This is a genomic window from Solimonas marina (assembly GCF_012241385.1).
GTDB classification, from domain to species: domain Bacteria; phylum Pseudomonadota; class Gammaproteobacteria; order Nevskiales; family Nevskiaceae; genus Solimonas; species Solimonas marina.
The window spans coordinates 1-57,022 of sequence record NZ_JAAVXB010000010.1 but is presented as its reverse complement, the minus strand read 5'-3'; the positions used below and the strand labels follow the sequence as shown (position 1 = coordinate 57,022).

Here is a 57,022-nt window from a genome sequence, read left to right as displayed (position 1 = left end):
ATGGCGGTACCGCGGGTGGCGGCTATCTGCTGATGGGGCCGGATGCCGAGTTGAACCGGCGAGAGATCGCCAAGTTCTCGGCACGTGACGCGCAGGCCTATCCGCGCTACGAAGCCTGGCTGACACGCATCGCCGAGGCGCTGGAGCCGGCGTTGGAGGACATTCCGCCGGAGCTGCTGCCGCTGCCGTCGGAAATCCGCACGCGCGGCATCGTCGACAAGCTGCGCAACTTCCGCCGCGCGCTGCGCTTTCATCGCGCACTGAAGGCGCTCGGCGACGACTTGCCGACTGCGCTCGAACTGCTGACCGGTCCGGCAACGCCGATCCTCGATCGCTGGTTCGAGTCCGACGCGCTGAAGGCGACGCTGGCGACCGACGCCATCATCGGCGCGATGTCGCCGCCGTCGGCGGCCGGCACCGGCTATGTGCTGCTGCATCACGTCATGGGCGTGGCCGGCGGTGCACGCGGCGTCTGGGGCTATGTCGAAGGCGGCATGGGCGCACTGACGCAGGCGCTGCGTCGCAGCGCCGAGGCGGCTGGCGCGACGATCCGTGTCGATGCGCCGGTGGCGCATATCGACACCGACGGCGGCCGTGCCCGCGCCGTGCAACTGGCGTCCGGCGAGCGCCTGGCTGCGAAGTGCATCATCTCCAACGCGACGCCGGCCGTGACCTTCCTGCAACTGCTGGCGGCGGACGCGCTGCCGACGGCGTTCCGCGATGCCGCGGCGCGTATCGACTACTCGAGCGCGGTGATGAAGATCAATCTGGCACTGTCCGAGCTGCCGGATTTCCGTTGCTGCCCCGGCACCGAGGCGGGTCCGCAGCATCGCGGCACGATTCATATCAGCCCGACGCTCGATTACATCGAGCGCGCCTACGAGGATGCGCGTCGCGGTCAGCCGTCGCGTCAGCCGGTGATCGAAATGACCTTGCCGACCTCGGTCGATACGACCTTGGCGCCGGCCGGCCATCACATCGCGCAGCTGTTCGTGCAGTACGCGCCGTACAAGCTGGCCGGCGACGATTGGGATGCACGCGCCGAATCGTTCGCCGATCGCTGCATCGACGCGATCGGCGCCTATGCCCCGAACTTTCGCGATGCGATCCTGCACCGGCAGATTCTGTCGCCGCTGGAACTGGAGCGGCGCTTCGCGCTGACCGGCGGCAACATCTTTCATGGCGCGATGTCGCTGCATCAGCTGTTCGGCTTCCGGCCGGTGCCGGGTTGGGGCGACTACCGCACGCCGCTGCCCGGCCTGTATCTGTGCGGCGCCGGCGCCCATCCCGGCGGTGGCGTCAGCGGCGCGCCGGGGCGCAATGCCGCCAATGTGGTGTTGCAGGATTGCTGAACGGCCAGCGCGCATCGGCGACGCCGGTCGTATGCTCGCTGCCGATCGGCGGTCTGATGTCGCCGACGGGGCATCTGCTGAAGACAATGCGGGCGTCATGGTGATTTTCAGCGTTGTTATAGGCGCCGTTGCTTCTGCTTTGCGAGGCTGTGCATGCCGCGCATGAGCCGGTTGCGCCGCTCCGGTATGCCGACCTGGCCGGCGCTCGCAGCGCTCGGCGTTGCCGGCCTGATCGTCGTGATTTACGTCTGGGTGCTCGCCCATGCGCCGCGCGCGCTGACGCCGGCGTCGGAGCCGTCGCTGCAGGTCGACTGGCAGGCCGCGACGATCGCCGCGTCACCGGCGCCGTCGGGTTGGCAGCCGTATGGCGCCGACACCTTGTTGCCGCGTAGCGGCGACGGCAGCTGGCTGCGCGTCCGCCCGATTGCCGGACGCTGGCCGGACGGCGACCGATTGCTGGTCATCGAGCAGCCTGGCTACGGTGCGATTTCGCGCAACGTCGATGGGCGCGAGATCGACCGACGCCGCTGGAGCGATGGTCGTCAGCCCGGCACCTGGCATGTGCTCGGTGGCCTGGTTTACGCCATCGATGCCGACGCCCGCCGCGATGGAGGCATCGTGCTACGGCTGTGGCCTCACGGCGAGCTCGATTCGCATCCGGCGTTCGCCCTGCTGACGCCGTCGCAGTTGTCGTTGCGCGATACGACGGCGACGCTGATCAGTGGCTGCCTGCTGGCGACGATGTTCGCGTTCGCGCTGTTGGCGCTGCCGGCCGGCGCGATGCTGCGCGAGCCGGTGTTCTTCGCCTATGCGCTGTATCTGGGCAGCTATACATTCTTGTTCTACCTCATCAGCGGTCTGGCGTTCTCGCCGCTGCCGGCGTCGCTGTTCACCGCCGACCCGCAGTGGTGGGGGCGGCTGGCGACCGGCGTCGCCGTCTGGGCCGCGACAGTCTTTCTCAGCGGCTTTGCTGATCTGCGTCGTTATGCTCCGCGGCTGCGCTGGGCGGTGCTCGGCGCCGGCTGGCTGGTGTTGCTGCCGACGCTGGCCACACAGTTCGACGACAGCATTCGCGGCTTCATGCGCCATTTGATCAATCCGCTGCTGGTGTTGACCGGTCCCTTGCTGTTGTTCACCGCCGCCTGGGCCTGGTGGCGCGGCTCGCGCTATGCCGGTTTCTTCCTCATTGGCTGGGCGCCGCTGCTGACGATCACCGCCCTGGAATCGGCCGGCGTCGTCGCCTTGCGGCCGGGCACGCCGTTCGGCGATTACGGCCAGTTGTCGGCGGGGCTGTTCGAATCGTTCGTGCTGATGTTCGGCCTCGGCGATCGGGCATTCGCGCTTCAGGCCGCGCTGGAGCTGGCGCGGCGTCAGGCCGTCGCCGATCCGCTGACCGGCCTCTACAACCGTCGCGGCTGGCGCGAATTGCTGGACGCCGAACCGGCCGACGTCGTGCTCTATCTCGACATCGATCATTTCAAGGCCCTCAACGATCGTTATGGGCATGCGCAGGGTGACGAGGCCCTGCGCCACATCGGCGCCGCACTGCAGGCGCGGCTGCGTCGCGGCGATCTCGCCGCGCGCTACGGCGGCGAGGAATTCGTCGTCGCGTTGTATGACTGCACACAGGAAGACGCAGCCGCATGGGCCGAAGCCTTGCGCGCCGACGTGCACGCACTGGCGCTGGGGCCGGACGGTGCACCGCTGACGCTCAGCGTCGGCGTCGCCGCACGTCGCGACGGCGAGCGTATCGATCGCTGGCTGGAACGGGCCGACGCGGCGATGTACGCCGCCAAGCAAGGCGGCCGCGATCGCGTCGTCATCGCGGCCGGCTGAGCGCGCGCAAGATCCGGATTTCGGCGGTCCGGGGCAGGGCCTAAGGTGCTCGCCTACACTGAACGCGGAAGATGAATATGCACGCTCCCGATCACCAAGCGACCCCGCCGGACCCGGCGCCCCCTGCCGATGAGGCCGCGCGCATCGCCGAGGCTTGCCGACATATCGAAGCGCATGCCGATGAGCGGCTGTCGCTGGCCTCGCTCGCGGCAGGTGCCGGCCTGAGTCCTTTTCATTTCCAGCGCCGCTTCAAGGCGGTGGTCGGCGTTACGCCCAAGCAATATGCCGATGCCTGCCGGCTCGGCACGCTGCGCCGCGAGCTGCGCAGCTCGCCGTCGGTCAGCGACGCGATCTACGGTGCCGGCTACGGCTCGACCAGTCGCGTCTACGAGAAGATCGACACCCGGCTCGGCATGACGCCGGCCGAATACCGCGCCGGAGGGCAGGGCGTTGCGATCTCCTATGCACACGGCGACACGCCGCTCGGTCCGGTCCTGATCGGCGCCAGCGATCGCGGCATCTGCTTCTTGCAGTTCGGTGACGCCGCCGCGGCACTGCTTGCGGCGCTGCGCGACGAATATCCGGCCGCACGCATCGCGCCGATGGCGGCCGAGCAGGCGGGCCTGTTTGGCGACTGGATGCAGCGTCTCGGCGAGCATCTGCAGGGTCGTCGTCCGCGCCTCGATCTGCCACTGCACACGCGCGGCACGGCATTCCAGCTCGAAGTCTGGAACTACCTGCAGACGATTCCGTACGGCGAGCTGCGTTCGTATACCGAAGTCGCGCAGGCGCTCGGCAGGCCGAACGCGGTACGCGCCGTCGCCCGCGCCTGTGCGACCAACAAGGTGGCCCTGCTGATTCCCTGTCACCGCGTCATCCGCGGCGATGGCGCCCTGGCCGGCTATCGCTGGGGCCTGGCGCGCAAGCGCACCTTGATCGATACCGAGCGTGCGCATCGTGACGGCGAGTGAGAGCGCCGCCGCGCCTGACATCGCCTATTTCACGATCGCCGTCCGCCCGCCGTTTCCGTGGCGGGCGCTGCTCGACTACCTGGCCACCCGATTGACCGAAGGCCTGGAGTCGATCGAAGACGGCTGCTATCGGCGCTACGACGGTCACGCGCAGGTGCAGGTCACCTACGACGCACCGAGCCGGCGGCTCTGCGTCGGGGCCGGCGGGCTGGCACCGCTTGCGGCCGCGCGCCACGTCGAGCGCTTGTTCCAGCCGCAGTACGACGGCCGTGCGGTCGAAGCGGCGCTGGCGCAGCATGCCTTGTTCGCCGCGCGCATCGAGCGCTGCCCCGGCTTTCGTCCGCTCGGCTGCTGGTCGCCGTTCGAGCTCTGCGTGCGCACGCTGATCGGTCAGCAGGTCACGGTTGCCGCGGCACGAACGCTGATGGCGCGCTTGGTCGCCCGCTGCGGCACGCTGACCCCGGCCGCCGTACGGCGCGCCGACCTGACGGGAATCGGCATGCCGGGCCGCCGCGTTGCCGCGATCGTCGCGTTGGCGAACGCGGTCGCGGAGGACGCGCTTGATCTCGATGCCGGCTGGCCGGTACTCGATGCGCGCCTCGCGCAACAGCCCGGCTTCGGCCCATGGACGCGTGCCTACCTCGCGATCCGCCTCGGCCGTGATCTCGACGCCTTCCCCGAACAGGACATCGGTCTGCTGCGCGCCGCCGGCGCCGACAGTGCCCGCGCCCTGCGCACCCAATCCGAAGCCTGGCGCCCGTATCGCGGACACGCCGCGACTCTGCTGTGGGCGGTCGCGCCGTGAGGGCGGCGGGATCGTCGGTCTATCGGCTCGTCGAAGTCTTGGGACAACGCTGCGACGTTGCGCATCTCTGGGTCGTTGCGGACAGCGCCGCGCAATTGCAGGCGCGGTTGTCGATTCTGCAGCGGATCACGTTCAAGTCGCCGTAACGAGCCTGCGTCAGCTGTTACGGCTTATGCTCGGTGCGGGTGTCGCACAACGACGGCGTGACGGGGGCATCATGAATCGAGTCATCGGTGTGGGCGGTATTTTCCTGCGGGCCAGAGACCCGGCAGCCTTGGGCGCCTGGTACCGCAGGCATCTCGGTATCGATGTGCAGTCCTGGGGCGGGGCGGTGTTTCGCTGGGGCGACGGGGCGGGCGACCCGGCAAACGGCACGACTGTCTGGTCGGTCGGCGACGGCGGCAACTTCGCGCCGAGTACGGCGCCGTTCATGGTCAACTATCGCGTTGCCGATCTGCACGGGCTGTTGGAGCTGCTGCGTGCCGAAGGCTGCGAGGTGCTGGACGCGGCCGAGGAGTCCGAGTTCGGCATCTTCGGCTGGGTCATGGATCCGGAAGGCAACAAGGTGGAGCTCTGGCAGCCGCCGACCGGCGCCTGAGTTGTCGCGGCTTGCCGCTGACGTTTCAGCAGGCACCGGCCTGGCGCAGCTGCGCCAGCGCGCCGTCGTCGAGTCCGAGTGCGCGCAGTACGTCGTCGGTATCGGCGCCGGCCGCCGGCGCCGCGCGGCCGGGCGCCGGGCGGGCATCGACGAATTGCAGCGGCATGCCGATCGCCGGCTTGCCGTCGCTGTCGTCGACCAGACCACGTGCGCGCACCTGCTCGTTGGCCAGCGCTTCTTCGAGTGTGTAGATGCCGCTGGTGCAGGCGTCGTGCGGCGCCAGCAGCGTCTCCCATTCGTCGCGGCTGCGGGTCTTGAATAACGCTGCCGTCTGTTCGTGCAATGCCTTGAGGTCGTGGTCGCGCGCCGCCAGCTCCGGATGACCGGCGGCGGCACAAAACGCCGTCCAGAACTTCGGTTCGAGCGCGCCGAGTGCGAACCACCGGCCGTCCGCGCACTCGTAGAGGCGGTAGTTCGGTAGCGCGCCGGTCAGCATGTCGGCGCCGCGCGGCAAGGTCCGGCCGCGCTCGCGCAGCGAGGTCAGCGCCGCCACTTGCAGGGCCAGCGTGCCGTCGAGCATCGCACTGTCGACGAAGCAACCGTGACCGGACGCGCGCGCGCCGTGCAGTGCCGCGAGGATGCCGATCGCGCAGGTCAGCGCGCCGCCGGCCAGGTCGGCGATCTGCGTGTTCGACAGCGCCGGGCCGGCGGCATTGCCGATCTGGTCGAGCGCGCCGGCGTAGGCGCAATAGTTCATGTCGTGACCGGCGCGGTCGCGGTACGGGCCGCTCTGGCCGTAGCCGGTCAGCGATGCATAGACCAGCCGTGGATTGAGGGCTTTCAATGCGTCGTAACCGCAGCCGAGACGATCCATGACGCCGGGCCGGAACGACTCGATCAGCACGTCGGCGTCGGCGACCAGCCGCCGCAAGACGGCGACGCCTTCGGGCTTGCGCAGGTCCAGCGTCAGCGAACGCTTGTTGCGATTGACGAGCGCGAACAGCTCCGGCGACAGCGTGCGACCGTACTCGCCGCCGGGCTCCTCGATCTTCACGATCTCGGCGCCGAGCTGTCCGAGATAGAGCGTGCAGAACGGTCCCGGCAGCAGGCGCGACAGGTCGAGCACGCGCACGCCGGCAAGCAGCGGATTGGACATGAGGTCTCCTCGATGGATCTTGTCGTGAAGCGATTCCCGCACGAAATTCTGACATCTGATCGCGCCGCCCTGCAGGGCGGCCGGCGAGCATGACCGAACACAAAAAAGCCCGCCTGCATCATGCACAGGCGGGCTTGGGCGCGACGGGAGTCGATCAGCTGTTGACGGCCATCTTGTACTCGATGCCGTCGGCCGGCGTCACTTCCGCGAAGTACTGCTCCGGCTTGAACGCGTCGACCTCGATCGCGGCCAGGCGCGCGGCCTGCGCGTCCTTCAGCGCCTGCGCCTGCTCGGCACTGATGACGCCGGCCTTGACGGCCTCGTCGGCGATGTCGGCCGGCGTGTAGCCGCGCGGCAGCTTGCGCGCACGCTGTGCCTTGGCAACGGTGTCGTAGGCGGTCTGCGTGGCGCTGACCAGCTTGAACGCCTTGAACAGACGTGCCATGCCGAATTCCTCGTTCTTCGGCATGAAGACGTTGGCGGCGAGGCGCTCGTACTGCGGCGTGTAGTGCTGAATGGTGCGCGCGGCGCGCACCGACAGATCGTCCTTGGGCATCGCGCCGACCGGGTTCAGACGTGCCTCGAACACGCCGACCGTCTTCATCCACGCGCCCATCGGGCCGTCGAAGTTCTGGTAGATGCCGACATAGGCGTCCTGCACCTGCGCCAGCGCGTATTCGCAGGCGTACTGCACCAGCGGCAGGTCTTCGGTCTTGCGGCCTTCGGCTTCGTAGCGACGCAGGGCGCCGAGCGCGAGAATCTGCCAGGCCAGCGCATCGGCGTAGCGGCCAGTCAGCTTGCCACGCGCCTTGAGCTTGCCGCCGATCGCGAACATCGCCAGATCGGTCAGCACGCCGTAGCGCGCCGCCGTCCAGCCGAGGCGCTTGTAGTACTTGCGCGTTTCCGGCGCCACGTCCGGCACCTTCACAAACGCGCCGCGCGTCAGGAAGTGCCACTCGGCGCGGAACAGGCCGCCGATGAAGTGGCCGATCCAGCCGAGCAGGTTCTTGCGGAACTTCGGCACATCGCTGTTTTCGACCGCGTGCACCACGTTCAGCGCGTACGGATGGCAGCGCGTCGCGCCCTGGCCGAAGATCATCAGCGTGCGCGTCATGATGTTCGCGCCTTCGACGGTGATCGACACCGGCGCCGACTTGTACATCGCGCCGAGGATGTTGTTCGGACCCTGCATTACACCGGCGCCGGAGAACACATCCATGCCGTCGGTCACGAGCTGCCGCCCGATCTCGGTGGTGTAGGCCTTCATCACCGACGACACCACCGGCGGCTGGATGCCGTTGTCGACGGCGGTGCAGCCGAAGATGCGCGCGCCTTCGAGCATGTACGACAGCGCCGCCATCTTGCCGACCTTGTCCTCGATGCCTTCCATCTGGCCGATCGAGATGCCGAACTGCTGGCGCACCGTCGAGTACGCACCGGTCATCGCCGCGGCGACGCGGGCATTGCCGATCGCGCCGGCCGGCAGCGAGACCATGCGGCCGCCGGCGAGCTGTTCCATCAGCATGCGCCAACCCTGGCCGGCGTAATCGGCGCCGCCGATGATGTTGCCGACCGGCACCACCACGTCCTTGCCGATCAACGGGCCGTTGTAGAACGGATCGCCGATCGGGTCGTGATGATCGCCATTGCTGAAGCCCGGCGTGCCCTTGTGCAACAGCACGCAGGTGATGCCGACGTCCTCGCCCTTGCCGAGCAGGTTGTCCGGGTCGTGCACGCGGCAGGCGATGGTCGCCAGATTCGCTAGCGGCGCCAGCGTGATGTAGCGCTTGCGGAAGTTGAGCTTGAGCTTCAGCTCGCCGTCGCTATCGCGGAACACCAGGCCTTCAGCCTTGATGCTGGCGGCGTCGGAGCCGGCGGTCGGCTCGGTCAGGCCGAAGCACGGCACGTACTCGCCGGTCGCCAGCTTCGGCAGATAGTCGTCCTTCTGCTGCTGCGTGCCGTAGTGCTTGATCAGCTCGGCGGCGCCCAGCGAGTTCGGAATGACGACGAAGGTGCCGACCGCGCCGTTGTACGCCGACAGCTTGGCCATGATCGTCGAGATCGCCAGCGTCGAGAACTGCAGGCCGCCGTACTGCTTCGGAATCAGGAACGACATGAAGCCGTTCTTCTTCACGAACTCGAAGACTTCGTCGGGAATGCGCTTGGTGCGCTGGATGTCGTAGCGATTGAACATCGCCAGCAGTTCTTCGCAGGGGCCGTCGATGAACGCCTGTTCCTCGGCGGTGAGCTGGCCGTAGGGTTCGGCGAGAATCTTTGCAAAATCCGCCTGGCCGGCAAAGAACTGACCGTCGATCCACACCGAGCCGGCCTCGAGCGCCTGACGCTCGGTATCCGAAATCTGCGGCAGGATCTTGTTGGCCTGCATCCACTTCATCAGTGCGCTGAACATGAGCCTCTCCAATCAATAAGGGTTGCGGACGGTCCGGGCCTGATCCTCGTTCGACTTGCGCCAATGGGTAACGAAAATTACCATCGGTTCAGCCTGCAGTCGGTGATCGCAGGAAAGGGCGCAGAGCGCGTCCTGAAAATTTTTCCGATTCCACTGTAGCGAGCAGGCTTTCAGAGGTCAATACGCTGGCGTATGGATCGGCTCGATGAGGCGGTAAGCGCTGTTACTGAAGGAGTTTTTTGTGCGACGCACTGATGCGGTGGTGAGCGACCGGGCGCAGCTCGACGCGGCAACCAAGGCTCGGATCGAGCAGGCCGTGCTCGATGTCTTCGCCGACCGGGAGTTTCACCGGGTTGGCCTGATCGAGGTCGCGCGCGCGGCCAACGTCTCGCTGCAGACCATTTACAAGTACTACGGCAGCAAGGAAGAGCTGCTGTTTTCGAGCATGGACGTGTGGCTCAGCAAGCTGACCGCACGCATGATCGACCACCTGCAAGGCATCGAGGACTACAAAGAGCGTCTGCGCAAGGTGTTCTGGGTGACGCTCGACTTCTTCGAGAAAAACCCCAAGCTCGTGCAACTGCAGATGAGCTCGGTCTACGTCAACACCTGGCGCAAGCAGGAGCACTTCGACAATCCGCAGCTGTTCGGCACCTTCCTCAAGGTGCTGCATGAGGGTCGCGAAAAAGGCGTGATCACCGACGAGGTCGACGAGAAGTTCGTGCTCGACTTCATCATCGGCCTGCTGATGCGCCTGGCGCAGATGTATGTGCACCGTGGCATGAAGGAATCGCTGACGGCGCAGGCCAATCCTTTGTTTGAGATGCTCTGGCGGGCCATCTCCAAGAAGCCCTGAATTCGCCTACTGCGCGTCCGGATTTCGCGCCGGCGATGCTCGCCGTACTCATGTACGGCTGTGCGTCGCCAACGCGAACTCCGGCCTGCTCGCGACGGCGCCTTCAGGGCTTCTATTTCAGAACTTCTATTTAGACGCTTTCCGGGCGGCGTTCGTGATCGCGTGACGGCGATGCGGCGGGCTTCTAGACTCGCGGCATGGAAACGATCGTGACGCAGATTTTTGCCGGGTCGGTGCAGGCGATGCCGGACGACGGGCGGCCGACGGGGATCTTCAAGCAGCCGGTGAGCGGTGAGGTCGAGATCGGCGTCGAGGGCATTACCGTCGATGCGCAAGCCGACCGCCGTGTACATGGCGGGCCGGACAAGGCGGTGCATCAGTTTCCGGCGCGCAACTACGCGCGCTTCGCCGCCGCGTTTCCACCGCTCGCGTCCAAACTGATACCCGGTTCGATCGGCGAGAACCTGACGACGGCGGACTGGACCGAGGAAGACGTTTGCATCGGCGATGTCTTCGCGATCGGCAGCGTGCGCCTGCAACTCAACCAGCCGCGCTCGCCGTGCTGGAAGATCGACGCGCGCTACGGCGTTGATGGTCTGACGCGCTTTGTCGCCGAGCACGGCTTGGCCGGTTGGTATTTCCGCGTGCTCGAAGCGGGTCGCTGCCGGGCCGGCGATACCTTGACATTGATCGATCGCCAGGCCGATCCGGTCAGCCTGCGCGAATACTGGGACTTGAGAGCAACGACGCGGCCCGACCGCGCCCGCCTTCAGCATCTGATCGACACGCCCGGTCTTGCCGAGGACAAGCGGCAGGGCTGGGTGCGCCGGCTCGAATGGCTGGAGGCGCAGCGCTGAGCAATCGCCGCCGCACGGCTAGCGATAGAACCAGGCGGCCGTGGTCCGCACGATCACGAACAAACCGAGCGCAACGAGGATCACGCCCATCGCCTGGTCGATGCGCTGTGCGTGACGGCGCAGGGCGCGGCGCAGGCCAGCGTGCGACAGCAGCATGGCCAGGGTTGCGAACCACGCGAAGGTGGTCAGTGGCAGCCACAGCGCCAGCACGACCATTAGCCAGGTGGCGATCGGGCCGCTGACCACCGCCGTGAACAGGGCGACGAAGAACAGCGTCGCCTTGGGGTTCAGCACATTGGTGCCGAGCCCGGCCGTGTAGTCGCGCCAGGCGCTGCCGGCGGTGGTGGGCACGGGTATCGGCTCGCCGTCATCGCTGGCCGCCGCCGGCGGTGCGCGCAGCGCCTTGCTGCCCATCCAGATCAGGAACGCCGCGCCGGCCAGGGCGATGATCGACAGCGCCCACGGAAACGTGCGGGTCAGCCAGGCGAGACCGAACAGGCCGTAGGCAACATGGAAAAAGATGCCGCTGCCGATGCCGGCGGCCGTCCACAGACCGGCGGCGCGGCCACGCGCGAGCGACTGGCGCACGACGATGGCGAAGTCCGGGCCGGGGCTGGCGACGCCGAGCGCATGCGCAGCGGCCACCGCGCCGAATACCGCAAGCCCGCTAGCGGCCATGGCGAAGTCGCGGCATGTCAGGCGGCATAGGTCTGATTCAGATAGGCGAGGATGTCGGCCGACTCGAACATCTCGACGCCGGTATTCGGGTCGATCAGATACGGCACCTGCACGCGGGCGGTCCGTTCGAGCAGGGCGCGGCGGTTGCGCGACGTGCCCTTCTCGGCCTTGAACCAGCGGTCACGGACGATCGGCGGGCCGATGTCGGTCTTCGCGCCCTTGCCCATGTTGTGCAGCAGATACGGCAGCTCCAGCTCGCAGAGCCGCTCGCGCACGAGGCGCGAATACGGGCTCGATTCGAAGCTGTACAGCTCCAGCGGCTGGGCGGCGGGCTTGGAGGGACGCGCCATCAAGCCGCGGCCGGCGCCGGCGGCGCTGGCCAGCGACGAGCTGGCCAGCTTGATTTCGCGCATCACGCCGCGCGCCCCGCGCACGCGCCCGTCGTAGGTGCGCGCCAGGTATTCGATGATGTCGGCCGACTCGTAAAGCACCGTGCCGGTGTTCGGGTCGACCAGCAACGGGAACTGCGCCTTGCCGCCGAGCGCCTCGGCCTGCGGGCGAAAGCGCGTGCCGCCTTTCGGGCAGGGGTAGACGAGCACGTCGAGGTCCAGCTCGGTCAGTGCCTCGCGCAGCAGCCGGCAGTACGGGCAGGCCTCGAACTCGTAGAGTTGCAGCGGTTGTTCCGGCTGGCGCCGGGCGCGGCGCATGACCATAGCGCCGCGCCAGCCGGCGAGGCTGCTGACGAGCACCGATCGCGTCACGTTGAGGGTCTGCATGGTCGTGCCTGAAAGCGAAGGGCCGCCATTTTTAAACGCTTTGCCGGTTCGCTGCATCTATCTGGCGTGAACGGGACGAATGCCATGGATGCGATGACCTGGGGTGCGTGGAGCGCGATGCCGCGACGCGAGCGGCGCAGCGACGGTGCTAGGCTGCCGGCGCAGGCGATGGGCCGCTTGCGCGAGGGGAGCGCGGTGGACGAGGCGGACGACAAGGATTTGGCGGTACGCGCGGCGCAGGGTGACGCGCCGGCCTTCGAGCAGCTCTACCGGCGTCACGTGGCCCGTATCCACGGATTGTGCGTGCGCCTGGTCGACGGCGACCGCGCCAAGGCCGAGCAGTACACGCAGGACGCTTTCGTGCGCGCGTGGGAAAAACTCGGCAGCTTTCGCGGCGACGCGCAGTTCTCGACCTGGCTGCATCGTCTGACCGTGAACCTGGTGCTCGGTGAATACCGACTGCTGAAGCGTTGGGTGACGTTCGAGGATGCCGGCGTCGATGGTGACGGCGACGGACTGGAGTCCGGCGAGCATCCGCAACAGCGCGTCGGCGAGCGCTTGGATCTGGAACGTGCGCTGGCGAAGTTGCCGAAGGGCGCGCGCACCGTGCTGTGGCTGTATGACGTCGAAGGCTATGCCCACGAGGAAATCGCCGAGCTGACTGGGATTGCGGTCGGCACGTCGAAGGCGCAGTTGCATCGCGCTCGCAAACTGATGAGAGAGTGGCTGTCATGAATGCACACGACGAAGCGGAAGACGACACGCCGATTGCCGGCCTGCAGCAGCTCAGCCGTGAGGTCGAGCCGGCCCGCGATCTGTGGCCGGGTATCGCGCCGCGCCTCAAGCCGCGCCGCCGTCTGGGCGCCAATGGCTGGATGAGCCTGGCCGCCGCGGCCTGTGTGGCGGCGGTGGTCGGTCTTGCGGTGCTGCGGCCGGCGCCGACGTCATCGCCGGCCGGTGCCTCGGCTGCGACGCCGGAGGTGGCCTACGCGCCGGACCTCACCGCGGTGCCGGGCAGCCGTGCGCTGGTCAAGGCCAACCTGCAGTTGTCCCGCGACTACGAGCAACAGATCCGCCGCGCGCTGCGGCAAGACCCCCATTCCGCCTCGTTGCGACGGCTGCTGTTGACGACGCAGCAAAGCAACGACGAACTACACCGCATGCTGGTGGCGCAGGCCACCTGAAGCGATACCCGAATTCGATGGAGCACCAAGCGATGAAAACTCTGCACACCTTTTCCGTGGCGGCGGCGCTGCTCGCAGCCAGCATCAGTGGCGCCGTCTACGCCAGTACGCCGATCGACGAAACGCGTCCGCTGGCCGCCGACGGCAAGCTCAGCGTCACCAATACCGCCGGCAGCATCGTCGTCAAAGGCTGGGATCGCAACGAGGTCAAGCTCAGCGGCAAACTCGGCGACGACGTCGAGAAGCTCGACATCAGCGGCGATGCGCAATCGCTGCAGGTCGTCGTGCGCTACCCGAAGAACCATCACGGCAGCATCGACGACACCGAGTTGACGCTGAACGTGCCGACCCGAGCGACCTTGGATCTGAACGGCGTCAGCGCCGACATCAAGGTCAACGAGGTCGGCGGTCCGCTCACGGCCAAGAGCGTCAGCGGCGATGTGACCTTGGCGGTCAGCAGTGCTCAGATCAAGGCAAGCAGCGTCAGCGGCGACGTCAACGTACAGGGGCCATCGTACAGTGCCGATGTGCATTCCCCGTCATTCAAAACCACGCTCAACTCCGTCAGCGGGGATCTCAAAGCCAAAGGGTTGCGAGGTGAGCTGACGGCGGAAACGGTGTCCGGCAATCTGTCTTTGCAGGGCGGTAGCTTCAAGACGCTGAAGTTGCAGAGCGTGTCCGGCGATCTCGATCTGAAACTGGGGCTCGACAAGGGCGCGCAGCTCAGCGCCGAGACGCTATCGGGTGACATCGAGCTGCGCTTCGACAAGACGCCGGACGCCAAGCTGACGATGAAGACCTTCAGCGGCGACCTGCGCAATCGCTACAGTGATGACGACAATGACGACGATCGCCACAGCCTGTCGACGACGCTCGGCAGCGGCGATGGTCGCATCGATCTGCACAGCTTCAGCGGTGACATCGAGGTCGGTTCGCAGAACTGAAGCTTCAGTCGCGTGAAACAAGGGCGGCGCCTCAGCGCCGCCCTTTTTGCTGCCCGCATTTCGCCCCGTACGATTTGACGCGGTGCCCGGCAGCTCCGATCTCGTTGTCTTGTGCCGCGCACTGTCAGTACATCTGCGTTCACAATGGATCGGTGCGCTGACTGAGTTGAGCGGCAATCGCCAGACCCCGCGGCGAGCAGTGAATCGCAAGACGCCGCGTTCAGCTGCGATGCCGGCCAGCGATGTTTGTATAAATTTACTGAACTGAATTTTTGGATGAGGAACAAGCGATGACGGATTTGATGCGCGAAGCCTGCCTGATCGACGGCCAATGGGTGACGGCCGATCAATGGATCGATGTCGATGATCCGGCGACGGGTGAGCGCATCGGCCGTGTGCCGCGCTGCAGCGGTGCGCAGACTCAGCAGGCGATCGATGCTGCGGAACGGGCGATGGGGTCATGGGCGCGGCGCCCGGCCAAGGAGCGTGCGGCGGTGCTGCGCCGCTACTTCGATCTGATCATGGCGCGCCAGGACGAACTGGCGGCGCTGCTGACGCGCGAGCAGGGCAAGCCGCTGGCCGAGGCGCGTGGTGAGATTGCCTATGCTGCCGGCTTCATCGAGTGGTTCGGCGAAGAAGCCAAGCGCGTCTATGGCGACGTGCTACCGAGCCATGCCGACGACAAACGCATCGTCGTGCTCAAACAGCCGATCGGTGTCGTCGCCGCCATCACGCCGTGGAATTTTCCAGCGGCGATGATCACGCGCAAGATCGGCCCGGCGCTCGCCGCTGGTTGCGGCGTGGTTCTGAAGCCGGCGTCGCAGACGCCGTTCACCGCCTTGGCACTGGCGGCGCTGGCGCAGGAGGCTGGCCTGCCGGACGGTTTGTTCAACGTGGTGACCGGCAGTGCCGCGGAAATCGGTGACGTGCTGACGTCCAGCGAAACGGTGCGCAAGCTGTCGTTTACCGGATCGACCGAGGTTGGCGCCAAGCTCTACGAACAAAGTGCACCGTCGATCAAGAAGCTGAGCCTCGAACTCGGCGGCAACGCGCCGTTCATCGTCTTCGATGACGCTGATCTCGATGCCGCTGTCGTCGGCGCAATCCAGTCGAAGTTCCGTAACGCGGGGCAGACCTGCGTCTGCGCCAATCGCATCTATGCGCAGGCCGGTATCTATGACGCGTTTGTCGAAAAGCTGGCGGCGGCGACCGCCAAACTGAAGGTCGCGCCCGGCACCGAAGAAGGCGCCGAGATCGGCCCGCTGATCGACGACAAGGCGGTAAAAAAAGTCCGCGAACACATTGCCGATGCCGTATCGCAAGGCGCATCGGTGGTCACCGGCGGCGAGCCGCATACGCGCGGCGGTCGCTTCTTCGCGCCGACGGTGTTGTCGGGCGTCACGCAGTCGATGCTGATTGCACGCGAGGAGACCTTCGGCCCGGTGGCGCCGGTCTTCCGCTTCGAGACCGACGACGATGCCATCGCGATGGCCAACGACACGCCGTTTGGCCTGGCCTCCTATTTCTACGCGCGCGATCTGGGGCGCGTCTGGCGGGTGGCCGAAGGCATCGAAGCCGGCATCGTCGGCGTCAACACCGGTCTGATCTCCACCGAGCTGGCGCCGTTCGGCGGCGTCAAGCTGTCCGGCCTCGGTCGTGAGGGCTCGCGCTACGGCATCGAGGACTATCTGGAGATCAAGTACGTCTGCCTGAGTATCTGAATGTAAGCAGCCCTGTCCTTTGCAAAATTATTGAATGTAGACTCTGACGATATCGAGCAACAGCACTGATTCGGTATCGCATTTTTCAGAGAGACAAAATTTTGAAAGCGAATAACACCCCAGAAGGCGGGTCGGGCCGACGGCGCGATCCTGCCGGGACGCGACTGCGAATTCTTGAGGCCGCGGGCGAATTGTTGGCGAGAGACGGATCAGAGGGTTTGAGTGTTCTGCAGGTTGCGCAGATGGCCGGCGTCAATCGTGGCACGGCCTATCAGCACTTCCAGTCACGCGAACAATTGCTGGAAGCGACGACCCGTTGGGTCAGCGAACAGTTGTGCCAAGCCGTATTTGGTGATCAGCCTGCGGTAGTGTCGCCCAAACGAGGCCGCGGCAAGGCCGCTTCCCCAGACGAGCAAACGGCGATGATGCCGGAGCATGTCATCGGCAATATGGCGCAATTTGCGATGCGCAATCCAGAGTTGGGAAGGGCGTGGATGTTTCATGTGCTCAGCTCTCCCAACCCGGCGAGCGATCCGTTCTGGAAGCAATACCGACAGCGGTTCGAGCGATTTGCCGAGACCGACGCAGCTCAGCCGGGCATCGATATTGATGTGCACACGGTCCTGATGATCGTCAGCGCCTTTCTGTGGCCTGTGTGGGTGCGAGCGCACGCACGCTCCGCAAAGGACCGAGAGGAAATGGCGCAGCGCTTCTCCGGAGAAATGATTCGTCTGAGCCTGTACGGCAATGTTCGTCCTGAAAGATTTCCGGAGTTGGTCGCGAAATTGCCGCGCAACACGAAAAAGAAGACGACGAAGAAAAAGCGCGCAAGCGTTTCCGGCTCGCGGAAGTAGAGGGTAGGAGTCGACTCCCGGCGTGCACGCCGGCTTCAGGTTGACGGGGAATGCCAGCACGATGCCGGGCGGCGCGTCTCGGTTGTGCGCCGTGAGCCGCCACTCAGGTGATCGAAGCTGAGTGATTACAGCTCGCCCATCACCTCGTCGCACCAGGCCAGCCACGTCTCCTCGAAGCGAATGCCCAGCTTCAGTGTCAGCAGCGGATGGTGATAGCGCTGGCGCACAGCGGCTGGCAGCTTGCCCATCTGCTCGTATAGCACGCGGTACAGCTGTAGCGTCTTTTCGTGCTCCAGGCGATGGCTTTCCACTTCCGCGCGCAAGGCCTCCGGCTGCAGGCGCCGGCCGCAGAAGATCTTCACCAGCAGCGGATCGCGGATCTTGGTCGGGCTCGCCGCCTTGGCCAGCAGCGCATCCAGTTCGTCGGCGCCGCGCGCGCTCAGCGAATAGACCTTCTTGTCCGGCCGGCTTTCCTGGCTGACCGTCTCGCAGTCCACCAGCCCTTGTTCGTGCAGACCGTGCAACTCCTTGTAGAGCTGCTGATGCGTGGTCTGCCAGAAGAAGCCCAGCGAGCTTCGGAAGCGCTGCAGCAGCGCATAGCCCGAGCCGGGTTCCAGATCGAGCAGGCCCAGCACCGCCAGTTTCAGGGACATCGAGCACTCCGTTGCAGGCGCGTCACCGCGCGTTGACAGTATGCAATTAATTGCATAACGTGACCAGGCCTCAAACCGGAGTTCACCGCATGGCCACGCTCAAGCCCAGCTCGTTCCGCATCGGCAAGCGCTACCGACCCTCCCGCCTGAACGGCCCGTACGACGCGCTGGTCATCGGCTCCGGCATGGGCGGCCTGACCAGCGCCGCGCTGCTGTCGGACATCGGCTGGAAAGTGGCCGTCTTCGAGCAGCACTACACCGCCGGCGGCTACACGCACAGCTACGAGCGCAACGGCTACGAGTGGGACGTGGGCGTGCACTACATCGGCGACATGGGCGGCCCGACCATGGCGCGCAAGTTCATGGACTACCTCAGCGGCGGCCAGCTCGACTGGGCGCCGATGGACAAGGCCTACGACCGCTTCTTCCTCGGCGACGAGGTCTACGACGCGGTCGCCGGCAAGCGCGAATTCCGCGCCCAGCTGCTGCACTACTTCCCGGACGAACAGGTCGCCATCGACCAGTACCTCAAGCTGCTGGCGCAGGTCGGCAAGAACATGAGCCTGTTCACCCTGGCGCGCCTGCTCAAGCCCTGGCAGTTGAAACTGACCATGCCGCTGCTGATGCGCGTCATGCCCAAGACCTTCCGCCGCAGCACGCGCGAAGTGCTCAGCGAGCTGACGCAGAACCAGAAACTGATCGCCGTGCTCACCGGCCAATGGGGCGATCTGGGCCTGCCGCCGGCGCAGTCGTCGTTCATCATTCACGCGCTGATCGCGCGCCACTACCTGCACGGCGGCTACTACCCGGTGGGCGGCAGCTGGCGCATCGCGCAGACCATCATTCCGAAAATTCAGGCCGCCGGCGGCGAGGTCTTCACCTACGCCCGCGTCAAGGAAATCATCGTCGAGAACGGCAAGGCCTGCGGCGTGCTGATGGAAGACGGCCAGCGCATCGAAGCGCGCTGCGTCATCTCGTCGGCCGGCGTCATGAACACCTTCCAGCGCCTGCTGCCGGAACCGGTGGTGCGCGCCAGCGGCTACGACCGCCTGCTGAAAAAGGTCAGGCCGAGCAGCGCCCACATGGGCCTCTACATCGGCCTCAAGGGCACCGCCGAAGAACTGGGCCTGCCGCGCACCAACTTCTGGATCTACCCCAGCGCCGACTACGAAGGCGACGTCGCCCGCTTCCAGCAGGACCGCAAGGCATCGCTGCCGGTGGTCTACGTCTCGTTCCCGTCGGCCAAAGACCCGGACTACCAGCGCCGCCACCCCGGCACCGCCACCATCGAAGTCGTCGCCCCGGCGCCGTTCGCCTGGTTCGAAAAATGGGACGGCAGCATCTGGGGCAAGCGCGGCGAAGACTACGAAGCGCTGAAGGCCGAACTCGGCGAGCGCATGCTCGAAGCAATGTATGAAAAGCTGCCGCAGCTACGCGGCAGGATCGACTACTACGAAGTCTCCACACCGCTGTCCACGCAATACTTCAACGCCTACGCCCGCGGCGAGCTCTACGGCATCGACCACGACCCGCAACGCTTCGCACAAAGCTGGCTGACCCCACGCACCAACATCCCCGGCCTCTGGCTTACCGGCCAGGACATCGTCTCCTGCGGCGTCGTTGGCGCCATGATGGGCGGCGTCGTCACCGCCCAGGCGATCGGCGGGCTGAAGGTGCTGGGGGTTTTGAAGCGGGTGATGAAGGGGGAGGGTGGCACCGCTGGATTGGAGGCGGCGGCGTAAGTCGTTGCGCTGCAGCGGACTAGAGGACCGGGCAGGCGAGGTCAGTTGCACACCAGGCAATATGCGTCCGCTATCAGCCCATTGCGGGCATTGCGGGCGGAAAGAGTGCCGCCCCAAAGCGGCCCTTGGATCTAGAGCACATTGAGCGGACTTATCGCACCTCACGCCGCTTGCTCGACATGGGTATGCACGTCCGAACAGATCGATGATCACCCCCCCAAGGATGTAGCTGCGTCGCAATCTAGGCATCATGACCGGGCTGCGATGCAGGGGAGCGCGGAAAGATAAACGCATGGCGGCCAAGCAATACAAAGGAGCCGCATGTTGGTCCCGGGTGGAATCAGCGACAAACTAGGCAACCAGTACGAGGCCAAGTGGGCCGTGCGGCAGCTGCTCGACGTCGCCGCAGGGCAAGCCGATGGCATGCGCTATGAAGGCATCGAAGCCGCATTCAAGGGTTTCGAGTTCGCCATCTACAAGGGGCTGGGGACCGAGTGGCATCAATGCAAGATGCATTCGGCGCGTGGCAACTGGACCTTGAATGCGCTCCAGGCCGAAGGCGTGCTCGATGCCTTCAAACAGCGCCTCCTCGAATCGGCGTCCAATACCACCATCTTCGTTTCGGAAGACCCGGCCCGCGCACTATCCGATCTTGCGGAAAAGGCACGGCGCGCAGAGTCCGAGCTGCAGTTCGAAGCAAGCCTCACACTGCCCCAGCGTGACGGCTTCAAGGCGCTGAAGGGGCACTGGAGCATCGACACAGCCCAGGCTTGGCAGGCTCTGCAGCGATGCTTCGTGCGCACGCTGCCGGAAGCCGAGATCGACACGTCCATCGATGTGCATGTTCAGCTCGTCCTCGATGGAACGCCCGACCACGCCTATCCTGCACTGCGGCAATTTCTCGAACAGCGCTTCAATCAACACCTAACAACCGACTCGCTGCGCGCCGAATTGCCGGCGGCAAATATCGGCACCATCAGGGACTGGGCGCTACGCGAGACGATGAGCGCGTCGCTACGCCGCGGCACCGAGCAATACCTCGGTTCCTATGCCCCGTTCGGCGTTCGCGGCAGCGCACTGCCGCGAACGCAAGTCGACGAAATCCTCGCATCGCTACGAAACGATAAAGGTCATCAGTTCGTCCTCATCACCGGCGTCGCCGGCAGCGGAAAGTCCGGCGTCGTCAGAGCACTCACCAGCGCCTTGACCGAAGAACAGATCCCGCATCTGGCCCTGCGCATCGATCACTATCTCGATCAGGCATCGCCCCGCGAACTCGGACACGCCATCTTCGATCGTCGTCAAAGCCCGGTCGTCATGCTGAAGGAACTGGCGCCACGATCGCCGTCGGTCTTGATCATCGATCAGCTGGATGCCGTGAGTGAGGTCTCCGGCCGTCATGGCGCGGTGCGCGCCACTGTCCTGGCCATGCTCGGCGAAGCGCGCGCGCTGACAAGCGTGAAGGTCGTGCTGGTCTGCCGCATCTTCGATGTCGAGGCCGACTCGACCTTCAAGCAGCTGGAGTCCGAAGAACGTGTGCTTAGCGTCAGCATCCCGGCGCTCGACTGGCCCAGCGTCGCACCGGTCGTCAGCGAGGTCACCGACGTCACGAAGCTGAGCGAGAACCAGAAGAACCTGCTATGCCTGCCAATCAATCTCGTCACTTACCTTGAAGTCGCGTCCGAAGGCACCGACTTCCACAGCCGCAACGATCTGTTCCGTGCACTGATGAACAAAAAGGACCGTGCCATCCGCGCTAGGCACGGCGGCAGCTGGTCAACGTTCGCAGCCTTGCATGAAGTCGCCGCGTGGATGAGCGAGCGGCAAAAGCTCGACGCTCCGGAACGAATCCTTGATGCATATACCGGCGCGCGCGATGTGCTCAGCTCTGAAGGACTACTTGCCCATCATCGCCAACGCCTGAGCTTCTTCCACGAGAGCTTCTTCGACTACATCTACTCCCGCGGCTTTGTTGCGCGAAGCGAAAGCCTGCACGCCATGCTGGTTGCGAGCCGGCAAACCCTGTTCCGCAGAACCCAGGTCAGACAGATCCTCGAAGCCTTGCGTCAGGACGACCCCGAGCGATACGAACAGGAGCTCGATCGAGTCCTGTCCGCGCCCGAGATCCGTATGCACATCAAGACATCGATAGCGCAATGGCTGTCGACGCTGCCAAACCCGCAGCCGTGTGAACTCGACATCGTGCTGCGATTCGACGCGCCGACGGGCAAGGTGCCGCCACTGGTGCGCCTCGCTATCCTCAGCAGCGCATCCTGGTTCCCGGTTATCCATGCGCGCGGCGGGCTCGCCAAAGCGCTGGCCTCGCCCGACGAGGAACGGCAGCAAGCGATCCTCTGGGCACTGCACTCTGCCGCAAGTGAGTATCCCGACGCGGTCGCAGCCCTGCTGCGCGATTGGTGGAAGGGTGATGGCAGAAAGGCGCGCCAACTGCTCGACTGGTTCAGCACCGCGCGTGCGCGATTCGACGGTACAGCGCTCAAGCAACTGTGCGAGGACGTCATTCGCACCAACGCCGCCGAGCTCTTCGATACCTCTCGCGTCAGCCGGCGCGATTTCGATATCGCAGAATGGGCCGAATCGCACGAAGACGGTGGCTCCAGTGTGGTGCGTGCACTGTTCGATGCCTGGTTTGTCCTTCACCCGGACCAGCATCCGTTCGGCCGCGAGGACATCCGCTTCTTTGAACTGGAAGGCTTCGTCAAGCGTGCCACAAGCAAGCCCATGCTGTTCTTCACCGCGGTGGAAGATGCCCTGGCGCGCAGCATCCTGATCATCAAGGCCGCGCATACGCGCGGCGAACGAGATTGGACCTTCGATTCGCGCATCCTGAGCTCCGCCTCACGCGCCGATGCTCTCTTGCATGCCTTCGTCCTTGCACTGGGCCATGTTGCCGGCACGGACCCACAGCGCGCGGCTCGCACGCTCGATAAGTTCGCCCCCACCGACCATGCCGTCTGCAAGCTGCTGCATCTCGCCGCCATCACTGCCAATGCGCAGTTCTTCTCGCACCGCCTGCCGGAATTTCTGTGCTACGACGACATTGCCGACGTTGGCTTCGACGGCATCGAATGGAAGCCCCTGGCCGATGCCATCGCCGCCGCGCTGAACTGGCTGTCGCCGGAAGACAGAGAGACCGTTGAGACCTTTTGCCTGACGCTTGACCCCGAGCTGACGCGCGCAGCGCGCGAAGCAGCAGATCTGGCGCATCGCAGCGAAGGCAACAGGGAATACGTTCTGCATATGCTCTCGCGGTCCGGCGCCACCAGGCGCTGGATTCTCGAGACGATCGGCGACGGTCAGCTCTCCGATAGATGCCGCGACGAGCTCGGCATCTTGCGTCGAAAGTTCGCAAACGAAAGAAAGCCGCCCGAAGCGAAGCGGATCTCCGCCGGATGGGTACGCTCGCCGATTCCTGTAGATCGTGCGAAACACATGAGCGACCGGCAATGGCTCAATGCTATTCGCACATACACGACTGACGAACGCTTCCGCGATCGCGACGACCCGTTGAAGGGCGGTGCGCGTGAGCTCGCAACCATGCTGCAGAGCCTCGCCAAGGACAACCCCGCACGATTTGCAAAATTGGTCGAACGCATCCCGTACGACGCGAATCGCGCCTACGTTCGCGATCTTCTGCACGGCCTCGCAGCTTCGGCATCGCCGCCGACAGACCTTCTGGTCGCTGCACTACGCGCCGCGCATCAGTGGCCCGATCGTCCGTTCGGCGATGCGATCGCCAGGGTCGTATCGGCCCATCCCGAGACCGCGTCCGAACAGAACATCTTCGACGCCGTCGTCTGGTACGCACGACACGGCGATGCCCGCGACGAATCCGAAAATGAAGATGCGCTCCTGCGCCGAGAGGTACTGACCATTGGCGATCTGATCTCACACGGCGGAGGACTGCGCATCCGTGGAATCAACGGCGCGAGAGGTGCCGCGCTGGAAGCCGCCGCCGCCGTCTTGTGGCACAGCCCGCTGCACGTCGACGCAATCTGGGCTCTGCTTGATGACGTCATCGTGAACGAGCGCCTCGCCAGTGTTAGATGCTGTGCGGTTGCCATCCTGCTGCCGCTCTACAACATCGACCTGACCCGCTGCAGCCGCGCCTTCGACCGACTGATTCACAGCACCGATGGCTCCGACGCGAAGCGCTATGCGATCGCCACCACGCTCAATGGTGTCGAGCTGATGCGGTACCTGTTGGCCAACGCACCTGCTGTTGCCGATCCGCTGCTTGAACGGATGCTGCAGAGCGAATGGCAGCCGGCCCGACTCATTGCCAGCTGGATGATGTTCGGTCGCGGCTTCTTCGACGCGCGCTACGAGGCGGCTGCCGACGCGTGGATGGAGGAAGGCCTCGATTACCGCAAGCTCGCCTGCCAGGTAGCCGTCGATGTGTTTGAAGAGGCTCAATTCGTCGACCGCGCCCAGCAGCAGTTGATCCGCTTCTTTCGCGATGACGAGAAAGAGATCAGACATCTCGCCGCACGCGTATTCACCAAATTCTCGGGCGCCGATCTGCATCGCCACGCGATGATGGTGAACGCCTTCCTCGAATCAAATGCGTACACCGAAGGATCGCATGAGTTCCATCGCGCACTCGAGACCGCGAGCTGTGATGTATCCGAGCTGGTGATCATGGCCACCGAACGTGCCCTCGCGAAGTTCCATGCCGGCCCCCAGGCCTACCGCGACTTCCATGATCTTCAGGAGCTGCTGAATCGTGAGTACGCGGCGACTGAAGGTCGTGGCGATCTACGCGAGCGCCTACTCGACATCATCGACCGCATGCTCGAACTCAACGTCTACGGCGTCGACGAGATCACCAAACAGCACGAGCGACACTGAAGGCCGCGCCCGAGAAGCTCCCACCTCCGGATCGCACGTAGTGCAAGGATTGCGCCTAGGCTTGGCCTGCGATCGCGGGTGGCGAGCTTTCGATGCCCGGTCTAGTTCGACGACCAAGCCGCTCGTCAAGGCACGCCGCTAAGCCGTCGCCCAACGCGCCGCAGCGGCGCTGGCCGACGCCACTGGGATCGATTACGGCGGCGGATTCCCTGGCAAGGAGCACCCCACGATTCTTTGGTCGTGGTCCAGGCTGCCGTATACGGATAAGATCGTGGCCGTCGCTGAAGTTGGCGATCTACGTCTGGGCATCGCGACTCTACCGGACATCGCATTCCCTTCGATGTTCGATCGAATCGTGGCTGGCATGGAGCCGCGGACTCTGCTCACGCCAGCGCCGTACGAGCGCTTGCGGCTCAGATTGAGTTTGAGCAGAAAGCGAGATTCAGCAGCTCCAGGTGCTCCTGCAACGCGCCACGCACGGGCCTCAGCAATTGGGGTTCGGAAAGCGCTCACTCGTGACCGGCAGCAGTTGGCACTAACCCGCCGGCGCCGCTCGTATTTTCGGTGACGGGCAAATCGAGTTCGGTATTTGGCTCTTGTCGTTGCTACAACCCCTGCGCCTCACCCAAACGCCTGAAACTGCCGACTCGCCCTCAGCTTGCGCACGAAGCGCGGAAAATCCAGGTCGTGTTGTTGCTTCAGCACCTTGGCTTGCTGGTTGATGGCGGTCCAGTCGGGGCCGTACATCATTTCCTTGAAGGCGAAGATCAGGCGGTTGCCGCCTTCGCTGACCTTGATGACCATGACGCGGCCGGAGAAGGCGCTGGCGATGCAGCGCAGGTGCTGTTCGAGCACGATGCCGTGGCCGATGATGTTCATGACCATCACGCCCTTGCGGCTCAGGCGCGCGGCGGCGTTGCGGTAGAAGGCTTCGCTGCCGAGGGCGGGGGCGACGCCGAATTTGTCGCAGCCGTCGATGAGGATGACGTCGGCGCGTTCGGTGGTGTTTTCCAGGTATTCAGCAGCGTCGGCGTGGACGATGTTGAGGCGCGGGTCGTCGCGCGGGATCTCGAACAGTTCGCTGAGGGCGATGACTTGCTCGTCGATCTCGATCGCGGTGATCCGCACTTTTGGCAACGCGCGGTGGCAGAACTTGGCGAGCGACCCGCCGCCGAGGCCGACGCTGATGATGTGCTTGGGGCGCGGCACGAACAGCAGGAAGGCCATCATCTTGCGCGTGTAGGCGAAGGTCAGCGCGCACGGGTCGTCGATGCGCATTTCGCTTTGCACGTAGTCCAGGCTGAAGTGCAGGCGGCGCAGGCCGCCGTCTTCGATCATGAACGGTTTGCCGTACTCGCCCTTGCGCAGCAGTTCCAGCAGGTCGGAGATCGGCGCGTCGGCGCGTTCGTGCAGCCACAGCGTGCCGCTTTCGTCCAGCAGGCTCGCCGGCAGCTTGAGCCAGCCGCGGCTGGCGAGCGGCTCCATCATGGAATCGGGCATGTCGGCCTGGATCGGTGGAAGGCTGATGGCGAGTTCAGGGGCTGCCGCTCTCGCCGGGGTCGATCTGCACGCCGATGACCTGTGCATCGGCGTGGTACGGATCGGGGTCGCTGAAGATCACGCGACCTTGGCCGCGATAGAGCGCGTTGGTGACGCCGGTGTGGTCGTCGCGGAAACGGTAGGGCATGAAGCTGCCGGCGCGATGGACGTGCTCGGTGGCGGTCGGTGGCCCGGCGATCGCGTAGACCTGCTGCATCGACATGCCGGGCGAGATGGCGCTGATCGGCTGGTAGCGCGGGCCGTTGTCCGCCGGCGGACTCGGCGGTGTGTCGGCGTGCGCGACGGGGCTCGCTTGGTATTGCGGTCCGGCCGCGCCGCCGAGTCGGTCGGCGGCCGCTGAGCAGGCGGTGCGCAGCCCGGCGTTCGCGTCGCGCGTATCGGCGAGCTGGCGCAGTACGCGGTAGTAGCGTTTGTTGCCGATGCGTCCAAGCGCGCGGCAGCCCTGTTGGACGGCGTGGATGTCGGCGGCGCCTGCGGCGCTGGCGCGCGCCAGCAATGCATCGCTCAGCGCATCGAGCACGGCTTCTGGCGCTGCGCCTTGCGCGGCGATGTCCTGCGCGGCTTCACGCAGTGACGCGGGATCGCCGCTGCGAATTTGCGCGAGCAGGGTTGGCGCATCATCGGCGGCCGATGCGAGGCCGGCTCCGAGCAGGCAGGCGCCGGTGAGCAGCTGAGATATCGCAATGCGGGTGAGTGAATTCACGGCCAGTCCCGACACGCGTGCAATGCGTGTCGCCTGCAGTGTAACGGGCCCGGTTCAGTGCGTGGCGAACACGCCGATCGAGCCGCGGCGGTCGAACAGCACGGTCTTGTAGGCGCCTGGCGTCCCGCCGAGGTCCTTCATGCCGGGTGCGCGCGCCGGTGTGCCGAGCAGGGCCAGGCCACGCGCGTGTGGTTGTTCGGCGATCAGGCGGCGGATGTCGTCGGCCGGCACATTGCCTTCGACGATGTAGCCGTCGACCAGTGCAGTCTGCTCGCCGCGCAGTGCGGCCGGCACGTGCAGGTAGTCGTGCATGGCCTGCACGTAGGGTTCATAGCGCACCTGAACGCGAAAGCCCTGTTCGCGCAGGTACTGAATCCAGGCGCTGCTGGCGAGCACGTCGGATTCGGCATAGACCAGGATCTGCGGACCATGCGCGGCCGGGGCGCTTTCGGTCAGCAGCGCCGTGGCGGCCAGCGCGAACGCGCCGGCGATGACGGCGATGATGGTCAGCTGTCGATGCACGCGCGGTCGGCGCCGGCGCGACCGGTTGCCGGGCGGTTTGATCGTGCTCATGCGTCCCGCCTCGCGCTGTCTGCGAGTGCGGCCGTTCGCATGAGAGAGCATGCTCCTGCCCTCATTTGCGCGGCGCGCAAGACACCGTGTCGCATGCTCATGTGAAAAGGGGCGCGCCGATGGCCCGCCCCTGTTTCGCCTCGATCAGAACGATGCACGCAGCAGCAATCGCACGTCGCGGCCCGGCATCAGCACGGAGTCCTTGTTCAACGCGACCGCGTCGCGCTGCACCGAGTCCGTCAGGTTGTGGCCAATGACGGCGATCTCGACGCCACGATCGGTCGCGAACGGCTTCCAGCCGACTTGTGCGTCGAGCTCGGTGTAGCCCTTCGTATTGGTCTCGTACTCTCCCGTGTCGTGCTGGGCGCCCGCATACTTCACGGACACACCCGCATCTACGCCTCCGAGCGACCAGTCGACGCCACCGCCGACGTGGTACGGCGGAATGCGCGGCACGTTGCCGCCATGATCCAGCGTCGCACGCACGTAGTCGGCGAGCAGGTTCGCGCCGAGCTTGCCTGCCGGGCCGTCGTAGACGGCGAAGTTGGCCTGCGCTTCGGCGCCACGGAACGTCGCGTCGAGCTGTGTGTAGTTCAGCTCGCGCAGCTCGCCGTCGTCGCTGTCGGTGCAGACGCCATCGTCGTCACAGGTACGGCCGGTCAGATCGCCGAAGACGTAGTTGTGGATCTTCGCGCCCCACACTGAGCCGACCAGCTTGACGTTCTGCAGATCCACGCGGATCGTGCCTTCCAGCGAGTTCGAACGTTCAATATCGAGTGACGGATCACCGGTCTCGAAGGTGTCCGGGCCGTCGTGGCCGCCGCGTGCGTAGAGTTCGGTCTGCGCGGGCGCGCGGCCGGTGCTCGAGACGGTCAATCCGAGATGAACGGTCTGGCTGGCCTCGGCGAGTAGGCTCAGCGAGCCGCTAACCGGCGTGAAGTTGCGGTTCGTCACGTGGTCTGTCGATGGCGTGCCGTCGACGCGATCGCTTTCGACGCGGGCGCCGGCCTGCAGTTTCAGCGCATCGGTCAATGGCGCTTCCGAGAACGCGAAGAGCGCATTGGTGTGCGTATTGGTCGGGAACAGGTAGCTCGAGTCCTCGCCGATCGCCGAGAACGAACGGCCTTCGCTCTGGATGCCGAGCGCCGAGCGTGACAGGAAGCCCATCTGCCCGAACAGCGCCTCGGCGCGGCCTTCCCAGGCCTTGTTGCGGAACGTCGAGTTGACCGAGCCGTCCGGATTGTCCTCGGAGTGATGGTAGTTGGCGTAGCCGCCGTCGACGGTGATCGTCTGCAGCGGACCGCTGTTGACGGCAAACGTGCCGTTCAGCATCTCCTTGGTCTGCGTCATGTCGATGTACGTCGTATCGCTGGGGATGCCGTACTTGGCGTCGTAGCGCACGACGGTGCCGCCGATGTGGCTGGCCTTGTCCTGCCCGAAGAAGTACGAGCCGCCGCCGGAGTAGCCGTCGCCGTGGAAGAACGAGTTGTCCTGCGTACCGTGCGGCGTGTCGTAGTCGTCGGTGTGGCGGGCGAAGCCATCGGCGTGCAGCGCGAGATCGCCGACGCGGCCGTCGAGCTGTGCCGAGCCATCGCGACCGTTGTCGACGCTGTCGAGGCTGCCGGTGACATCGCCGGAGAACGACAGGTCCGGCAGCGAGGTCGGGATGCGGTTGTTGATCGAGTTGACGACGCCGCCCAGCGCCTGGCTGCCGTAACGCAGCGTGCCTGCACCGCGCACGACTTCGATGCGCTGCGCGGTCAGCGGATCGATCGGCACGCCGTGATCGGGACCAATGTCGGACACGTCGAAGCTGTCGATGCCGTTTTCGAGCACCAGCACGCGCGTGGCGTCGAAACCGCGGATCACCGGTCGGCTCGCGCCGGCGGCGAAGCCGGTGCCGGTGACGCCCGGCACGTTCTTCAGTGCGTCGGCAAGGCTAGAGCCACCGGCGCGCAGGATCTGTTCTTCGTCGACGCTGTCGACAACGGTCGCCAGGTCATTGGCGTCCTGGCTCAGCGGCGAGCCGGTGACAGTGACGGTGGCGATCGAAGAGCCATTGCCGCTGTCGCCGCTTTTCGATGTGGTGCTGTCGTCGGCGTGGGCGGGGCTGGCGAGCAACGACAGGGCAAAGCAGGGCAGGGCTGCGACGAGTGCGCGCTTGCGAAAGGGAAGAGACATGAATAACTCCACAAAACGAATCAGGGTGCCAGCTCCGGTAGGGCGGCGATTTTGGGAAAGCGTGTTCAGGCGGATGTCGGTGGCGGCCCGCGGATTGGCGGGCGGCGTCGCGCCGCAAGTTCGACGTCGTGCAGGCTCAGCGGTCCGGGCAGTTCGTAGGTCGCGCGGAGCAGTGTCAGCGGAGGGGGCGTGCTGCCGATCTCGTTCTGGCCACCATGGTGCAGGCACAGCACGCAGGCGTGCTCGCCGACATGCGGCTGCCAGTGCCAGGCGTCGTGGACGATCGTCAGCGTGCTGCCGAGCACGCACAGCGCGGCCAGCAGCCAGGCGATCTGCCGGTGGCGCCAGCGCTGCAGGTTCAGGGCGATGGGCGTGCGAACGTGCAGGCCGATCAGGCCGCCGCTCGCATCAGACGAAAACCACACGAGGAACAAAACTCCACACGGGTATGCGGCGCCACAGGGCGCGCATCATCGGGCGATACCGCGCGGCGCCATCAGGCACCGGTCGCGGCTCTGGTGTCAGGCCCGGTGGAAGGGTGGAGCGCGACTGTTCGGCCGTGCGAACGGCCGACGGTCGGTGAGCGCGACGATCGCATGCGCGACGTCGTCGGTGAATTCGAACGTGACCGGGCCCGCGACAACGGCGGCCGACGGTAACGGCGGCGCATGCGCGATCGCACACAGGCCGCAATGCGGCGTGCTCGGCGCCGTCAGTTCATGCTGCGTGGCGTGCACGGTCGCAAACAGCTGCGTCGCAACCAGCGCCAGGGCACACAGGAAATGAACGAACGGCTGCCGCTTCACAGAAGTAGGAAGTCCGAAGAATGACGCGTAGCCGACATTCGGCTTACGCAAGATGACAACTTACCACAGCAAACGGCGCGCCGTCCGCGCACGGCAGGCGGCTACGGCGCGCGCGGACACGGCCGGCGCGCCGCGGCGGATCAGTGCCGGAAGTGGCGAATCCCGGTGAACACCATCGCCATGCCCGCTTCGTCGGCGGCGGCGATCACTTCGGCGTCGCGCATCGAGCCGCCCGGCTGGATGACGGCGGTGATGCCGGCGGCGGCGGCGGCGTCGATGCCGTCGCGGAACGGGAAGAAGGCGTCGGACGCCATCACCGAGCCCGGTACTTCGAGCTTTTCGTCGGCGGCCTTGATGCCGGCGATCTTCGCCGAGTAGACGCGGCTCATCTGGCCGGCACCGACGCCGATGGTCATGCGCTCGCGCGCGTAGACGATGGCATTGGACTTGACGAACTTGGCGACCTTGAACGCGAACACCAGATCGTGGATCTCGGCTTCGGTCGGCGCGCGCTGGGTGACGACCTTGAGCTGTTCCGGCGTCACCACCGCGGTGTCGACATCCTGCACCAGCAGACCGCCGGCGACCCGCTTGTAGTCGAAGGCCGCGGCGCGCGAGGCCGGGAACTCGCCACATTCGAGCAGACGTACGTTCTGCTTGGCCGCCACCACCTTCTTCGCCGCTTCGGAAATGCGCGGTGCGACGATGACCTCGACGAACTGGCGCTCGACGATCAGCTTCGCGGTGTCGCCATCGAGTTCGCGGTTGAAGGCGATGATGCCGCCGAACGCCGACGTCGGGTCCGTGCGGAATGCGCGTTCATAAGCGTCCTGGATGCCGCTTTCGGTGACGGCGACGCCGCACGGATTGGCGTGCTTGACGATCACGCAGGCCGGCTTCGTGAAGCTTTTGACACATTCGAGCGCGGCGTCGGCGTCGGCGATGTTGTTGTAGCTGAGCTCTTTGCCCTGCAGCTGCGTCGCCGCGGCGATGGTGCCCGGTTCGGCGTTGCGCTCGCGATAGAACGCGGCGCGCTGGTGCGGGTTTTCGCCGTAGCGCATGTCCTGCAACTTATCGAACTGCAGACCGAAGACCGGCGCAAAGCTGTCGCGCTTGCCGTCGTCGCGCAGGCTGGAGAGATACGCACTGACGGCGCTGTCGTAGCGCGCGGTCAGGGCGTAAGTCTTCACCGCAAGACGGTAGCGCGTGCTCAGCGTCGTGCCGCCGGCGTCGATTTCCTCGAGTACCGCTGCGTAGTCGGCCGGGTCGGTCAGCACCGCGACCCAGGCGTGATTCTTCGCCGCTGCGCGCAGCATCGCCGGGCCGCCGATGTCGATGTTCTCGATGGCGTCTTCGCGCGTGCAGTCGGGCTTGGCGACGGTCGCTTCGAACGGATAGAGATTGACGCAGAGCAGGTCGATGGCGTCGATGCTGTGCTGCGACATCACGTCACCATCGACGTCGCGACGACCGAGCAGGCCGCCGTGAATCTTCGGGTGCAGCGTCTTGACGCGGCCGTCCATGATTTCCGGAAAGCCGGTGTGCGCCGACACTTCGACGGCCGGCAGACCGGAGTCGCGCAGCAGCTTGTAGGTGCCGCCGGTCGACAGCAGTTCGACGCCGCGCTGCACGAGTTCGCGCGCGAACTCGACGATGCCGGACTTGTCGGAAACGGACAGGAGCGCGCGGCGTACCGGCGCACGAGTGGAGTCGGTCATCGCCTGATCCCTGGACAGAGAAAGGTGTGCGTCAACGCGATCAGTTGGTCGCGTCGGGCTTGATCTTGTGCAGCTTGAGTTTCTTGCGCAGCGTCGCGCGATTCAGGCCCAGCATCTCCGCGGCGCGCGACTGATTGCCATGGCAATAGCGCAGCGTGGCCTTGAGCAGCGGCGGCTCGACCTGATCGAGGAACAGATCGTAGAGATTCTTCGGCGCGTGACCATTCAACGTGCGGAAGAAGTCGTCCAGGCTGTCGGAAACCGAGTGACCAAGCGGTTTGATGTCCGAGGACCGGAGCGATGACATAGCAGAAGACTCCACAGCCGCGCGGACCTGCCGCGAGCCAAGACCTGAAAAGGGGGCGGCAATCATACTCTCGTCACAGCGCCGGAAAAAGCGCTTGACGAGATAAAAAATTACTCAGCGAGCAATTCGTCGATCAGCGCCTGCCACGCCGGCTCGGGCTGCCACACGGCATGCAGATCCGCAAGCGCGACATCGCGTGCTTCGCCGCGGTGCAACACGCGGTACAGGTAAACCAGTGTTGCTGCACGCTTGCCGAGCGCGCAGTGCACCAGCACGTGGCGGCCTTCGTACGCGTGCATGGCATTGAAGAAGGCTTCGGCGTGTTCGCGCGTCGGCGTCTCCCACGGAATCTCGACCATCGTGTGATCGACGTCGAGCGCATGCCAGCGCGCCGCTTCGTCTTCGAGATGGTTGGGTGCGTTGAGCGACGAGAGATTGATGACGGCGTCGATGCCGGCCTGGCGCAGCGTCGCAAACTGTTCCGGCCACGGCTGGCCGGACGTCAGCAGCTTGGCGTTGACACGGTGGCGGCCGACCAGCGCCGGCATCCGGCAGCGTGCCGACAGGCGCGTCCAGCCATCCTTGGAGGCGTCGTCGTCGAAGTCGAACCAGTCGACGTAGGCGTCGCGCACATCTTCGGCCTGACGATCGAGTAGTCCGGCCATGACCAGATCGCCGCCCTGGCGGATCGAACCGGCCAGCGTCGGTGCCAGCGCGATCAGCGGGTTGGCCAGAATATTGGCGACGATGATGTCGGCCGGCAGCGGCACGAAGTGTTCGGCCGGCAAGGTGACGATGCGATCGCCGACGCCATTGGCGGCGGCGTTGTCGCGCGTTGCCAGCAGCGCCTGCGGATCGATGTCGACACCGATCGCGCGCTCGGCGCCGAGCAGTAGCGCGGCGATCGCCAGCACGCCGGAGCCGCAACCGAAGTCGAGCACGGTCTTGCCGGCCAGTTCGCCGCGCGCGCCGCGTTCGGCCAGCCACTGCAGGCACAACGCGGTGGTCGGATGCGTGCCGGTGCCGAACGCCAGGCCCGGATCGAGGCGCAGCAGCACGGCGTCTTCCTGCGTGACCTCGCCGACCTTTTCATGCGGCACCACCCACAGCTTGTCGCCGAACTGCAGCGGCGGGCAGTCCTTGAGCCAGACCCGCACCCAGTCCTGATCCTCGATCAGTTCGACTTCAAAGCGTGCGTCGGTGCCGTCCGGCAGCAGCTCGCGCAGACCGGCCTGCACCGGGTCCAGATCGGTGCCCTCGGTGAACAGACCCAGGGTCACGGTGTTGGCCCACAGCGGCGTTTCGCCGGGTGCCGGCTCCAGCACCGGATCGTCGACGGCGTCGATGTAGCTGACCGCCGACGCGCCATGCGCCAGCAGGATTTCGTCGGCGAATTCGGGGTGGCGCGTGGACACGCGCAATTGCAGCCAAGCCATGGGTTTCTCGCGGAATATCGGGTCGCGTCAGCGCCCGCACTTATCGTGATGGGCGCGGATTATCGGCGTTTGGACCGCTTTCTGCCCCATCCGGTTCTGTGCGGTCGACACGGGCTGTCACGCGGCCGCGCGACAGGCGCAGCGACAGGGCGTCGCCGGGCTGCAGTTTGGCGGCGTCGGTGACGGCGCGGCCGTCGGCGTCGAGCGCGATGGCATAGCCGCGTTCCAGCACCGCCAGCGGGTTGAGGCTGCTCAGCGGCGCTTCGCTGCGCAGCAGCCGCGCACGGGCATCGCCGAGACGGCGGCGCAAGGCTTCACCGGCGCGCGCCTGCAGACGTTCCAGGCGGTGTTGCTCGGTGGTCAGACGCCGCAGCGGCGTGGCCGCCTGCAATTGCGTCGTGCGATGTGCAAGACGCTGGGCGTGGCGCGCGAGCACCGCGGTCTGCGCGCGGCGCAGCCTTAGCTGCAGCTCGTCGAGGCGCTGGCGGCGTTCGTGCAGGCGCCGGCCCGGATGCTGGGCGTCGAGTCGGCGCGCCTGATCGTCGCAGCGCTGTGCGGCCAGCTGCAGGCGCCGCTCGACGGCGACCGCCATGCGGGTCTCGGACTGGCGCAGCGCCAGCTGCCATTCGGCGATGTCCGGCGCTGCGCGCTCGGCAGCGGCGGTCGGCGTCGGTGCGCGCAGATCGGCGGCGAAGTCGGCGATGGTCACGTCGACTTCATGGCCGACGCCGCAGATCACCGGCACCGAGCAGGCGCGGATCGCGCGCGCCACGTGTTCGTCGTTGAACGCCCACAGGTCTTCGAGCGAGCCGCCGCCGCGTGCCAGCAGGATCACGTCGACCGGCGCCAGCTGCGGCAGGCGCCGCAGTGCGCGGACGATGGCCGGCGGCGCGTCGGTGCCTTGCACCGGCACCGGAAACAGATAGACCGGCGCGACCGGGTAACGGCGCGCCAGCGTCGTGCACATGTCGTGCAGGGCGGCGCCGCTGCCCGACGTGATCAGGCCGATGGCACGCGGGCGCTTCGGGATTTCACGCTTGAGGTGTTCGTCGAACAGGCCTTCGCTGGCCAGGCGCCGCTTGAGTTCTTCGAACGCGCGCAGCAACGCGCCTTCGCCGGCCGGCTCCATATGTTCGCAAATCAGCTGCAGGTCGCCGCGCGCCGTGTAGAAGCTGAGCTGCGCACGGATCAGCACCGCGTCGCCGTCGCGCGGCTGCGGCCGCACGTGGAGATTGGCGTTCTTGAACATCGCACAGCGCAGCTGCGCGCGCGCGTCCTTGAGCGTGAAATACCAGTGCCCGGAGGCCGGCCGCGAGAAATTGGAGATTTCGCCCTGCACCCAGATGCGCGGCAGCGCACCCTCGACCACGCTGCGCAGCAGCTGGGCGAGTTCGGAAACCTGGTAGACGGTGCGGGTGGCGCCGGTGGCGGCGCGCCCGGCGGGCGGGGTCACGGACATGCGCGAGAGGATACCGGCGCCGCGACGGCCTGACATCGGCTACAATGACGCGCTTCCAGACGACCGCAGCCAGCCATGCGCATCCAGTCCGAAGCGCTTACTTTTGACGACGTTCTGCTCCTTCCGGCCTATTCGGAAGTCCTGCCTCGGCAGGTCGACCTCGGCACGGACCTGACCCGCGCGATCCGCTTGAACATCCCGCTGCTGTCGGCGGCGATGGATACGGTGACCGAGTCCAAGCTGGCCATTGCGCTGGCGCAGGAAGGCGGGCTGGGCATCGTCCACAAGAACATGACGCCCGAGCAGCAGGCCGCCGAAGTCCGCGCGGTCAAGAAGCACGAGGCCGGCGTCATCACCGACCCGATCACCGTGCCGCCGACGATGGCGATCGGCGACGTCATCAAGCTGACGCGCGCCAACCGCATCTCCGGCGTGCCGGTCGTCGACGGCAGCGAGCTGGTCGGCATCGTCACCAGCCGAGACGTGCGTTTCGAGACGCGCTTCGACGAGCCGGTGTCGCGGGTCATGACGCCGAAGAATCGCCTGGTCACGGTGCGCGAAGGCGCGTCGCGCGAGGAAGTGGTCGCCAAGCTGCAGGAACACCGCATCGAGAAGGTGCTGGTGGTCGACGACAAGTTCCAGCTGCGCGGCATGATCACCGTCAAGGACATCCAGAAGTCGACCGACTTCCCGCGCGCGTGCAAGGACGAGGCGGGGCGCCTGCGCGTCGGCGCCGCGGTCGGCACCGGCGCCGACACCGAAACCCGCATCTCGGCGCTGGTCGAGGCCGGCGTCGATCTGGTCGTCGTCGATACCGCGCACGGTCACAGCAAGGGCGTGATCGATCGCGTCGCGCAGATCAAGAAGCAGTACGGCGACCGCCTGCAGGTGGTCGGCGGCAACATCGCCACCGGCGACGCGGCACTGGCGCTGGCTGCGGCCGGCGCCGACGCGGTCAAGGTCGGCATCGGTCCCGGCTCGATCTGCACCACGCGCATCGTCGCCGGCGTCGGCGTGCCGCAGATCAGCGCGGTGATGGAAGTCGCCGAGGCGCTGAAGAAGTCCGGCGTGCCGCTGATCTCCGATGGCGGCGTGCGCTATTCGGGCGACTTCGCCAAGGCGATCGCCGCTGGCGCGTCGGCGGTCATGGTTGGCTCGATGCTGGCCGGTACCGAGGAAGCGCCGGGCGAGGTCGAGCTTTACCAGGGCCGTTCGTACAAGTCGTATCGCGGCATGGGTTCGCTCGGCGCGATGGGCGGCAGCAACGGTTCCAAGGATCGCTACTTCCAGGACACGACGACGGAAGTGGAGAAGCTCGTGCCGGAAGGCATCGAAGGCCGCGTGCCGTACAAGGGCCCGATGGCGGCGATCGTGCATCAGCTGATCGGCGGCCTGCGTGCGAGCATGGGCTACACCGGCTGCCACAGCGTCGAGGAAATGCGCACCAAGACGCGCTTCGTGAAGATCACCGGCGCCGGCATCAAGGAATCGCACGTGCATGACGTGACGATTACCAAGGAGGCACCGAATTATCGTGGGGAATAATCACCCTCCACGCGGTACGCGTAAACAGAAGGGCGCCTTGCGGCGCCCTTCTGCGTTTGCGGCGAAGAATGAAGCGCTACCAGTTGTACTGCGCGGAGATCGCCAGGCTGCGCAGCGGGATTTGCTGAGCCACGTAGCTGTCGTGGAAGACCGCGTGGTCGAAGACCAGATCCAGCGCATGCTTGTTGGTCAGGTTGGTGCCGCTGAAGATGACGGCCCAGCGATCGCTTTCCGGCAGCACGACGATGCGTCCGCCGACCAGCAGGTAGCCATCCTGATGACTGTGCGAGTCAAGGTCGACCGACGAGTACTGGCCGCTGCGGTAGCTGAGATCGGCGGCGAGCTTGAGCATCATCGACGAGGTGAACGGCAGCGGCGTGGTGACGATCGGCGACAGCGTGCCGCTGAACTTCGGCGCATGCGCCAGTGTGCGGCCGCTCAGGTCCTGGGTTTCGGCGTCGCCGTCTTCCTGCGCCGCCGGCGCGTTGGTGTATTTCTGGTACTCGGCGCTGCCGTAGGCCAGCGAGGTGACGACGGACAGCCAGCGCCACGGCGCGCGCCACTGCGATTCGACTTCGATGCCTTGCAGGCGCGCCTTGGCGGCGTTGCCGATCGTGAAGCTGGTGCCCTGATTGTCGACGGTCTGCAGATTGTCGACGTCGGTGCGGTACAGCGTGGCGTTGAAGGTCATCGAGTTGTGGAACAGACGGCTCTTGATGCCGAGCTCCCAGCTCGCCGCCTTTTCCGGCGAGAACGTCAGGTTGTCGGCGGTGTCCGCCGTGGCGTTGAAGCCGCCGCCCTTGAAGCCACGCGTGTAGGTGGCAAAGGTCATCACGTCCGGTGTCCACTGGTACTGCAGACCGCCCTTGGGCGAGATGTCCTGCTCGTTGCGCTTGCGATGCGCCTGGAAGGTATCGGCGCCGACCACGAGGGCGACCAGGCCGGGGCCGACGCTCTCGGTGTCGAAGTCCGCTTCCTTCTTTTCCCAGCCGAAGCGAAAGCCGGCGATCGTCGACAGCTTGTCGGTCAGCTTCCAGGTCATCTGCCCGAACACCGCATAGCTGCGCGAGGTCTGCGCGAAGCCGCGCAGCAGCTCGTCGTCGATCGGCACCGAGAGGTGCGGCAGCAGATCGAGGATGGGGCCGAGCGTGCCGGACGGAATGCCCAGTGCGTCGAGGCCGGCGCTGCTCAGTGCGAAGTCGATCAGGTCGGAGCCGGCCAGGGTGTCGAGATGGCTGTCGAGATCGGACGCGAACGCGAACAGGCCCAGCGTCCAATCAACGTCGCCGCCGAGGCCGAACAGCGAATCGGCACGGCCGTTGGGGCGAAACTCGACGGAGTTCTGCTGGTAGTCGACGTTGAAGCGCGTGTTGACGATGTCGGCGGCGCTGGTGTCGATGTCGAAGTACGAGCGGATCGAGAATCCGGCGTGGCCGACGATGGTCGTGTAGTTGACGTCGCGCAGGCCCCAGAAGTCGCCGGCGTCGTACGACACCAGGCCGCGCAGCAGATGCGAATGGCGGTCAACGTAGCCCGGCGTGTTCTCGGTGGTGTGCGAGTCGGTGCCGTTGTCCTCGGTACTGGGGTCGTATTCCTGCGCGTAGGCCAGCGCGTTCGGCGACGCGTCGTAGAGCTGCCAGTTCGGATAGTCGACGCTGGTATCGGACAACTGGCCGGACAGGCTGATGCGCCATTTGTCGCCCGGCGTGAACAGCAGCTTGGCGCGGCCGGCGCGCTGCGAGAAGCTGTTTTCCTTACGGCCCAGCGTCGAGTTCTCGACGTCGCCGAGCTTCTTCCAGTAGACACCGGAGACGCGGCCGGCGAGCAGGCCGTCGATGATCGGCACGTTGACCGCGGCTTCGGCGCGGCGCTGCAGCGGATCGGCGCCGGTCAGCATGACATTGCCGGAGAAATCGTCCTTCGGCTCGGTGGTCACGAAGTTGATGACGCCGGCGATGGTGTTCTTGCCGAACAGCGTGCCCTGCGAGCCGCGCAGCACTTCGACGCGGTCGATGTCGAACATGCCGTCCGGCACGAACTCGGGGCGGCCGATCGCCAGATCGTCGATGACGATGCCCACCGACGGCTCGAAGCCGACATTGTCGGTTTCCGTCGAAAAGCCGCGGATGCCGATCACCGGCGCCTGCGGGTCGACGTCGATCTGCACGTTGGCCACGAAATCCTCGATCGAGCCGGCGTCGAAGCTCGCCGACTCGGCCAGCGTGTCGGCACTGATGACGCCGACCGACAGCGGCACGTTCTGCAGGTTCTGCTTCTTCTTCTGCGCGGTGACGACGACCTCGGCCAGACCGTTGTCGGTGGGCGCTTCGGTGGCCGGCGTGGCCGGCGCCTCCTGCGGCACCGGTATCGTCGACAGCTCGCCGTCAGCGGCCGGCGCGGCGTCCTGCGCGTAGAGCGGCGCGGAGCCGGCCGCGAACAGCATCGCACCAGCGGCGACCGGCGACAGCCGGGCCCAGTGAATCGGTTTCTTGATCATCGTTTCAGCCAGCCCCCGTTGGCTTATGGCAGACGAATCTGGCGGTTGACGCATGGAATGCGCCAACGGTCGCAGTGACGCACGGTAAAATAGCCCCATTCAGCGGAACACCCATGAACATCCACTCCGATCGCATCCTCATTCTCGATTTCGGCTCGCAGTTGACGCAGCTGATCGCCCGTCGTGTCCGTGAACTCGGTGTTTACTGTGAATTGCATCCGTGGGACATGACCGATGACGCCATTCGCGAATTCGCGCCCAAGGGCGTGATTCTCTCCGGCAGCCCCGAGTCGGTCGCCGCGGCCGGCTCGCCGCGCGTGCCCGGCACGGTCTGGGAGCTCGGCGTGCCGGTGCTCGGCATCTGCTACGGCATGCAGGTGATGGCGCACCATTTCGGTGGCGCCGTCGAGCCGCACGACCAGAAGGAATTCGGTTACGCCGAGATTCGCGCGCGCGGCCACTCCAAGCTGCTGCGCGACATCGAAGACCGCGTCAACGACGACGGCCACGGCCTGCTCGACGTGTGGATGAGCCACGGCGACCGCGTCGTCGCGCTGCCGGAAGGGTTCAAGTGCATCGCCTCGACGCCGGATCTGCCGCTGGCTGGCATGGCCGACGAGGCGCGCGGCTACTACGGCCTGCAGTTTCACGCCGAGGTCACGCACACCAAGCAGGGCAAGCGCATCTACTCGCGCTTCGTGCACGACATCTGCGGCTGCGGCGACGCGTGGAAGCCGGACAGCATCATCGAGGACGCGATCGCGCGCGTGCGCGAGCAGGTCGGCGACGGTCATGTGCTGCTCGGGCTGTCCGGCGGCGTTGACTCGTCGGTGGTCGCGGCGCTGCTGCACAAGGCGATCGGCTCGCAGCTGACCTGCGTGTTCGTCGACCACGGCCTGCTGCGCCACCAGGAAGGCGACCAGGTCATGAAGATCTTCGCCGACCACCTCGGCGTGCGCGTGATTCGCGTCAACGCCGAGGAACGCTTCCTGTCCGCGCTCAAGGGCGTCGACGATCCGGAAGCCAAGCGCAAGATCATCGGCAAGTTGTTCGTCGACGTCTTCGACGAAGAATCCTCGAAGATCGACAACGTGCAATTCCTCGCACAGGGCACGATCTATCCGGACGTCATCGAGTCGGCCGGCAGCAAGACCGGCAAGGCACACGTCATCAAGAGCCATCACAACGTCGGCGGCCTGCCGGCGCATATGAAGCTCAAGCTCGTCGAACCGCTGCGCGAACTGTTCAAGGACGAGGTGCGCAAGATCGGCGTCGAACTCGGCCTGCCGGCGGAAATGGTCTACCGCCATCCGTTCCCCGGCCCGGGCCTGGGCGTGCGCATCCTCGGTGAAGTGAGCAAGGCCGCCGCCGACACCCTGCGCTTGGCCGATCACATCTTCATCGAAGAACTGCGCCGCTCCGGCTGGTACGACAAGACGAGCCAGGCCTTCGCCGTGTTCCTGCCGGTCAAGAGCGTCGGCGTCACCGGCGACGGCCGCCGCTACGAACCGGTCATCGCCCTGCGCGCCGTCGAGACCATCGACTTCATGACCGCGCACTGGGCGCACCTGCCGTACGAGCTGCTCGACACCTGCTCGCGCCGCATCGTCAACGAGATCAGCGGCGTGTCACGCGTCGTCTACGACATCAGCGGCAAGCCGCCCGCGACAATCGAGTGGGAGTAGCCCTGAGCGTATGAAGAAAACGACGTTTATCGTTTGATTTTGCGTATGATGCGGCATGCGCCCGCTCGAATCCTTTGCCGAACAAAAACTGGCTGATGGTGTCGGCTTCTTCACTAGTGAAGAAGCCAGAGGCGTGTTGGGTTTGTCCGAGGCCGCGCTGGCAGCTGCGGCGCTGCGACTCATCAAAAAGAACAAGCTGGCGCATCCGCGCCGAGGCTTTTATCTGATCCTGCGGCCGGAAGATCGGTCCGCCGGTGCTCCGGACCCGGCTCAATGGATTGGGCCGCTGTTGCAGCACCAAGGCTTGGACTATCGAGTGTCGCTTTTTCGGGCTGCAGCTTGGCATGGCGCGTCGCATCAGGCTGCCATGGTGTTCCAGGTCGTGGTGCCCAGGCAGTTGCGTGACCTGAACGTTGGGCGCCATCGCCTGGAGTTCCTGTTTCAAACCAATCGGGTCTTCTCTGCTGCAAACCAGCCCGAATTCCTGGATCGTTTGAAAACGCCTGCCGGTTATGCGCAGGTGGCCGGCGTCGAGTTGACTTTGCTTGACTGCACGCGCTATCTCCACGATGCGGGAGGCCTCAACGGCGTCGCGCAAGTGACGAAGGACATCGGTGGAAAAGTCGACCCAAGCTGCCTCGCCAGGGCCGCCTTGGTTTACGAGGGTTCGGTCGTTCGCCGGCTGGGTTATCTGCTGGAGCTGGCGGGGCACACCGAAGCAGCGAATGCACTTGCTGCACAAGCCAGCAAGGCCAAGACTTTTGTGCCATTGGACCCTGCGGTCAAGTTGCTCATCCCCGCGCTGGCGGAAGAGGCCGAAAAGATCGCCCGTTGGAAGCTCCTTATCAACGACACCGTGGAGTTCGACACATGATCCCGTTGGCCTACATCCAGGCATGGCGCGCCCATGCGCCGTGGCCGGATCTGCGCCAAGTGGAGCAGGACCTGATCATCTGCCGCGCCTTGTGCGACCTGTTTTCTGCGCCCGCGCTGCAAGGCACGCTCGCCTTTCGTGGCGGTACCGCCATGCACAAGCTGCTGTTCAAGCAGCCGCTGCGCTATTCGGAAGACATCGACCTCGTGCAAACGCGCTCCGAGCCCATCGGCACCACGGTGGACGCGATCAGCGACGCACTGTCCTGGCTGGGCAAGTGCCAACGGGAGCAGGCTGGACATTCCATGCACCTGATCTTCCGCTTCAACCCCGAAACAGATGAGCAGGCCGTCCTGAAGCTCAAAGTGGAGATCAATACCCGCGAGCACGACAGCCTGTTTGGCGTCAGGGCTTATCCATTTGCCATGGAGAACGGCTGGTACAGCGGCGAGGCTGACATCCAGTCCTTCGAGCCCGAAGAGTTGTTCGGCACCAAGCTCAGAGCCTTGTTGCAACGGCGCAAGAACCGCGACCTGTTCGATCTGCACCACGGTCTTGCGCAACTTACGCTCGATCCGCAGAAGCTCATCGCATGCTTCGAGCACTACCTGGCGCTCGAAGGCAAACCCATCACGCGTGCGATGGCCGAGCAGCGCATGCTGCAGAAGCTCACGCGCAGCCTGACCGAAGACATCGCGCCGCTACTGCCGGCAGGCATAGCGTTCACTGACGCGCATGCCATCGACGCGTTCAACCGCGTCTGGACAGAACTGATCGGTCGCATCAAGGGTGACGCCTGGAAGTCCAGCGCCGAAGCCATTCACCAATTGCGCACCCAGAAGCACCCGCTTCTGCTGCCCTGAAACGTATCCACGGCCCTCAAGAAATCGGAACTCTATTCCTCGCTCTGGCAGAGCTGCGACGCCCTGCGCGGCGGCATGGACGCCAGCCAGTACAAGGACTACGTGCTGGTGCTGCTGTTCATCAAGTACATCAGCGACAAGTACGCCGGAATGCGGGAAGACTCGGCAATGAGGATCTCGGCGGCGTAGCTTCGGGCATGCCCGAAGCTGACGGTGGCCGCAGACTCGCGAGCTTCGATCAGACGGCGGACTCAGCGTGCCAGCGCGTCTTTCGGGAAGCTTGCGGCGAGGCTGTCGATGAGTTTGCGCACCGCCGGCGGAAGGCCGCGCCGGGTGGTGAAGACGAGGTGGACCAAGCCTTTCTGCCCACGCCAGGCCGGCAGCACGCGAACCAGGCTGCCGCTCTCCAGCGCTTGCCGGCAACTGTGGTCCGGCAGCAGTGCGACGCCCAATCCGCCGATCGCGGCGGCGCGGACCGCGGCGAAGTCGGTGCAGCCGATTCTGGGTTCGTGTTGAAGCGCGTGCGTTCGACCGTCGTCGGTCTCCAACAGCCATTTCACCTCGGACTGGTCGTCCGAGGTCGAAAGCGTTGATTCGTTTGCGAGCGCTTCGACGCTGCCGATGCGGCTGGCGATCTGGGGGCTTGCAACCAGGATGCGGATCGAGTTTCCCAGGGAGCGCATCGTCAGCGAAGCGTCGCTGTCGAGCGATGTGCGTACACGCAGCGCGACGTCGATCCTTTCATCGATCAGATTGACCGGCCGGTCGAGCGCGACCAGTTGCAGCCGCACCTTGGGATATCGGGCCAGGAATTCGGTGACGAGTGCCGAAATCGGCTCGACCAGCCCGGTGGGGCAGCTCATGCGGATCAGGCCGTGCGGTTCCGATCGCGCTTCGGCCACCAGCGCTTCGGCGCGCTCGGCTTCCGTGAGCATGGCCTTGCATCGCTCGTAGAACGACTGCCCGACATCGGTAACGCGGAAGCGGCGGCTTGAGCGCTCGAGCAAGCGCACGCCAAGGCGGGCTTCCAGCCCTGCGACGCGGCGGCTCAATTTCGATTTCGGTTCGCGTAGTGCCCGGCCGGCGGCCGCGAACCCGCCGTGGGTGACGACTTCCGCGAAATAGATGAAATCGTTCAGGTCTGTCTTCATCATCGTTCTCCATATGGAACGATGAGTAGCATATTTGCTGACTATTTGCTTCATCGTTCCACTTTCATGATCTTTCCCACGGCAAACGAGCCGGAACTCAGGAGCAAGACCATGACGCGCAAATTTGAGAACAAGGTGGTGATCGTGACCGGCGGGACCAGCGGTATCGGCCTGGCCACCGCGAAGGCTTTTTCGGAAAACGGGGCTTCGGTCTTCATCACCGGCCGCCGCAAGGAGGCGCTGGATGCGGCCGTCAAGACGATCGGCGGCAAAGTCACGGGTGTCCAGGCTGACATGAGTGTTCTTGCGGACATCGACCGTCTCTACGACGCCGTCCAGCAGCAGCACTCGCAGATCGATGTCGTTTTCGCCAACGCCGGCGGCGGTGAATTTGCTCCGCTTGGCGCCATCACCGAAGCGCACTACCAGCAGACGTTCGATACCAACGTCAAAGGCACGCTGTTTACGGTGCAGAAGGCCTTGCCGCTGTTGCGTGACGGTGCGGCCGTCGTGCTGACGTCGTCGACGACGAGTATTTCCGGGACGCCGGCTTTCAGCGTGTATTCGGCAACCAAGGCCGCGGTGCGGAATTTTGCGCGCAACTGGATTCTTGATCTGAAGGATCGCCACATCCGGGTCAACGCCATCAGCCCCGGGCTGACCGATACGGCCGGTGTCAACGAGCTTTTCGGTAGCGGCGCTCAGGCCGAGGACGCGAAGCGTCACATGGCGGGGCTGATTCCGGCAGGCCGCATCGGCCAGCCCGAGGAAATCGCCAAGGCGGTTCTGTTCCTGGCTTCGGACGATGCCAGTTTCGTGAACGGCATCGAGCTGTTCGTTGACGGTGGCATGGTCCAGATCTGATGAATCGGCCGAATGGAGAATGAATATGTCCTACGACGTTTTGACACTGCTCGACGAGAACCTGCAACGCGTGTTCGGCGAGGGAGACGACAACGCGCGTCTGGCCACCGTCGAGCGCATCTATGCGAAGGATGCGGTGTTCGTGGAACCGCACGGCGTCTTCCGCGGCTGGCAAGCCATATCGGATATCGCCGGCAAGATCAGGGCGATGCATCCGAGCTTTCGCTACACGCCGATCGGCGAGCCGGATGTGCTGCACGGTGAAGCGGGGCGGGTTCGCTGGGTTTCCGGCGAGCCGGGCCAGGCCCCGGCCTATGCGGGGACCGACGTCATCACCGTGAAGGATGGCCTGATCACCGCGCTGTACTTGTTCTTCGACGGACCGCCCGATCCAAGCCATCTGCGCGCCGGCGCCTGAGACGGCCGAAGCGCAACGACGGAGCGAGATGCTGCGCCGCAATCGCGCGTGACGCGTCTCGCGGTTTGAAAAAAAGCGGGTTGCAAGGAAACCGGCATCGGAGATTGAAATGACGAGTGACGACCAAGCGTTTCTGGCGCTGACAGGACACTACAAGCTGCATCCAGAAGATGTTGTGAGGTTCCGGGAGATTGCCGCGGCCTCGGTTGCCGCAACCGTTGGCAAGGACGGTTGCCTCTACTACACGATTGCCGAAGACGTTGCGGAGCCCGGCGTCTTCCGCCTGGCGGAGGGGTGGCGCGACCGGGCATCGCTAGACCGCCATCTCGCCAGCGCGGATTTCGGCAAGACGCTGGCGCAAGCAGGCGCGCTGCGCATCATCGAACGTCAGGCCCATACGTCCATTGCGAGCGGACGGACTTCGCTGTTCTGATCGGTTGGTGCCGTCGGCACGATGCGCGGCCTGGTTGGTGCCGGTGCCGCGCTTGATTTGACGCCCGCGGGGCGGCTCGACAGCGTCGCCGCGCAATTTGGCGCGATCGGATTTGTTGGACGCGCGCTGTGGCCCTATCGTCGCCGCATGACCGCCCCGGACACGTTTGCGGTGTCGCCCGCCGCTTTTGCTGCGCTCGATGTTTCGCTCGAGCAGTTGTGCGCGCGTGCCGGCGTGCCGCTGTCGAGCCGTTGGGACACGGATGATTTCTTCCGTCTGTGGACCGCGGCCGAGGCGGAATTTGACGGCCGCGACGCTGGCCTGCGCTTCGGCGCCGGCGGTGTCGCGCTGGGTTACGGCGTCGCCGCGACGGTGGCGCTGCATGCGGCGGACTTTCGTGGTGCCCTCGCGGCGCTGTCGCGCTACAAGCGGCTGAGCTGCCCCGAGCGCGTCGACGTCGAAGCCAACGGTGATGAAGTGCGGGTCTGTTATCGCTGGCTGGCGGCGACCGGCCTGGTGCCGCGCTTGCTGGTCGATACCTGCATGGCGTCGCTGACGGAACTGGCGAGAGTCGGCACGGCCGGTGCCGTTGCGCCGATTCGCGTAGAACTCGCGCGTGCGCCGATGGATGAAGCGCTGCTGAGACGCCACTTCGGCTGTCCGGTGGTCTTCAGTGCCACGCACGATGCGATGGTGTTCAAGCGTGCCGCGCTCGAGGTGCCATTCGTCACCGCCGACGGTGGTGCGTTTGCGCGTGTCTTGCAGCGCTTTGAGCAGCAACTCGCGGCTGGCGTCGGGTTTTCCGGATTACTGGGCGAACTGCGTCTGACGATCGCACGTCAGTTGAGCGAGGGCCGATCGCCCAGCGTCGACGCCGTCGCACGACGGATGCATCTGAGCCGGCGCACGCTGCAGCGCCGCCTCGACGAATCGGGCACCCATTTCCAGCAACAACTCGCGGAGGTTCGGCGCCTGACGGCGAGCCGTCTGCTCGCCAATACCGAACTCGACACCGTGGCGATCGCCCTGTTGCTCGGCTTCGTCGAACCCAACTCGTTCACGCGCGCGTTCCGCACCTGGGAACGCACGACGCCGCTGCGCTGGCGCGAGCGGCAACGAGGCTGTGCCGCCTAAGCCCCAAAGGAGCCTGTTCATGAGTCAACCGCGCGTCGTCGTCACCGGCGGCTCCGGCTTTATTGCCGGGCACTGCATCCTGAAGTTGTTGGCGCAGGGCCATCTCGTTCACGCCACGGTTCGGTCCCTGGACAAGGCGACGATGGCGCGCCGCGCGCTGGAGGCGGCGGGCATGGCCTACGGCGAGCGCCTGAGTTTTGCCACCGCCGATTTGATGCGCGACGACGGCTGGGCGGAAGTGGTCGCTGGCGCCGACTATGTGTTGCATGTTGCGTCGCCGGTGTTGCCGGGGCATGTGCCTGACGAGAGCGCGGTGATCGGTCCCGCCGTCGAAGGCAGCTTGCGGGTGCTGCGCGCGGCGCGCGACGCCGGCGTGAAGCGCGTGGTCCTGACCTCGGCGTTTCATGCCGTGAGCTGGGGCTATCCGCATAGCACGCACGTTTTCACCGACGACGACTGGACGCGGCTCGACGGCCCGGGTGTCGATGCTTACGGCAAGAGCAAGACGCTCGCCGAGCGCGCGGCCTGGGACTTTGTCGCCCGCGAAGGTGGCGCGATGGAATTGACGACGATGCTGCCGGTCGCCGTGATGGGGCCGGTCATGGGTCAGGACATTTCCGGTGCCAATCACATTGTGCAGCGGATGCTCAAAGGTGCGATGCCGGGTTTGCCGAATCTCTACATTCCGATCGTCGATGTCCGCGATGTCGCCCATGCGCATGTCGCGGCCTTGCGCCATCCGCAGGCGGCCGGGCAGCGCTTTTTGCTGTCGAATGGCGCGGCGCTGTCGATGCGTGAAATCGGTGCCGTGCTCAGGGCCGAATTGGGCAATGCGGCGCGCGCCGTGCCGACGCGCGCGATTCCCGACCTCGTGATGCGCGCCATGGGGCTGTTCCGTCCGGAGATTCGGGCGTTCGTACCGGATCTCGGTTACGCGAAGAACAGTTCCAACGAAAAAGCGCGGCGCGTGCTGGAATGGCTGCCACGCGATTCGCGAGAGGCCATCGTCTCGGCAGGGCGAAGCATGATTGACCGCGGCCTGATCGAGGTCTGAGACGGCACGCCGGCTGCGTCCGGCGTTATGGCGCGAGGGCGATGCGGTTGCGACCGCGCTGCTTGGCTTCATACAGTGCGGCGTCGGCGCGGGCATACAGCTCGTCGAACGATTCGCCGGCGCGCAGCGTGGCAATGCCGATGCTGGCGGTGGTGCACAAGCGAGCGCCGCCGCTGTCGACGCTCAGGTCTGCGACGGCGATGCGCAGTGCTTCGGTCAGACGCGCGGCGCCGCCCTGGTCGGTATGCGGCATCAGCACGGCGAACTCCTCGCCGCCGATGCGGCCGGCGGCGTCGGTGCCGCGCAGGCGCTTGAGAATCGTGCGGCCCACCTGAGTCAGCGTCGTGTCGCCGGCGGGGTGCCCATAGGTGTCGTTGAGGTGCTTGAACCCGTCGAGGTCGATGATCGCCATGCTCAGCGGCGTGCCGTGACGGCGGCTGAGTGCGATCAGCTCGTTCGCGCGCTCGACGAAGTGCCGACGGTTGGCGCAGCCGGTCAACGGGTCGGTGGTGGCCAGCTGCACGAGCCGGTCGTGCGCGGCCTGCAGGTCGGCGGTGCGTTCGGCGATCTGCCGTTCGAGCTGGCGTTGCCGGCGTCGCAGATAAGCGGTGCGCTGACGAACGATGACGGCCAGCAGGGCAACGACCAACAGCACGGCAAGCGCGCGGAACCACCAACGCTGATACCAGGCGGGCAGCACACGCAGCGGCAGCGTCAACACCTGCGGGTTCCAGGTGCCGGCGCGGTTCGAGCCGCGAATCTGCAGTCGGTAGTCGCCGGGCGCGAGGTTGGCGTAGACCGCCAGGCGGTGGCCGGCGTCGGTGAGCGTCCACTCGTCGTCGAGCCCTTCGAGGCGGTAGGCGTAGCGGTTGCGCGTCGGTGAGCTGAAGTCGAGCGCAGCGAATTCGACGGACAGGTGCTTGTCGTGCGGCGCGATCGTCAGTGGCGGATGCGCGGCGCTGTCGTTGAACAGGCCGGCCGGCACGCTGTGGCCACTGACACGCAGATCGGTGATGGCGATCGGTGCCTGGAACGACCAGACCGGCAGGACGCCGGGCCGCACCACGGTCAGGCCGCCGATCGCGCCGAACAGGGCTTCGCCAGCGCGGTCAGTGCCCGCGGCGCCGGCGAAGTAGTCGACCAGCGCCGCACCGCTGGCGCGTCGTACCGCGCGCACCGCCAGCGTGTCCGGATCGATGCGTGCGAGTCCGTCGTCGGTGCCGGCCCAGAGGGTGCCGTCGCCGTCCATTTGCAGGCTGTCGACGTTGAGGTGCGGCAGGCCGTCCTGCAGCCCGAAGTGGCGGAAGCGTGGGCGGCCCTGGCGGTCGCGGCCAGTCATGACGGCGATGCCGCCGCCGAAGGTGCCGACCCACAGCCGGTGGCGACGATCGAGCAGCAGGCAGGTGACGAAGCGCGCCGGCAAGCCGGCGGCGTCCTTCGGATCGAAATCGATGCGTTCGAGCGCGTGGCTGGCCAGGTCGAGGCGCGCGAGGCCATCGCGGGTGCCGATCCAGAGGTCGTTGCCGACGCCGCGGCGGATGGCCCAGATGCCGGGGTCGGACAGCGCCGTCGCCCCGGCGGTGTGCATCACGAGTTGATCCGCGCCGCCGTCCGCGGTGTCGATCGTGTAGCCCCAGACGCCATCGCGCTCGCCGCCGACCCACAGCACGCCGGCGTCGAAGGCGAGCGCGCCGACCGCGCTCTGCGGGTCGCGGCCCGGCAGGGTCAGCCGGTGCAGCCGGCTGCCATCACGGTCGGCGACGTACAGGCCGCGCTGGGTGCCGAGGTAGACGCGCTGCTGCGGTCCTTCGGCCATCGCGAACACCGTTTCGGCCGGCAGCGCGGTTGCGGGGTGTCGGGCATCGGGATGCAGCGCACGGACGCGTCCGCTTTCCGGGTCGACGATATCGGCGCCGCCGTCGAGATAGCCGAGCCAGACCTGACCGTCGTCGGTACCGAGCACGGCCTGCACGTCGGCGGCGCTGAGGCCGCCGGGGCGCAGCGCGGCGCCATAGACCGTGGAAATCAGGCCGGTGTCGTTCGGGTGATAGCTCAGCCCGCCGGTGACGCCGACCCAGATCGAGCCGGCGCGGTCGCGCAACAGCGCCCAGACATCGTCATGCGCCAGGCTGTTGGCGAGGGCGCGATCGTGGCGGATCGCACGGATCGCATTACTGCGTGTGTCGATGGCGATGATGCCGCCGCCACGCAGGCCCACCCAGATGCCGTCCGGCGCATTGCAGATGGACGAGATCGCGCTGTCGGACAGGGCCGAGCGTCCGCCGAATGGCTGTGCGCTGTCGGCATCTGCCCCGATGACGAACAGGCCGCGGTCCCGGGTGCCGACCCAGATACGACCGTCGGTGTCGGCGTGCAGCACCGAGACGCTGGCGTTGTCGTCGCCGCCGAGCGCGACCGGCCGCCAGGCGCCGGGCGACGCGGCATCACGCCACCACAGGCCGTTGACCGTCCCGACCCACAGGCGGCCGTCGGCGGTGCGCAACAGCGCTTGCACCGAGGCGGTTTGTGGCAGCGACGGTGCGGGGGTGAGGCGATGCGCCGCGTCGAGATGGCGCAGACCACGGTCGGTGCCGATCCACAGGCCGCCGTGCCCGTCGTCGGCGAGCGCGCCGATGTGGATACGCCGCGCCGGCGCGCCGAGCGTGATCGGGTCGAAGCGGTCCAGTGTGGCGTCATAGCGCGCCAGGCCGCCGGCACTGCCGCCGACCCAAAGGGTGCCGGCGGCATCGACGTGCAGGGTCTGAATCCAGTCGTCGGGCAGGCTGTATGGCTGCTTCGCATCGCTGTTGTAGGCGCGGAAGCGGTAGCCGTCCCACCGCGCCAGGCCGCCTTGTGTGCCGATCCACAGAAAGCCTTGGCGATCCTGCGCGAGCGCAGTGACGGCCGGATGCGGCAGGCCCTGTTCGCGGCCGTAGTTGTGAAACACGGTCTGTGCGAGCGTGCTCCAGCGTGCGTCGGCGAAGGCCGATGGCGGGGCGCCGCTGAGCAGCAGCCCACTGAGCCAGACGGCGACAGGCAGCAGGGCGCGCAGATGACGCATGGGACGACGCCAGGGTTCGATCAAGGTGCGCGCTGCGTCGAGGCTTGTGGCTCGCGACCATAGCAGCCGCGACCGATCGAGCCGTGCAGAATGCGACAGAAGGCGCGACATGGCGGATCGCCCGGTCGTTGTCGCCGTATCGCAACTTCACCACATGCTGCACTGCAGCGCTGGCCGATGATGCATGAAGGCTTTGTCAGCGCGGCGCTTGCGAGCCCGACGGAGTTTCCGTAGGCGGCGTGAAACGCGTAGCATAGCGGGCGGCGTCCCGAGGCTTGCGGTGTGTCGATAGCGCCGCCCGCGAGCCGAGGCACAGCTCCTAATCAAATCCAAGAATTCTGTCAGCCCCAGCAGGACGGAAACCTCCGGAAGGCCAGATCCTCCCGGGTGACGTTGACGTCGCCGTGGGCCTAGACCCCACTTCTCAGGAGATCTGCATGAGCGACTCGCAGCCCACCATCATTTACACCCTGACCGATGAGGCGCCGTTGCTCGCGACGCGATCGTTCCTGCCGATCATCCGCGCGTTTTCGGCGCCGGCCGGCATCAACGTCGAGACCAGCGACATCTCGTTGGCGGCGCGTATCCTCGCGCAGTTCCCGGACCGTCTCAGTGAAGAGCAGCGCGTGCCGGATACGTTGGGCGAGCTCGGCAAGCTGACGCTGACGCCGGACGCCAACATCATCAAGCTGCCGAACATCAGCGCGTCGGTCGGTCAGCTGGTCAAGGCCATCAAGGAACTGCAGTCCAAGGGTTACGATCTTCCGGACTACCCGGAAAACCCGAAGACCGACGAGGAAAAGGACGCCCGCCAGCGCTATTCCAAGGCGCTCGGCAGCGCCGTCAATCCGGTGCTGCGCGAAGGCAACTCCGATCGCCGCGCGCCGGCCGCGGTCAAGAACTACGCGCGCAAGCACCCGCATTCGATGGCGGAGTGGAAGCAGTGGTCGCAGTCGCACGTCTCGCACATGGAGCACGGCGACTTCTATCACGGCGAAAAGTCGATGACGCTCGACCGCGCGCGCGACGTGAAGATGGAGCTGATCACCAAGAGCGGCAAGGCCATCGTGCTCAAGCCGAAGGTGGCGCTGCTCGACGGCGAGGTCATCGACTCGATGTTCATGAGCAAGAAGGCGCTCTGCGACTTCTATGAAAAGCAGCTCGAGGATTGCCGCGAAGCCGGCATTCTGTTCTCGCTGCACGTCAAGGCGACGATGATGAAGGTCAGTCATCCGATCGTCTTCGGTCACTGCGTCAAGATCTACTACAAGGACGCGTTCGAGAAGCACGGCAAGTTGTTCGACGAGCTCGGCGTCAACGTCAACAATGGCATCGCCGACCTCTACGAGAAGATCAAGACGCTGCCGGATTCGCAGCACGACGAGATCATTCGCGATCTGCATGCCTGCCACGAGCATCGTCCGGCGCTGGCGATGGTGGACTCGGCCAAGGGCATCACCAACTTCCATTCGCCGAACGACGTGATCGTCGACGCATCGATGCCGGCGATGATTCGCGACGGCGGCCGCATGTGGGGCGCCGACGGCAAGCTGCACGACGTCAAGGCGGTGATGCCGGAGTCGACCTTCGCGCGCATCTACCAGGAGATGATCAACTTCTGTAAGTGGCACGGTGCTTTTGATCCGCGCACCATGGGCACGGTGCCCAACGTCGGCCTGATGGCGCAGAAGGCCGAGGAATACGGCTCGCACGACAAGACCTTCGAGATGCCGGAAGCCGGCGTTGCCAACATCACCGACCTCGCCACCGGTGAAGTGCTGGTCTCGCAGAACGTCGAGGAAGGCGATATCTGGCGCATGTGCCAGGTCAAGGACGCGCCGATCCGCGATTGGGTCAAGCTCGCCGTCACGCGTTCGCGCCAGTCCGGCATGCCGGCGGTGTTCTGGCTCGACCCGTATCGCCCGCACGAGAACGAGCTGATCAAGAAGGTCGAGCTGTATCTGAAGGATCACGACACCAGCGGCCTCGACATCAAGATCATGTCGCAGACGCGCGCCATGCGTTACACGTTGGAGCGCGTGATCCGCGGCCTCGACACGATCTCGGTGACCGGCAACATCCTGCGCGACTACCTGACCGACCTGTTCCCGATCATGGAGCTCGGTACCAGCGCCAAGATGCTGTCGATCGTGCCGCTGATGAACGGCGGCGGCCTGTACGAGACGGGCGCCGGCGGCTCGGCCCCGAAGCATGTGCAGCAGCTCGTCGAGGAAAATCACCTGCGTTGGGACTCGCTCGGCGAATTCCTGGCGCTGGCGGTCAGCTTCGAAGACCTCGGCATCAAGAACGACAACGCCAAGGCCAAGATCCTCGCCGAGGCGCTGGACGCGGCGACCGGCAAGCTGCTTGACAACAACAAGAGCCCGTCGCGCAAGACCGGTCAGCTCGACAACCGCGGCAGCCAGTTCTATCTGGCGCTGTACTGGGCGCAGGCGCTGGCTGCGCAGACCGAGGATGCCGAGCTTGCCGCCAAGTTTGCGCCGCTGGCTAAGCTGCTCGGCGAGAAGGAAAAGACCATCATCGGTGAACTGTCCGACGTGCAGGGCAAGCCGGTCGATCTGGGCGGCTACTTCTGGGCCGATGCCGATAAGGCGACGGCCGTGATGCGCCCGAGCAAGACCTTCAACGACGCGATCGACAGCTTCGCCTGATCGTTAAGCGCTCAAACGCAGGCGCCGCCGGGCTTTAGTACGGCGGCGCCTTTTTTGCGCGCTGTGCTTTCGTCGCTTCGGTCCACCAGGCCAGATCATCGGCGAAGCGGCCGAACGCCTTTTTCAGCGACTCGCCAGCGGCGCCGGTCGGCTGCGCGTCGGCATCCAGCGTCTGCGCGATCGGCCCGACTGCCAGCGCGCTGGAAATCACCACCATGCCCATTTCCGAGAGCGTCCCGTGCCAGGCGGTGCCCGAGCGCACGCCTGCGAGCCGGCCGGCCGAATAGCTGGCGATCGCCGCCGGCCGCCAGAACCACTCCTCGAGGAAATGGTCGGTGAGATTCTTCAGGCCCGGCTGCATGCCCCAGTTGTACTCACCGGTGACGAACACGAATGCGTCGGCCGCCTTGATCTTCGTCGCCAGCGCGTCCATGGCCGGCGGTGCGCTGCCCGGTTCGTATTCCTTGTACATGCGGTCGAGCATCGGCAGTCCGACCGCCTTGGCGTCGATCAGCTCGACATCGGCGCCGCGCGCACGCAGGCCGGCAACGATGAAATCGGCGAGACGGATGCCCATGCGGTCGTGGCGGTACGAGCCGTAGAAGACGAGGATGCGATCGGTCATCGGGCACTGCTCCGGTTGCGCAAAAGAAGAAGCCCCGGACCGCGACAGCGGTCCGGGGCTGGGAGTATCGCCTACGAGGTCAACGGACGGCTGGCCTCGAACAGGAACCAGACCCGCTGTTCGGCCTCGTCGATCCAGTTTTCGATCAGGCTCGCCGTGGCCACGTCACGATGCTCGTCGCACAGGTCGTGCAGCGAGCGCAGGCTTTCGGTGAGCTGCTGGTTGTCCTCAATCAATTCCGAGAGCATGTCCAGCGGGCTGACGTAATCGGCGTCGTTGTCGGCGAGCCGCTGCAGCCGCGTGATGTGACCTGTCGAGCGCAGCGTCGTGCCGCCGAGTTTGCGCGCACGCTCGGCCATCGGATCGGTGATCGCCAGAATCTGTGCGGCCTGCTCGTCGAGCAACAGGTGGTAGTCGCGAAAATGTGGTCCCGAAACGTGCCAGTGGAAGTTCTTGGTCTTCAGATAGAGCGCGAAGGTATCGGCGAGTGCGGCGGTCAGCGCGGCCGAGATTTCCTTGCGAGCATCTGCCGACAGTCCAGTCGGCGTTTCGAGCGGGGCCTTGCGGCGGGCGAGGGCATCCTTGACGGTCATCTTGAGCTCCTTGATACGGCGAGGACCGCCGGCGCGCGGCGGCGCGCTGGCGAGGGAAGTGGGTGTTGCCACAGACTTGTTAGGGTCCTGCGTGAGCGCTTTCAAGAGGCTGAACCGCCTGAGGCTTGACCTTGACCCAGCGGCAGGCTCGACGCTTGGTGCCGATGTCGAAACGGATGTGGATGCGATGAATTTCCTGAAGATCGGCGAAATCGCCAGTCGCACGGGCCTCAGTGCGCGGGCGCTGCGGCTTTACGAGCAGCGTGGCCTGCTGCAGCCCTGCACGCACAGCGTGGCCGGTTACCGCCTGTATGGGCCGGCGGCGTTGCAGCGCCTGATGCAAATTGCCTTGCTGCGCCGTAGCGGCTTCACGCTGGCGCAGATCGGGCAACTGCTGGCACAGGGGGAACTCCCGGTACGAACGGTGCTGGCCGAACGGCTCGCGAGCCTGGAGTCCGAGCTGACGGAGAAGCATCGCATGCTGCAGGTGCTGCGCAACGTACAGCGCCAGGCCGATTCGGCATCGACCCTCAATGTCGATGAGCTACTGGAGCATATTGCGATGACGCAACAACTGAATGTGGATTTGAGCGACGCCCAGCGCGCGGCGATGCTGGAACGCGCCGAAGCGATGGGCAAGGACGCCGTGTCGGCGGCCGAGCAGGCATGGCCGGTGCTGATCACGCAGGTGCGCGCGGCGATGGATGCCGGCACACCGGCCGACGATCCGACGGTCCTGGCGTTGGCGCGCCGCTGGCACGCGCTGGTACAGGCGGCGACCGGTGGCGACCCGGAAGTCAACCGCAAGATCGGCGAGGCCTACCGGCAGCAGCCGGAGGCGATGGCGGCCCATGGCATGGACCTCGACATGTTCCGCTACGTCGGCGCGGCGATGGCGCGTGCCGGGCTCAGCCTGAGTTGAGGTCCGTTGCCTGCCGGGCGGCCTTGGCCGCCGCCCGGCGCTCACGGAAGAAGTCGCGCAGCAACGCGCCACAATCGTCGCCGCAAACCTTGCCCTGCCATTCGAGGCGATGGTTGAGCCGCGGCGTGGCGATCACGTCGTAAACCGATGACACGGCACCGGCCTTCGGGTCCATCGCACCGAATACCAAACGCTGGACACGGGCATGAATGATGGCGCCGGCGCACATCACGCAGGGTTCCAGGGTCACGTACAGCGTCGTGCCGCCCAGCCGGTAATTGCCGAGCCGCTGCGCGGCGTCGCGCATCGCCACCATTTCGGCATGGGCGCTCGGGTCGTGCGTGCCGATCGGCCGGTTCCAGCCCTCGCCGACGATGCGATCGTCTTGGACCACGACCGCACCGACCGGCACTTCACCGGCCAGCCGCGCACGCCGCGCCAGCGCCAGGGCATGGCGCATGAACACTTCGTCGCGGGCGGCAGCGTCCACGGCCTTGTGACTCAGTGATCGACGAGGTCGAGGATCGCCGCGGTCGCCAGATGACCGCGCTCGCGGGCGATCTCGGCGGCGTTCTTGCCGTCTTCGGTGATCGCGCTGCGATCGGCGCCTCGGCCGAGCAGCAGCCGCACCAGACCCTCGAAGCCGCGCGACGCCGCCAGGTGCAGGGCCGTGACCTGCGTGCCGCCGACGTATTGCACGTCAGCGCCCAACGCGATCATCAACGGCGCCAGGCTCTCGCCAGCGGCGCCGGCGATAGCCGCGTGCATCGGCGTGTTCGCCATTGGGTTGGTCGACGGCGCATCGAGCGGCGCGCCCAGGCCTATCAGCGTCAGTGTGGTGTCCCGCGCGCCCATGAAGGCCGCCAGATGCAGCGGCGTCCAGCCATCGACGCTGTACGACAGCATGGCCTCGGGATCGGCCAGCACCAGCTCAGCGACCCGGCGCGCGTCGCCGAACGCCGCCGCTTCGTGCAGATCCATCGGCTGGAAGTTCGCCAACAGCTCGGCGATGTCGCGGGCGCCGTTGTACAGCGCAAACAACAGCGGCGACAGGCCGCCCGGCAACGGCTCAGTGGCCTGCGACGCATCGCGCTCAAGCGCACCACGCGCAGCGTCGAGGTCTCGGTTCTGGATGGCCAGCATCAGCGGACGCACGGCACTCATGGGGGATCCTTGGCAGAGCAAACGGACGCGCAGCCTAGCGACGAATGCCCCGCGGCTCAATCGTCCGTCATGAAAACGTTTGACGCTGCCGGGGGCGCCGACTAAAATCCCGGCCCCTTGGACGGTTAGCTCAGTGGTAGAGCATCGCCTTCACACGGCGGGGGTCGGGGGTTCGAAACCCTCACCGTCCACCAGGATAAAAAGAAGCCCTCGCAACCTTGCCGGTTTCGGGGGCTTTTGTTTTGCTCGATTCATTGCCCGGGCTGGAACGGCGCTGACGCCATCCGCGAACAGCCAAGGGGAGCGCTCGGGGTGCAAGCGACTGCTCGAGCGGGCGTCGCCGCAACGAAAAAGGCCGGCATGACGCCGGCCTTTTTCTCAAGTGATCCCGCAGCTGCGGGATCAGACCTTGGACTGCAGCTCCGGCACGACCTGGAACAGGTCGCCGACCAGGCCGAA

General features: G+C 65.8%; 47 protein-coding genes, 1 tRNA gene and 2 pseudogenes (1 of these 50 cut by a window edge). 27 read left to right on the top strand and 23 right to left on the bottom strand.

Going from position 1 to position 57,022, the window contains the following annotated elements:
- The 5 genes from G7Y82_RS16120 to G7Y82_RS16100 all read left to right on the top strand — a co-directional run.
- A protein-coding gene (locus G7Y82_RS16120; RefSeq protein ID WP_168149168.1) for a phytoene desaturase family protein crosses the window boundary here: on the top strand, positions 1–1,352 show its 3' portion. 280 nt of this gene lie to the left of the window's left edge; 1,352 of the gene's 1,632 nt are visible here — the last part of the coding sequence; its start codon lies beyond the left edge, outside the window; the stop codon is at positions 1,350–1,352.
- A gap of 162 nt (positions 1,353–1,514) precedes the next feature.
- The gene (locus G7Y82_RS16115) at positions 1,515–3,188 is read left to right on the top strand and encodes a GGDEF domain-containing protein (protein ID WP_168149167.1); all 1,674 of its coding nucleotides are present in this window, start codon (positions 1,515–1,517) and stop codon (positions 3,186–3,188) included.
- 71 nt (positions 3,189–3,259) lie between these two features.
- Positions 3,260–4,159: a bifunctional transcriptional activator/DNA repair enzyme AdaA gene (locus G7Y82_RS16110; RefSeq protein ID WP_206370771.1), complete on the top strand. Its 900-nt coding sequence runs from the start codon at positions 3,260–3,262 to the stop codon at positions 4,157–4,159.
- Entirely contained in the window at positions 4,137–4,964 is an 828-nt protein-coding gene (locus tag G7Y82_RS21930) for a DNA-3-methyladenine glycosylase family protein (protein WP_366515687.1), read from the top strand. Before G7Y82_RS16110 ends, G7Y82_RS21930 begins: the two co-directional genes overlap by 23 nt.
- 217 nt (positions 4,965–5,181) lie before the next feature.
- Entirely contained in the window at positions 5,182–5,562 is a 381-nt protein-coding gene (locus G7Y82_RS16100; protein ID WP_168149166.1) for a VOC family protein, read from the top strand.
- 25 nt (positions 5,563–5,587) lie between these two features.
- On the opposite strand, the gene G7Y82_RS16095 is transcribed toward G7Y82_RS16100, so the two are convergent.
- Positions 5,588–6,718, bottom strand: a complete 1,131-nt coding sequence (locus G7Y82_RS16095; RefSeq protein ID WP_168149165.1) for a CaiB/BaiF CoA transferase family protein — start codon at positions 6,716–6,718, stop codon at positions 5,588–5,590.
- Positions 6,719–6,872: 154 nt separating this feature from the next.
- On the bottom strand, positions 6,873–9,128 hold the full coding sequence (locus G7Y82_RS16090) for an acyl-CoA dehydrogenase (protein ID WP_168149164.1): 2,256 nt from the start codon (positions 9,126–9,128) through the stop codon (positions 6,873–6,875).
- 241 nt (positions 9,129–9,369) lie between these two features.
- Between G7Y82_RS16090 and G7Y82_RS21745 the strand changes: the two genes are divergently transcribed.
- Entirely contained in the window at positions 9,370–9,984 is a 615-nt protein-coding gene (locus G7Y82_RS21745; RefSeq protein WP_366515686.1) for a TetR/AcrR family transcriptional regulator, read from the top strand.
- 209 nt (positions 9,985–10,193) lie between these two features.
- Positions 10,194–10,841, top strand: a complete 648-nt coding sequence (locus tag G7Y82_RS16080) for an MOSC domain-containing protein (RefSeq protein ID WP_366515685.1) — start codon at positions 10,194–10,196, stop codon at positions 10,839–10,841.
- 18 nt (positions 10,842–10,859) lie between these two features.
- Here G7Y82_RS16080 and G7Y82_RS16075 read toward each other — a convergent pair whose 3' ends face one another.
- Together G7Y82_RS16075 and G7Y82_RS16070 are read right to left on the bottom strand one after the other, a co-directional pair.
- The gene (locus tag G7Y82_RS16075; RefSeq protein ID WP_168149162.1) at positions 10,860–11,519 is read right to left on the bottom strand and encodes a LysE family translocator; all 660 of its coding nucleotides are present in this window, start codon (positions 11,517–11,519) and stop codon (positions 10,860–10,862) included.
- Between the two features lie 17 nt (positions 11,520–11,536).
- On the bottom strand, positions 11,537–12,295 hold the full coding sequence (locus G7Y82_RS16070) for a glutathione S-transferase N-terminal domain-containing protein (protein WP_168149161.1): 759 nt from the start codon (positions 12,293–12,295) through the stop codon (positions 11,537–11,539).
- Positions 12,296–12,379: 84 nt separating this feature from the next.
- Here G7Y82_RS16070 and G7Y82_RS16065 point away from each other — a divergent pair, with 84 nt between their 5' ends.
- The 5 genes from G7Y82_RS16065 (at position 12,380) to G7Y82_RS16045 (ending at position 16,998) form a co-directional block, all read left to right on the top strand.
- Entirely contained in the window at positions 12,380–13,030 is a 651-nt protein-coding gene (locus G7Y82_RS16065; RefSeq protein WP_240954357.1) for an RNA polymerase sigma factor, read from the top strand.
- Positions 13,027–13,479, top strand: a complete 453-nt coding sequence (locus G7Y82_RS16060) for a hypothetical protein (protein WP_168149160.1) — start codon at positions 13,027–13,029, stop codon at positions 13,477–13,479. Before G7Y82_RS16065 ends, G7Y82_RS16060 begins: the two co-directional genes overlap by 4 nt.
- A gap of 32 nt (positions 13,480–13,511) precedes the next feature.
- Positions 13,512–14,423 (top strand): DUF4097 family beta strand repeat-containing protein, encoded by a 912-nt coding sequence (locus G7Y82_RS16055; RefSeq protein ID WP_168149159.1) that lies wholly within the window; start codon positions 13,512–13,514, stop codon positions 14,421–14,423.
- A gap of 290 nt (positions 14,424–14,713) precedes the next feature.
- On the top strand, positions 14,714–16,144 hold the full coding sequence (locus tag G7Y82_RS16050; protein ID WP_168149158.1) for an NAD-dependent succinate-semialdehyde dehydrogenase: 1,431 nt from the start codon (positions 14,714–14,716) through the stop codon (positions 16,142–16,144).
- Between the two features lie 101 nt (positions 16,145–16,245).
- The gene (locus G7Y82_RS16045) at positions 16,246–16,998 is read left to right on the top strand and encodes a TetR/AcrR family transcriptional regulator (RefSeq protein ID WP_168149157.1); all 753 of its coding nucleotides are present in this window, start codon (positions 16,246–16,248) and stop codon (positions 16,996–16,998) included.
- A gap of 125 nt (positions 16,999–17,123) precedes the next feature.
- On the opposite strand, the gene G7Y82_RS16040 is transcribed toward G7Y82_RS16045, so the two are convergent.
- On the bottom strand, positions 17,124–17,651 hold the full coding sequence (locus tag G7Y82_RS16040) for a PadR family transcriptional regulator (protein ID WP_168149156.1): 528 nt from the start codon (positions 17,649–17,651) through the stop codon (positions 17,124–17,126).
- An 89-nt stretch (positions 17,652–17,740) separates the two neighbouring features.
- Between G7Y82_RS16040 and G7Y82_RS16035 the strand changes: the two genes are divergently transcribed.
- Positions 17,741–19,393 (top strand): phytoene desaturase family protein, encoded by a 1,653-nt coding sequence (locus G7Y82_RS16035; protein ID WP_168149155.1) that lies wholly within the window; start codon positions 17,741–17,743, stop codon positions 19,391–19,393.
- 321 nt (positions 19,394–19,714) lie between these two features.
- The gene (locus G7Y82_RS16030; RefSeq protein WP_168149154.1) at positions 19,715–24,265 is read left to right on the top strand and encodes an nSTAND1 domain-containing NTPase; all 4,551 of its coding nucleotides are present in this window, start codon (positions 19,715–19,717) and stop codon (positions 24,263–24,265) included.
- A 621-nt stretch (positions 24,266–24,886) separates the two neighbouring features.
- Here G7Y82_RS16030 and G7Y82_RS16025 read toward each other — a convergent pair.
- The 11 genes and pseudogenes from G7Y82_RS16025 to xseA form a co-directional block, all read right to left on the bottom strand.
- On the bottom strand, positions 24,887–25,765 hold the full coding sequence (locus G7Y82_RS16025) for a fused MFS/spermidine synthase (protein ID WP_168149153.1): 879 nt from the start codon (positions 25,763–25,765) through the stop codon (positions 24,887–24,889).
- Between the two features lie 34 nt (positions 25,766–25,799).
- Entirely contained in the window at positions 25,800–26,528 is a 729-nt protein-coding gene (locus G7Y82_RS16020; RefSeq protein ID WP_168149152.1) for an outer membrane protein assembly factor BamE, read from the bottom strand.
- A gap of 54 nt (positions 26,529–26,582) precedes the next feature.
- Complete coding sequence (locus tag G7Y82_RS16015) at positions 26,583–27,101, bottom strand: DUF411 domain-containing protein (protein ID WP_168149151.1); 519 nt, start codon at positions 27,099–27,101, stop codon at positions 26,583–26,585.
- 144 nt (positions 27,102–27,245) lie between these two features.
- Positions 27,246–29,282 (bottom strand): TonB-dependent receptor, encoded by a 2,037-nt coding sequence (locus G7Y82_RS16010; protein WP_168149150.1) that lies wholly within the window; start codon positions 29,280–29,282, stop codon positions 27,246–27,248.
- A 65-nt stretch (positions 29,283–29,347) separates the two neighbouring features.
- Complete coding sequence (locus G7Y82_RS16005; protein WP_168149149.1) at positions 29,348–29,707, bottom strand: hypothetical protein; 360 nt, start codon at positions 29,705–29,707, stop codon at positions 29,348–29,350.
- Between the two features lie 96 nt (positions 29,708–29,803).
- Positions 29,804–30,088, bottom strand: a complete 285-nt coding sequence (locus tag G7Y82_RS16000) for a hypothetical protein (protein WP_168149148.1) — start codon at positions 30,086–30,088, stop codon at positions 29,804–29,806.
- Between the two features lie 140 nt (positions 30,089–30,228).
- Positions 30,229–31,806 carry a bifunctional phosphoribosylaminoimidazolecarboxamide formyltransferase/IMP cyclohydrolase gene (gene purH, locus G7Y82_RS15995; RefSeq protein ID WP_168149147.1) on the bottom strand — a complete coding sequence of 526 codons (1,578 nt, stop codon included), beginning with the start codon at positions 31,804–31,806 and terminating at the stop codon, positions 30,229–30,231.
- A gap of 40 nt (positions 31,807–31,846) precedes the next feature.
- Positions 31,847–32,113: a helix-turn-helix domain-containing protein gene (locus tag G7Y82_RS15990; protein WP_168149146.1), complete on the bottom strand. Its 267-nt coding sequence runs from the start codon at positions 32,111–32,113 to the stop codon at positions 31,847–31,849.
- Between the two features lie 110 nt (positions 32,114–32,223).
- The gene (locus tag G7Y82_RS22025; RefSeq protein WP_494546252.1) at positions 32,224–32,661 is read right to left on the bottom strand and encodes a protein tyrosine phosphatase family protein; all 438 of its coding nucleotides are present in this window, start codon (positions 32,659–32,661) and stop codon (positions 32,224–32,226) included.
- Between the two features lie 6 nt (positions 32,662–32,667).
- A pseudogene (gene prmA / locus G7Y82_RS15985) lies at positions 32,668–33,549 on the bottom strand (50S ribosomal protein L11 methyltransferase); the annotation flags it as partial.
- A gap of 40 nt (positions 33,550–33,589) precedes the next feature.
- A complete protein-coding gene (gene xseA, locus G7Y82_RS15980; protein WP_168149144.1) occupies positions 33,590–35,008 on the bottom strand; it encodes an exodeoxyribonuclease VII large subunit in 1,419 nt (472 codons plus the stop codon).
- Between the two features lie 75 nt (positions 35,009–35,083).
- On the opposite strand from xseA, the gene guaB reads away from it, so the two are divergent.
- Positions 35,084–36,553, top strand: coding sequence for an IMP dehydrogenase (guaB, locus tag G7Y82_RS15975; RefSeq protein WP_168149143.1), 1,470 nt, complete (start codon positions 35,084–35,086; stop codon positions 36,551–36,553).
- A gap of 76 nt (positions 36,554–36,629) precedes the next feature.
- Here the strand turns inward: guaB and G7Y82_RS15970 are convergent, their stop codons facing one another.
- Positions 36,630–39,050, bottom strand: coding sequence for a TonB-dependent receptor (locus G7Y82_RS15970; RefSeq protein WP_168149142.1), 2,421 nt, complete (start codon positions 39,048–39,050; stop codon positions 36,630–36,632).
- A gap of 113 nt (positions 39,051–39,163) precedes the next feature.
- On the opposite strand from G7Y82_RS15970, the gene guaA reads away from it, so the two are divergent.
- The 4 genes and pseudogenes from guaA to G7Y82_RS21510 form a co-directional block, all read left to right on the top strand.
- Positions 39,164–40,735 carry a glutamine-hydrolyzing GMP synthase gene (guaA, locus tag G7Y82_RS15965; RefSeq protein WP_168149141.1) on the top strand — a complete coding sequence of 524 codons (1,572 nt, stop codon included), beginning with the start codon at positions 39,164–39,166 and terminating at the stop codon, positions 40,733–40,735.
- A 55-nt stretch (positions 40,736–40,790) separates the two neighbouring features.
- Complete coding sequence (locus tag G7Y82_RS15960) at positions 40,791–41,609, top strand: type IV toxin-antitoxin system AbiEi family antitoxin domain-containing protein (protein ID WP_168149140.1); 819 nt, start codon at positions 40,791–40,793, stop codon at positions 41,607–41,609.
- Positions 41,606–42,472, top strand: a complete 867-nt coding sequence (locus tag G7Y82_RS15955; RefSeq protein ID WP_168149139.1) for a nucleotidyl transferase AbiEii/AbiGii toxin family protein — start codon at positions 41,606–41,608, stop codon at positions 42,470–42,472. Before G7Y82_RS15960 ends, G7Y82_RS15955 begins: the two co-directional genes overlap by 4 nt.
- A 12-nt stretch (positions 42,473–42,484) precedes the next feature.
- A pseudogene (locus G7Y82_RS21510) lies at positions 42,485–42,625 on the top strand (type I restriction-modification system subunit M N-terminal domain-containing protein); the annotation flags it as partial.
- Positions 42,626–42,723: 98 nt separating this feature from the next.
- Here the strand turns inward: G7Y82_RS21510 and G7Y82_RS15945 are convergent.
- Positions 42,724–43,623, bottom strand: a complete 900-nt coding sequence (locus G7Y82_RS15945) for a LysR substrate-binding domain-containing protein (RefSeq protein ID WP_168149138.1) — start codon at positions 43,621–43,623, stop codon at positions 42,724–42,726.
- Between the two features lie 111 nt (positions 43,624–43,734).
- On the opposite strand from G7Y82_RS15945, the gene G7Y82_RS15940 reads away from it, so the two are divergent.
- From G7Y82_RS15940 to G7Y82_RS15920, 5 genes are all read left to right on the top strand, one after another.
- Positions 43,735–44,487, top strand: a complete 753-nt coding sequence (locus G7Y82_RS15940; protein ID WP_168149137.1) for an SDR family NAD(P)-dependent oxidoreductase — start codon at positions 43,735–43,737, stop codon at positions 44,485–44,487.
- Between the two features lie 25 nt (positions 44,488–44,512).
- Positions 44,513–44,905, top strand: a complete 393-nt coding sequence (locus tag G7Y82_RS15935) for a nuclear transport factor 2 family protein (protein ID WP_168149136.1) — start codon at positions 44,513–44,515, stop codon at positions 44,903–44,905.
- Positions 44,906–45,014: 109 nt separating this feature from the next.
- The gene (locus G7Y82_RS15930) at positions 45,015–45,338 is read left to right on the top strand and encodes a putative quinol monooxygenase (protein WP_168149135.1); all 324 of its coding nucleotides are present in this window, start codon (positions 45,015–45,017) and stop codon (positions 45,336–45,338) included.
- A gap of 171 nt (positions 45,339–45,509) precedes the next feature.
- Positions 45,510–46,472, top strand: a complete 963-nt coding sequence (locus G7Y82_RS15925; RefSeq protein ID WP_168149134.1) for an AraC family transcriptional regulator — start codon at positions 45,510–45,512, stop codon at positions 46,470–46,472.
- 19 nt (positions 46,473–46,491) lie between these two features.
- Positions 46,492–47,526 (top strand): SDR family oxidoreductase, encoded by a 1,035-nt coding sequence (locus G7Y82_RS15920; RefSeq protein ID WP_168149133.1) that lies wholly within the window; start codon positions 46,492–46,494, stop codon positions 47,524–47,526.
- A gap of 25 nt (positions 47,527–47,551) precedes the next feature.
- On the opposite strand, the gene G7Y82_RS15915 is transcribed toward G7Y82_RS15920, so the two are convergent.
- On the bottom strand, positions 47,552–50,587 hold the full coding sequence (locus G7Y82_RS15915) for a ligand-binding sensor domain-containing diguanylate cyclase (protein ID WP_168149132.1): 3,036 nt from the start codon (positions 50,585–50,587) through the stop codon (positions 47,552–47,554).
- A 437-nt stretch (positions 50,588–51,024) separates the two neighbouring features.
- On the opposite strand from G7Y82_RS15915, the gene G7Y82_RS15910 reads away from it, so the two are divergent.
- Positions 51,025–53,259, top strand: a complete 2,235-nt coding sequence (locus G7Y82_RS15910) for an NADP-dependent isocitrate dehydrogenase (RefSeq protein WP_168149131.1) — start codon at positions 51,025–51,027, stop codon at positions 53,257–53,259.
- Positions 53,260–53,293: 34 nt separating this feature from the next.
- On the opposite strand, the gene G7Y82_RS15905 is transcribed toward G7Y82_RS15910, so the two are convergent.
- Both G7Y82_RS15905 and G7Y82_RS15900 read right to left on the bottom strand, forming a co-directional pair.
- Positions 53,294–53,884: an NADPH-dependent FMN reductase gene (locus G7Y82_RS15905; protein ID WP_168149130.1), complete on the bottom strand. Its 591-nt coding sequence runs from the start codon at positions 53,882–53,884 to the stop codon at positions 53,294–53,296.
- Between the two features lie 71 nt (positions 53,885–53,955).
- Positions 53,956–54,477: a Dps family protein gene (locus tag G7Y82_RS15900; protein WP_168149129.1), complete on the bottom strand. Its 522-nt coding sequence runs from the start codon at positions 54,475–54,477 to the stop codon at positions 53,956–53,958.
- 187 nt (positions 54,478–54,664) lie between these two features.
- On the opposite strand from G7Y82_RS15900, the gene G7Y82_RS15895 reads away from it, so the two are divergent.
- Positions 54,665–55,399, top strand: coding sequence for a MerR family transcriptional regulator (locus G7Y82_RS15895; RefSeq protein WP_168149128.1), 735 nt, complete (start codon positions 54,665–54,667; stop codon positions 55,397–55,399).
- On the opposite strand, the gene tadA is transcribed toward G7Y82_RS15895, so the two are convergent.
- Both tadA and G7Y82_RS15885 read right to left on the bottom strand, forming a co-directional pair.
- The gene (gene tadA, locus G7Y82_RS15890; RefSeq protein WP_168149273.1) at positions 55,386–55,859 is read right to left on the bottom strand and encodes a tRNA adenosine(34) deaminase TadA; all 474 of its coding nucleotides are present in this window, start codon (positions 55,857–55,859) and stop codon (positions 55,386–55,388) included. The two genes, G7Y82_RS15895 and tadA, sit on opposite strands and share 14 nt — an antisense overlap.
- 41 nt (positions 55,860–55,900) lie before the next feature.
- Positions 55,901–56,563, bottom strand: coding sequence for an ankyrin repeat domain-containing protein (locus tag G7Y82_RS15885; protein ID WP_168149127.1), 663 nt, complete (start codon positions 56,561–56,563; stop codon positions 55,901–55,903).
- Between the two features lie 119 nt (positions 56,564–56,682).
- Between G7Y82_RS15885 and G7Y82_RS15880 the strand changes: the two genes are divergently transcribed.
- Positions 56,683–56,757 (top strand) — tRNA-Val (locus tag G7Y82_RS15880).
- Positions 56,758–57,022: the final 265 nt, after the last annotated feature.

What these genes read in the sequence shown, in the direction of transcription:
- G7Y82_RS16115 (WP_168149167.1), top strand. Translation starts at nt 1,515, where the DNA reads ATGAGCCGGTTGCGCCGCTCCGGTATGCCGACCTGGCCGGCGCTCGCA.
- G7Y82_RS16070 (WP_168149161.1), bottom strand. Translation starts at nt 12,295, where the DNA reads ATGCAGACCCTCAACGTGACGCGATCGGTGCTCGTCAGCAGCCTCGCC.
- G7Y82_RS15955 (WP_168149139.1), top strand. Translation starts at nt 41,606, where the DNA reads ATGATCCCGTTGGCCTACATCCAGGCATGGCGCGCCCATGCGCCGTGG.
- G7Y82_RS15910 (WP_168149131.1), top strand. Translation starts at nt 51,025, where the DNA reads ATGAGCGACTCGCAGCCCACCATCATTTACACCCTGACCGATGAGGCG.
- G7Y82_RS15915 (WP_168149132.1), bottom strand. Translation starts at nt 50,587, where the DNA reads ATGCGTCATCTGCGCGCCCTGCTGCCTGTCGCCGTCTGGCTCAGTGGG.
- G7Y82_RS15905 (WP_168149130.1), bottom strand. Translation starts at nt 53,884, where the DNA reads ATGACCGATCGCATCCTCGTCTTCTACGGCTCGTACCGCCACGACCGC.
- G7Y82_RS15990 (WP_168149146.1), bottom strand. Translation starts at nt 32,113, where the DNA reads ATGTCATCGCTCCGGTCCTCGGACATCAAACCGCTTGGTCACTCGGTT.
- G7Y82_RS15885 (WP_168149127.1), bottom strand. Translation starts at nt 56,563, where the DNA reads ATGAGTGCCGTGCGTCCGCTGATGCTGGCCATCCAGAACCGAGACCTC.
- G7Y82_RS15935 (WP_168149136.1), top strand. Translation starts at nt 44,513, where the DNA reads ATGTCCTACGACGTTTTGACACTGCTCGACGAGAACCTGCAACGCGTG.
- G7Y82_RS16095 (WP_168149165.1), bottom strand. Translation starts at nt 6,718, where the DNA reads ATGTCCAATCCGCTGCTTGCCGGCGTGCGCGTGCTCGACCTGTCGCGC.
- G7Y82_RS15920 (WP_168149133.1), top strand. Translation starts at nt 46,492, where the DNA reads ATGAGTCAACCGCGCGTCGTCGTCACCGGCGGCTCCGGCTTTATTGCC.
- guaA (WP_168149141.1), top strand. Translation starts at nt 39,164, where the DNA reads ATGAACATCCACTCCGATCGCATCCTCATTCTCGATTTCGGCTCGCAG.
- G7Y82_RS15940 (WP_168149137.1), top strand. Translation starts at nt 43,735, where the DNA reads ATGACGCGCAAATTTGAGAACAAGGTGGTGATCGTGACCGGCGGGACC.
- G7Y82_RS16100 (WP_168149166.1), top strand. Translation starts at nt 5,182, where the DNA reads ATGAATCGAGTCATCGGTGTGGGCGGTATTTTCCTGCGGGCCAGAGAC.
- G7Y82_RS22025 (WP_494546252.1), bottom strand. Translation starts at nt 32,661, where the DNA reads ATGCCGGCGCTGGTCGGCCGCCACCGTGTCAACGCCAAGCTGCTGACG.
- G7Y82_RS16090 (WP_168149164.1), bottom strand. Translation starts at nt 9,128, where the DNA reads ATGTTCAGCGCACTGATGAAGTGGATGCAGGCCAACAAGATCCTGCCG.
- G7Y82_RS15930 (WP_168149135.1), top strand. Translation starts at nt 45,015, where the DNA reads ATGACGAGTGACGACCAAGCGTTTCTGGCGCTGACAGGACACTACAAG.
- xseA (WP_168149144.1), bottom strand. Translation starts at nt 35,008, where the DNA reads ATGTCCGTGACCCCGCCCGCCGGGCGCGCCGCCACCGGCGCCACCCGC.
- tadA (WP_168149273.1), bottom strand. Translation starts at nt 55,859, where the DNA reads ATGCGCCATGCCCTGGCGCTGGCGCGGCGTGCGCGGCTGGCCGGTGAA.
- G7Y82_RS16060 (WP_168149160.1), top strand. Translation starts at nt 13,027, where the DNA reads ATGAATGCACACGACGAAGCGGAAGACGACACGCCGATTGCCGGCCTG.
- guaB (WP_168149143.1), top strand. Translation starts at nt 35,084, where the DNA reads ATGCGCATCCAGTCCGAAGCGCTTACTTTTGACGACGTTCTGCTCCTT.
- G7Y82_RS16055 (WP_168149159.1), top strand. Translation starts at nt 13,512, where the DNA reads ATGAAAACTCTGCACACCTTTTCCGTGGCGGCGGCGCTGCTCGCAGCC.
- G7Y82_RS15900 (WP_168149129.1), bottom strand. Translation starts at nt 54,477, where the DNA reads ATGACCGTCAAGGATGCCCTCGCCCGCCGCAAGGCCCCGCTCGAAACG.
- G7Y82_RS15895 (WP_168149128.1), top strand. Translation starts at nt 54,665, where the DNA reads ATGAATTTCCTGAAGATCGGCGAAATCGCCAGTCGCACGGGCCTCAGT.
- G7Y82_RS16075 (WP_168149162.1), bottom strand. Translation starts at nt 11,519, where the DNA reads ATGGCCGCTAGCGGGCTTGCGGTATTCGGCGCGGTGGCCGCTGCGCAT.
- G7Y82_RS16040 (WP_168149156.1), bottom strand. Translation starts at nt 17,651, where the DNA reads ATGTCCCTGAAACTGGCGGTGCTGGGCCTGCTCGATCTGGAACCCGGC.
- G7Y82_RS15960 (WP_168149140.1), top strand. Translation starts at nt 40,791, where the DNA reads ATGCGCCCGCTCGAATCCTTTGCCGAACAAAAACTGGCTGATGGTGTC.
- G7Y82_RS16065 (WP_240954357.1), top strand. Translation starts at nt 12,380, where the DNA reads ATGGATGCGATGACCTGGGGTGCGTGGAGCGCGATGCCGCGACGCGAG.
- G7Y82_RS16035 (WP_168149155.1), top strand. Translation starts at nt 17,741, where the DNA reads ATGGCCACGCTCAAGCCCAGCTCGTTCCGCATCGGCAAGCGCTACCGA.
- G7Y82_RS16025 (WP_168149153.1), bottom strand. Translation starts at nt 25,765, where the DNA reads ATGCCCGATTCCATGATGGAGCCGCTCGCCAGCCGCGGCTGGCTCAAG.
- G7Y82_RS16030 (WP_168149154.1), top strand. Translation starts at nt 19,715, where the DNA reads ATGTTGGTCCCGGGTGGAATCAGCGACAAACTAGGCAACCAGTACGAG.
- G7Y82_RS16050 (WP_168149158.1), top strand. Translation starts at nt 14,714, where the DNA reads ATGACGGATTTGATGCGCGAAGCCTGCCTGATCGACGGCCAATGGGTG.
- G7Y82_RS15970 (WP_168149142.1), bottom strand. Translation starts at nt 39,050, where the DNA reads ATGATCAAGAAACCGATTCACTGGGCCCGGCTGTCGCCGGTCGCCGCT.
- G7Y82_RS16015 (WP_168149151.1), bottom strand. Translation starts at nt 27,101, where the DNA reads ATGAGCACGATCAAACCGCCCGGCAACCGGTCGCGCCGGCGCCGACCG.
- G7Y82_RS16110 (WP_206370771.1), top strand. Translation starts at nt 3,260, where the DNA reads ATGAATATGCACGCTCCCGATCACCAAGCGACCCCGCCGGACCCGGCG.
- G7Y82_RS15945 (WP_168149138.1), bottom strand. Translation starts at nt 43,623, where the DNA reads ATGAAGACAGACCTGAACGATTTCATCTATTTCGCGGAAGTCGTCACC.
- G7Y82_RS16010 (WP_168149150.1), bottom strand. Translation starts at nt 29,282, where the DNA reads ATGTCTCTTCCCTTTCGCAAGCGCGCACTCGTCGCAGCCCTGCCCTGC.
- purH (WP_168149147.1), bottom strand. Translation starts at nt 31,806, where the DNA reads ATGACCGACTCCACTCGTGCGCCGGTACGCCGCGCGCTCCTGTCCGTT.